Origin of the sequence: Tsukamurella pseudospumae, from assembly GCF_001575195.1 — a bacterium.
Lineage (GTDB): Bacteria > Actinomycetota > Actinomycetes > Mycobacteriales > Mycobacteriaceae > Tsukamurella > Tsukamurella pseudospumae.
The window spans coordinates 1-53,725 of sequence record NZ_LSRF01000003.1; the positions used below are offsets into that span (position 1 = coordinate 1).

50 protein-coding genes, 1 rRNA gene and 1 pseudogene are annotated in these 53,725 nt (G+C 69.1%); 16 read left to right on the forward strand and 36 right to left on the reverse strand.

Annotated features, from left to right (window positions below):
• From AXK60_RS04835 to AXK60_RS04860, 6 genes are all read right to left on the reverse strand, one after another.
• Nucleotides 1-239: ribosomal RNA gene (locus AXK60_RS04835) — 16S ribosomal RNA — on the reverse strand; the annotation flags it as partial.
• Nucleotides 240-1,057: 818 nt separating this feature from the next.
• Nucleotides 1,058-2,344, reverse strand: a complete 1,287-nt coding sequence (gene tyrS / locus AXK60_RS04840) for a tyrosine--tRNA ligase (RefSeq protein WP_068570020.1) — start codon at nucleotides 2,342-2,344, stop codon at nucleotides 1,058-1,060.
• Nucleotides 2,345-2,368: 24 nt separating this feature from the next.
• Nucleotides 2,369-2,953, reverse strand: a complete 585-nt coding sequence (locus tag AXK60_RS04845) for a DNA-3-methyladenine glycosylase (protein ID WP_068569983.1) — start codon at nucleotides 2,951-2,953, stop codon at nucleotides 2,369-2,371.
• Nucleotides 2,950-3,156, reverse strand: coding sequence for a Trm112 family protein (locus tag AXK60_RS04850; RefSeq protein ID WP_068569984.1), 207 nt, complete (start codon nucleotides 3,154-3,156; stop codon nucleotides 2,950-2,952). Before AXK60_RS04850 ends, AXK60_RS04845 begins: the two co-directional genes overlap by 4 nt.
• Before the next feature lie 9 nt (nucleotides 3,157-3,165).
• Nucleotides 3,166-4,239 carry an NAD(P)-dependent alcohol dehydrogenase gene (locus AXK60_RS04855; RefSeq protein ID WP_068569985.1) on the reverse strand — a complete coding sequence of 358 codons (1,074 nt, stop codon included), beginning with the start codon at nucleotides 4,237-4,239 and terminating at the stop codon, nucleotides 3,166-3,168.
• The gene (locus AXK60_RS04860; RefSeq protein WP_068569986.1) at nucleotides 4,236-4,730 is read right to left on the reverse strand and encodes a DUF4334 domain-containing protein; all 495 of its coding nucleotides are present in this window, start codon (nucleotides 4,728-4,730) and stop codon (nucleotides 4,236-4,238) included. The genes AXK60_RS04855 and AXK60_RS04860 overlap by 4 nt, the downstream gene beginning before the upstream one ends.
• A gap of 153 nt (nucleotides 4,731-4,883) precedes the next feature.
• Between AXK60_RS04860 and AXK60_RS04865 the strand changes: the two genes are divergently transcribed.
• Genes AXK60_RS04865 through AXK60_RS04875 form a run of 3 tightly spaced genes read left to right on the forward strand, consistent with a single transcriptional unit; the run spans nucleotide 4,884 to nucleotide 6,966 of the window.
• Nucleotides 4,884-5,615, forward strand: a complete 732-nt coding sequence (locus AXK60_RS04865) for an ABC transporter ATP-binding protein (RefSeq protein ID WP_068569987.1) — start codon at nucleotides 4,884-4,886, stop codon at nucleotides 5,613-5,615.
• Nucleotides 5,612-6,370, forward strand: a complete 759-nt coding sequence (locus AXK60_RS04870; protein WP_068569988.1) for an ABC transporter permease — start codon at nucleotides 5,612-5,614, stop codon at nucleotides 6,368-6,370. Before AXK60_RS04865 ends, AXK60_RS04870 begins: the two co-directional genes overlap by 4 nt.
• Nucleotides 6,367-6,966 (forward strand): TetR/AcrR family transcriptional regulator, encoded by a 600-nt coding sequence (locus AXK60_RS04875; protein ID WP_068569989.1) that lies wholly within the window; start codon nucleotides 6,367-6,369, stop codon nucleotides 6,964-6,966. The genes AXK60_RS04870 and AXK60_RS04875 overlap by 4 nt, the downstream gene beginning before the upstream one ends.
• 58 nt (nucleotides 6,967-7,024) lie before the next feature.
• On the opposite strand, the gene argH is transcribed toward AXK60_RS04875, so the two are convergent.
• The 11 genes from argH to AXK60_RS04930 form a co-directional block, all read right to left on the reverse strand.
• Nucleotides 7,025-8,473, reverse strand: a complete 1,449-nt coding sequence (argH, locus tag AXK60_RS04880; protein WP_244881028.1) for an argininosuccinate lyase — start codon at nucleotides 8,471-8,473, stop codon at nucleotides 7,025-7,027.
• Nucleotides 8,474-8,506: 33 nt separating this feature from the next.
• Nucleotides 8,507-9,928, reverse strand: coding sequence for an argininosuccinate synthase (argG, locus tag AXK60_RS04885; protein WP_068569990.1), 1,422 nt, complete (start codon nucleotides 9,926-9,928; stop codon nucleotides 8,507-8,509).
• Nucleotides 9,929-9,963: 35 nt separating this feature from the next.
• A complete protein-coding gene (locus tag AXK60_RS04890) occupies nucleotides 9,964-10,449 on the reverse strand; it encodes an arginine repressor (protein WP_068569991.1) in 486 nt (161 codons plus the stop codon).
• 13 nt (nucleotides 10,450-10,462) lie between these two features.
• Nucleotides 10,463-11,413, reverse strand: coding sequence for an ornithine carbamoyltransferase (gene argF / locus AXK60_RS04895; protein WP_068569992.1), 951 nt, complete (start codon nucleotides 11,411-11,413; stop codon nucleotides 10,463-10,465).
• Nucleotides 11,410-12,612 (reverse strand): acetylornithine transaminase, encoded by a 1,203-nt coding sequence (locus AXK60_RS04900; protein WP_414929987.1) that lies wholly within the window; start codon nucleotides 12,610-12,612, stop codon nucleotides 11,410-11,412. The genes argF and AXK60_RS04900 overlap by 4 nt, the downstream gene beginning before the upstream one ends.
• Entirely contained in the window at nucleotides 12,609-13,526 is a 918-nt protein-coding gene (argB, locus tag AXK60_RS04905) for an acetylglutamate kinase (RefSeq protein ID WP_068569994.1), read from the reverse strand. The genes AXK60_RS04900 and argB overlap by 4 nt, the downstream gene beginning before the upstream one ends.
• A complete protein-coding gene (argJ, locus tag AXK60_RS04910) occupies nucleotides 13,523-14,731 on the reverse strand; it encodes a bifunctional glutamate N-acetyltransferase/amino-acid acetyltransferase ArgJ (protein WP_068569995.1) in 1,209 nt (402 codons plus the stop codon). Before argJ ends, argB begins: the two co-directional genes overlap by 4 nt.
• On the reverse strand, nucleotides 14,728-15,762 hold the full coding sequence (gene argC, locus AXK60_RS04915) for an N-acetyl-gamma-glutamyl-phosphate reductase (protein ID WP_068569996.1): 1,035 nt from the start codon (nucleotides 15,760-15,762) through the stop codon (nucleotides 14,728-14,730). Before argC ends, argJ begins: the two co-directional genes overlap by 4 nt.
• 93 nt (nucleotides 15,763-15,855) lie before the next feature.
• Entirely contained in the window at nucleotides 15,856-17,385 is a 1,530-nt protein-coding gene (locus tag AXK60_RS04920; protein WP_244881029.1) for an SLC13 family permease, read from the reverse strand.
• A gap of 5 nt (nucleotides 17,386-17,390) precedes the next feature.
• Nucleotides 17,391-18,065, reverse strand: a complete 675-nt coding sequence (locus AXK60_RS04925) for a GAP family protein (RefSeq protein WP_068569997.1) — start codon at nucleotides 18,063-18,065, stop codon at nucleotides 17,391-17,393.
• On the reverse strand, nucleotides 18,065-19,384 hold the full coding sequence (locus AXK60_RS04930) for an amidohydrolase family protein (protein WP_068569998.1): 1,320 nt from the start codon (nucleotides 19,382-19,384) through the stop codon (nucleotides 18,065-18,067). The genes AXK60_RS04925 and AXK60_RS04930 overlap by 1 nt, the downstream gene beginning before the upstream one ends.
• 188 nt (nucleotides 19,385-19,572) lie before the next feature.
• On the opposite strand from AXK60_RS04930, the gene AXK60_RS04935 reads away from it, so the two are divergent.
• Nucleotides 19,573-21,108, forward strand: coding sequence for a helix-turn-helix domain-containing protein (locus tag AXK60_RS04935; protein ID WP_068569999.1), 1,536 nt, complete (start codon nucleotides 19,573-19,575; stop codon nucleotides 21,106-21,108).
• A gap of 126 nt (nucleotides 21,109-21,234) precedes the next feature.
• Nucleotides 21,235-21,456 carry a hypothetical protein gene (locus AXK60_RS04940; protein ID WP_068570000.1) on the forward strand — a complete coding sequence of 74 codons (222 nt, stop codon included), beginning with the start codon at nucleotides 21,235-21,237 and terminating at the stop codon, nucleotides 21,454-21,456.
• Nucleotides 21,457-21,483: 27 nt separating this feature from the next.
• On the opposite strand, the gene AXK60_RS04945 is transcribed toward AXK60_RS04940, so the two are convergent.
• From AXK60_RS04945 to AXK60_RS04960, 4 genes are all read right to left on the reverse strand, one after another.
• On the reverse strand, nucleotides 21,484-22,260 hold the full coding sequence (locus AXK60_RS04945) for an enoyl-CoA hydratase/isomerase family protein (RefSeq protein ID WP_244881030.1): 777 nt from the start codon (nucleotides 22,258-22,260) through the stop codon (nucleotides 21,484-21,486).
• A 96-nt stretch (nucleotides 22,261-22,356) separates the two neighbouring features.
• A complete protein-coding gene (locus AXK60_RS04950; protein ID WP_068570001.1) occupies nucleotides 22,357-23,031 on the reverse strand; it encodes a PIG-L deacetylase family protein in 675 nt (224 codons plus the stop codon).
• 26 nt (nucleotides 23,032-23,057) lie between these two features.
• A complete protein-coding gene (locus AXK60_RS04955; RefSeq protein WP_231855428.1) occupies nucleotides 23,058-24,260 on the reverse strand; it encodes a helix-turn-helix domain-containing protein in 1,203 nt (400 codons plus the stop codon).
• 45 nt (nucleotides 24,261-24,305) lie between these two features.
• Complete coding sequence (locus tag AXK60_RS04960; RefSeq protein WP_068570003.1) at nucleotides 24,306-25,094, reverse strand: acetoin reductase; 789 nt, start codon at nucleotides 25,092-25,094, stop codon at nucleotides 24,306-24,308.
• A gap of 164 nt (nucleotides 25,095-25,258) precedes the next feature.
• Here AXK60_RS04960 and AXK60_RS04965 point away from each other — a divergent pair, with 164 nt between their 5' ends.
• On the forward strand, nucleotides 25,259-26,455 hold the full coding sequence (locus AXK60_RS04965; protein ID WP_244881031.1) for a hypothetical protein: 1,197 nt from the start codon (nucleotides 25,259-25,261) through the stop codon (nucleotides 26,453-26,455).
• Here AXK60_RS04965 and AXK60_RS04970 read toward each other — a convergent pair.
• Nucleotides 26,413-27,615, reverse strand: coding sequence for a helix-turn-helix domain-containing protein (locus AXK60_RS04970; RefSeq protein ID WP_068570004.1), 1,203 nt, complete (start codon nucleotides 27,613-27,615; stop codon nucleotides 26,413-26,415). The two genes, AXK60_RS04965 and AXK60_RS04970, sit on opposite strands and share 43 nt — an antisense overlap.
• A 163-nt stretch (nucleotides 27,616-27,778) precedes the next feature.
• Here AXK60_RS04970 and AXK60_RS04975 point away from each other — a divergent pair, with 163 nt between their 5' ends.
• Nucleotides 27,779-29,611, forward strand: a complete 1,833-nt coding sequence (locus tag AXK60_RS04975; RefSeq protein ID WP_068570005.1) for an NAD(P)/FAD-dependent oxidoreductase — start codon at nucleotides 27,779-27,781, stop codon at nucleotides 29,609-29,611.
• A 70-nt stretch (nucleotides 29,612-29,681) separates the two neighbouring features.
• On the opposite strand, the gene pheT is transcribed toward AXK60_RS04975, so the two are convergent.
• The 8 genes from pheT to infC all read right to left on the reverse strand — a co-directional run bounded on the left by pheT (nucleotide 29,682) and on the right by infC (nucleotide 37,269).
• Entirely contained in the window at nucleotides 29,682-32,150 is a 2,469-nt protein-coding gene (gene pheT, locus AXK60_RS04980; RefSeq protein WP_068570006.1) for a phenylalanine--tRNA ligase subunit beta, read from the reverse strand.
• A gap of 50 nt (nucleotides 32,151-32,200) precedes the next feature.
• Nucleotides 32,201-33,256, reverse strand: coding sequence for a phenylalanine--tRNA ligase subunit alpha (gene pheS / locus AXK60_RS04985; protein WP_068570007.1), 1,056 nt, complete (start codon nucleotides 33,254-33,256; stop codon nucleotides 32,201-32,203).
• 103 nt (nucleotides 33,257-33,359) lie between these two features.
• A complete protein-coding gene (locus AXK60_RS04990; RefSeq protein WP_068570008.1) occupies nucleotides 33,360-33,764 on the reverse strand; it encodes an MmcQ/YjbR family DNA-binding protein in 405 nt (134 codons plus the stop codon).
• A gap of 31 nt (nucleotides 33,765-33,795) precedes the next feature.
• Nucleotides 33,796-35,145, reverse strand: coding sequence for an acyltransferase family protein (locus tag AXK60_RS04995; protein WP_068570009.1), 1,350 nt, complete (start codon nucleotides 35,143-35,145; stop codon nucleotides 33,796-33,798).
• 56 nt (nucleotides 35,146-35,201) lie between these two features.
• A complete protein-coding gene (locus AXK60_RS05000) occupies nucleotides 35,202-35,999 on the reverse strand; it encodes a TrmH family RNA methyltransferase (protein ID WP_068570010.1) in 798 nt (265 codons plus the stop codon).
• Between the two features lies 1 nt (nucleotide 36,000).
• Complete coding sequence (gene rplT / locus AXK60_RS05005) at nucleotides 36,001-36,381, reverse strand: 50S ribosomal protein L20 (RefSeq protein ID WP_068570011.1); 381 nt, start codon at nucleotides 36,379-36,381, stop codon at nucleotides 36,001-36,003.
• 50 nt (nucleotides 36,382-36,431) lie between these two features.
• Nucleotides 36,432-36,626, reverse strand: a complete 195-nt coding sequence (gene rpmI / locus AXK60_RS05010) for a 50S ribosomal protein L35 (RefSeq protein ID WP_068570012.1) — start codon at nucleotides 36,624-36,626, stop codon at nucleotides 36,432-36,434.
• 52 nt (nucleotides 36,627-36,678) lie between these two features.
• Nucleotides 36,679-37,269 carry a translation initiation factor IF-3 gene (gene infC / locus AXK60_RS05015; RefSeq protein ID WP_082777814.1) on the reverse strand — a complete coding sequence of 197 codons (591 nt, stop codon included), beginning with the start codon at nucleotides 37,267-37,269 and terminating at the stop codon, nucleotides 36,679-36,681.
• Nucleotides 37,270-37,594: 325 nt separating this feature from the next.
• Between infC and AXK60_RS05020 the strand changes: the two genes are divergently transcribed.
• The 3 genes from AXK60_RS05020 (at nucleotide 37,595) to AXK60_RS05025 (ending at nucleotide 38,958) form a co-directional block, all read left to right on the forward strand.
• Nucleotides 37,595-37,993, forward strand: coding sequence for a recombinase RecA (locus AXK60_RS05020; protein ID WP_068570014.1), 399 nt, complete (start codon nucleotides 37,595-37,597; stop codon nucleotides 37,991-37,993).
• Between the two features lie 83 nt (nucleotides 37,994-38,076).
• Nucleotides 38,077-38,421 carry a hypothetical protein gene (locus tag AXK60_RS26155; protein ID WP_139057752.1) on the forward strand — a complete coding sequence of 115 codons (345 nt, stop codon included), beginning with the start codon at nucleotides 38,077-38,079 and terminating at the stop codon, nucleotides 38,419-38,421.
• Nucleotides 38,422-38,544: 123 nt separating this feature from the next.
• Nucleotides 38,545-38,958, forward strand: a complete 414-nt coding sequence (locus AXK60_RS05025; protein ID WP_068570023.1) for a VOC family protein — start codon at nucleotides 38,545-38,547, stop codon at nucleotides 38,956-38,958.
• A gap of 113 nt (nucleotides 38,959-39,071) precedes the next feature.
• Here the strand turns inward: AXK60_RS05025 and AXK60_RS05030 are convergent, their stop codons facing one another.
• Nucleotides 39,072-39,251, reverse strand: a complete 180-nt coding sequence (locus AXK60_RS05030; protein WP_068570015.1) for a glutaredoxin domain-containing protein — start codon at nucleotides 39,249-39,251, stop codon at nucleotides 39,072-39,074.
• A gap of 94 nt (nucleotides 39,252-39,345) precedes the next feature.
• Between AXK60_RS05030 and AXK60_RS05035 the strand changes: the two genes are divergently transcribed.
• From AXK60_RS05035 to AXK60_RS26160, 3 genes are all read left to right on the forward strand, one after another.
• Nucleotides 39,346-40,473 carry a tyrosine-type recombinase/integrase gene (locus tag AXK60_RS05035; RefSeq protein WP_175399930.1) on the forward strand — a complete coding sequence of 376 codons (1,128 nt, stop codon included), beginning with the start codon at nucleotides 39,346-39,348 and terminating at the stop codon, nucleotides 40,471-40,473.
• A gap of 263 nt (nucleotides 40,474-40,736) precedes the next feature.
• Nucleotides 40,737-43,175, forward strand: a complete 2,439-nt coding sequence (locus AXK60_RS05040) for a tyrosine-type recombinase/integrase (RefSeq protein ID WP_139057753.1) — start codon at nucleotides 40,737-40,739, stop codon at nucleotides 43,173-43,175.
• Nucleotide 43,176: 1 nt separating this feature from the next.
• Nucleotides 43,177-43,755 carry a hypothetical protein gene (locus AXK60_RS26160; protein WP_139057754.1) on the forward strand — a complete coding sequence of 193 codons (579 nt, stop codon included), beginning with the start codon at nucleotides 43,177-43,179 and terminating at the stop codon, nucleotides 43,753-43,755.
• 192 nt (nucleotides 43,756-43,947) lie between these two features.
• Here AXK60_RS26160 and AXK60_RS27910 read toward each other — a convergent pair whose 3' ends face one another.
• The 3 genes from AXK60_RS27910 to AXK60_RS26770 form a co-directional block, all read right to left on the reverse strand.
• Complete coding sequence (locus AXK60_RS27910) at nucleotides 43,948-44,592, reverse strand: LppU/SCO3897 family protein (RefSeq protein WP_425315209.1); 645 nt, start codon at nucleotides 44,590-44,592, stop codon at nucleotides 43,948-43,950.
• 424 nt (nucleotides 44,593-45,016) lie between these two features.
• Nucleotides 45,017-45,553, reverse strand: a complete 537-nt coding sequence (locus AXK60_RS26165) for an Rv0361 family membrane protein (RefSeq protein ID WP_139057755.1) — start codon at nucleotides 45,551-45,553, stop codon at nucleotides 45,017-45,019.
• Nucleotides 45,554-46,071: 518 nt separating this feature from the next.
• Nucleotides 46,072-46,794, reverse strand: a complete 723-nt coding sequence (locus tag AXK60_RS26770) for a hypothetical protein (protein ID WP_175399931.1) — start codon at nucleotides 46,792-46,794, stop codon at nucleotides 46,072-46,074.
• A 1,105-nt stretch (nucleotides 46,795-47,899) separates the two neighbouring features.
• On the opposite strand from AXK60_RS26770, the gene AXK60_RS05045 reads away from it, so the two are divergent.
• Together AXK60_RS05045 and AXK60_RS05050 are read left to right on the forward strand one after the other, a co-directional pair.
• The gene (locus AXK60_RS05045) at nucleotides 47,900-49,030 is read left to right on the forward strand and encodes an MspA family porin (protein ID WP_175399932.1); all 1,131 of its coding nucleotides are present in this window, start codon (nucleotides 47,900-47,902) and stop codon (nucleotides 49,028-49,030) included.
• Between the two features lie 123 nt (nucleotides 49,031-49,153).
• On the forward strand, nucleotides 49,154-51,949 hold the full coding sequence (locus AXK60_RS05050; protein WP_280512876.1) for a MucR family transcriptional regulator: 2,796 nt from the start codon (nucleotides 49,154-49,156) through the stop codon (nucleotides 51,947-51,949).
• Nucleotides 51,950-52,056: 107 nt separating this feature from the next.
• Here the strand turns inward: AXK60_RS05050 and AXK60_RS26175 are convergent, their stop codons facing one another.
• Both AXK60_RS26175 and istB read right to left on the reverse strand, forming a co-directional pair.
• The gene (locus tag AXK60_RS26175) at nucleotides 52,057-52,503 is read right to left on the reverse strand and encodes a hypothetical protein (RefSeq protein WP_139057756.1); all 447 of its coding nucleotides are present in this window, start codon (nucleotides 52,501-52,503) and stop codon (nucleotides 52,057-52,059) included.
• Between the two features lie 56 nt (nucleotides 52,504-52,559).
• A pseudogene (istB, locus tag AXK60_RS05055) lies at nucleotides 52,560-53,255 on the reverse strand (IS21-like element helper ATPase IstB); the annotation flags it as partial.
• Between the two features lie 139 nt (nucleotides 53,256-53,394).
• On the opposite strand from istB, the gene AXK60_RS05060 reads away from it, so the two are divergent.
• Nucleotides 53,395-53,725, forward strand: a 331-nt coding sequence (locus AXK60_RS05060) for a helix-turn-helix domain-containing protein (protein WP_139057757.1), incomplete at its 3' end; no start/stop codon positions are given.

Consider the following 53,725-nt stretch of genomic DNA (forward strand, 5'->3'; position numbering starts at 1 on the left):
CTGATAGGCCGCGGGCCCATCCTGTACCGCAAAAGCTTTCCACCAAACCCCATGCAGGGAAAGGTCATATCCGGTATTAGACCCAGTTTCCCAGGCTTATCCCGAAGTACAGGGCAGGTCACCCACGTGTTACTCACCCGTTCGCCACTCGTGTACCCCGAAGGGCCTTACCGTTCGACTTGCATGTGTTAAGCACGCCGCCAGCGTTCGTCCTGAGCCAGGATCAAACTCTCCATAAAAAACACTAGAAACACAAGGTTTCAGCATAATCCAGGAAATCCTGAACAAAACGAAACCACTGACAAAAATCAATGATTCCAGAAATACATCTCGCAAAGAAATAAACGAGAAAAGCCACAACACAAACAACCAAAAATTTGATTGTCCATGCGTGCCAAAAAATTTTGGCACTGACAATTTCATCGACACACTGTTGAGTTCTCAAAGAACACGCCAAACGCGGCCGCCCACACCACACAAACCGAAGCCCGTGCCTATCGTGTGAACCGCACCTTCGCAGGCAGTCCATGCTACTCTCTCCAAACCACCCAGTCAAAAACCCTGGCCGGCCCGCTCGGAGCAACCGTTCAAGCTTAGCAGATCGGAATTCCGTGTGCAACTCGCTCTCGCGGGCCACTCTCGGAAGCACTTCGAACCGCTCAACCGCACGTTCAGGCGCCCTCGACCGTGTCATACGTTCGAGAGGCGATCTCCCCGTGGAGGCTGGCTGCTCGGAGCAACCGTTCCAGCTTATATCGGAGTCGATCTCGGTGTCAAACCGGGGCTCGGCTCCATGTTGTCAAGCTGTCAGAATTTCTACCGTCTGACCTGGGCTTTTCGGCCCCGTCCTGGTCGGTGTCGCTCTGACTTCGAATAAGTTACGCACCGTGGAACGGAAGCACAAATCCGCAGGTCAGCGCGTAACGTTCCGTTCATCTACGCAGGTCAGCGGCTCGTCCCCGGGAACGCACCGTCGAATCCCATGAATGTGATCCGCAGCACAAAGGCCGCCCCGCGCTCGATGGCGGGACGGCCTCAGTGATCATGACCAGGGAATTCAGGCGATGCGAGCACCGGCGAAGGACTTCTTACCTCGACGGAGGACCAGCCACTGCCCGTGCAGGAGGTCGCTCGGTGCCGGCTCCCACTCCTCCGACTCCACCTTCACGTTGTTGGCGTAGGCGCCGCCCTCCTTCACGGCACGGCGCGCGGCGCCCTTCGACTCGCACAGCCCCGTCGCCGTCAACAGGTCGATGATCGTCCGCGGCTCCCCCGCTGCCACCTCGACCACCGATGCCTCGGCGAGCGCGGCCGCGAGCGTCCCCTCGGGGAGATCGGCGAGATCGCCGCGACCGAACAGGGCCTGCGAGGCGAGCTCGGCCGCGCGGGTGTGCTCCTCCCCGTGGACCAGCGTCGTCATCTCGGCGGCGAGCCGCTTCTGCGCCGTGCGCCGCTGAGGTGCCTCTGCGGTCTCGCGCTCCAGCTCGGCGATCTCCTCCCGCGTGAGGAAGGTGAACCAGCGCAGGTAGCGGATCACGTCGGCGTCCGCGGTGTTCACGAAGTACTGGTACCAGGCGTACGGGCTGGTCAGCTCGGGGTCCAGCCACAGCGAGCCGCCGCCCGTGGACTTGCCGAACTTCTTCCCGTCCGACGACGTGACGAGCGGCGTCGTCAGCGCGTGCACGTGTCGGCCGTCGATCTTCCGGTTCAGGTCGACCCCGGATACGATGTTGCCCCATTGGTCGGAGCCGCCGATCTGCAGCGCGCAGTCATAGCGGCGGGAGAGCTCCACGTAGTCGTAGGCCTGCAGCAGCATGTAGCTGAACTCGGTGTAGCTGATCCCGTCCGACTCGAGGCGGCGCTTGACGGTGTCGCGCGCGAGCATGACGTTGATCGAGAAGTGCTTGCCCACGTCGCGCAGGAAGGTGGGCACGTTCATCTGCCCGTGCCAGTCGAGGTTGTTGACGAGGATCGCGCCGTTGTCGCCGGTCAGCCCCTCGTCACCGGAGAGCGCGACGAACCGTCGCAGCTGCCCGTCGATCTTCGCCGCCCACTCGGCCACGGTGTCCGCCGAATTCAGGACCCGCTCCCCCACGTCACGCGGATCGCCGACCTGGCCCGTCGCCCCACCGCCGAGGACGATGGGCCGGTGCCCGGCCTCCTGGAAACGGCGCAGGGTCAGCAACTGCACCAGGTGGCCGGCATGCAGCGACGACGCCGTCGGGTCGAAGCCCGCATAGAGCGAGATGCTCCCCGCGTCGAGGCGTTCCCGCAGCGCGTCGATGTCGGTGGACTGCGCGATCAGGCCGCGCCAGGACAGTTCTTCGAGGATGTCAGCACTCACGCGCTCCATTGTGACGCAAGGGACCTACCGGCTCACCGAAGGATGACCCTCCAGCCACAGGCGCCAGGGCAGGTCGACCGCCTTGGAGATGCCGATGCGCGGCCCCACGGCAACCGGACCGCGCCGGGCGGCGAGATCGAGGCGCACCGTCGACCCCGGATCGAGGAGGTCGATGCCCTTGTCCGCGAGGGATATCCCGAGGGCCTGGCCGAGCCGCCCGGGGCCGGCGGCGAGGCGTTCGTCGCGGTCGCGCACGCCGCGCCGCGCTCGGACGTGCTCCGCGCCGTCGAGGATTTCCGCGGCGCGCATGAGCACCCCGCTCCCCGTCCCGTCGGGACCGGCGGTGACGTTGATGCAGGTGTGGATGCCGTACGAGAGGTACACGTACAGGTGTCCGGCCGGGCCGAACATCACGTGATTACGGGGCGTGGGGCCCGGGTAGGTGTGCGCGGCGGGATCGGGCCACGGCCCGTCGGCGGGCGAGCCGTACGCCTCGACCTCGACGATGCGGGCCCGCACGTCACCCACCGTGAGAACGGAGCCGAGCACGAGCCGCGCGGCGTCGAGGGGGTGGCCGGACAGCCGCTCCCGCGCGCGCTCGGGCGTCACTGCGCGGCGCGGGCCAGGATCGCCTCGTGCTCGGCGGCGTCCACGTCCCGCGCCTCGCCGATCAACAGCACGGGCAGGCCGTCCTCGATCGGGTAGGCGCGGCGGAGGCGCGGGTTGTAGAACAGCTCGTCCGGCACGTACAGCAGCGGTCCCTTGTCCTGCGGGCAGGCGAGGATCTTCAGCAGCGTCGCGTCGATGGCCATGCGCCCATGTTACCCAGCGGGGAGCCAGACCGGCTTGACCGCGGTGCCCTCGCGGGCCGCGGCCCAGGCCTCGTCGAAGTCGGTGAACGCGGTGACCAGCCGGTCGACGGGGAGACGCCCCTCCGCAACGGCCGCGGCCAGCTCCGGGAGGAACTCCGACGGCTCCGAGTCCCCCTCGATCACGCCGATCACGCGCAGTCCGCGGGACATGATGAGCAGCACGGGGAGCTCCGCGGACGCCTCTCCCAACCCGACCACTGCCACCGTCCCCCGCGGGCGCAGCGCGAGGACGGCCTGGGTCAGGGCATCGGGCCGGGCCGTGGTGTCGACCGCGGCGTGCGCGCCGCCGCCCGTCGCGTCGATGACCTGCTGCGCGGCCTGGGGCCCGGCCTCGACCGCGTGGGTCGCGCCCAGTTCCAGCGCGAGCGCGCGGCGATCCGCGCGCGGGTCCACCGCGACGATCGTGCCCGCCCCCGCCAACTTCGCACCCATCACCGCCGCGAGCCCGACGGCGCCGGTGCCGAACACCACCACCGACTCGCCCGGCTGCACCTTCAGCGCTCGGGTCACGGTGCCGACGCCCGTCTGGATGCTGCATCCGAGCGGCGCCGCCAGCTCGAGGGGCAGGTCGCCGATCGGCACGGTGTTGCGGTCGGTCGCGAGCGCGAGCCCCGCGAAGCTGGACTGGCCGAAGAACCCGCCGGTCACGGCGGTCCCACCCGAGCGGATGCCGGGCAGGCCCAGATAGTTCAGCACGATCGACTGTTCGCAATAGCCCGGCGTGCCGGCCGCACAGAACTCGCAGGCGCCGCAGCTGTCGAAGGTCAGCGACACCCGGTCGCCGGCGCGGACCGTCGTCACGTCGGGCCCGACGGCCTCGACGACGCCCGCACCCTCGTGCCCCAGGATCACCGGCATGCCCTGCTCGGGCCAGTTCGCGGCCAGGGTGAGGTCGGTGTGGCACACGCCCACGGCGTGGATCCGGACCAGGACCTGGTGCCCCGTCGGGTCCGGTACCTCCACTTCCAGGTCCGACGGTGCCGCCCCCGGCTCGGCCACCACGCGCGCGACGGTGCGGTTCACCGGACCGCCTCCGCGCAGCCGCCGCCCGTGTTGCTTCCGGGATCGCGCTCCAAGTAGAAGTAGAAGTACGGCGCGACCAGCTGCTTTCCGGTCATGATGCCCATCACCGTGTCGTCGTCGACCTTGACGAAGTGGTCGATCACGGGCTGCCCGTCGTAGACCATCGACGCGGTGACGCGCCCCTCGAAGTCGATGAGGCGCAGCGTCGCCTCGCCCTTGCCCAGCGCGACATTGGAGAACTTCACGCCGTTCTCGTCCAGGCACACCAGTGGCTGCACGTCGACGGCGGAGCGGAAGCTCTTGCCGTACCACCGGGCCTTGCCCAGCGCGCCGTCCATGGGGTGGCCCGACAGGAGCTCGCCGCCGCGCCAGTCACCGAACAGGAAGTCGATCGACACCGGCTCGAGCTGCGCGAACAGCGCTGCCAGCTCGTCGGGATCGGTACGGCGTGGCTCGTCGATGAGCCCGCGGACGGTCTGCGCTGCGGTCATGCCTCGCATGTTATCCGATGTTCTCTGACGCCAGGGCCGGAATCGGAACACGTTCCATGAAGCCCGCGAGCGGAACCTTGACACCGCCTCGCACCGAGGCGCAGAATTCACTGATGGATGAATTCATCCATCAGTGAATTACTTGGAGGCGCGATGACCAGCGCGATCACCCTGTCCGGGCTCACCGTGGTCCGCTCGGGCACCACCGTTCTCGACCACCTCGATGCCGAAATCCCCGCGGGCGCCATCACCGGCCTGCTCGGTCCCTCGGGGTCCGGCAAGACCACCCTGATGCGGGTGATCGTGGGCGCACAGCGGATCACCGGCGGCACGGCGACGGTGCTCGGCCGACCCGCGGGAGACTCGGACCTGCGCGCCCGCGTCGGCTACACGACGCAGTCCCCCGCGGTGTACGGCGACCTCACCGTCGCGCAGAACGTCGAGTACTTCGGCGCGCTGTACCCCGGGCGGCGCGCCTCGGCGCGGGCCGACGCGGCGGAGGCCATCGACGCCGTCGGACTCGGCGCGTTCGCCGGCCGCCGGGCCGACGCGCTGTCGGGCGGGCAGCGCTCGCGGGTGAGCATCGCGTGCGCGCTGGTCGCGCACCCCGAGCTGCTCATTCTCGACGAGCCCACCGTCGGCCTCGACCCGCTGCTGCGCGCCGAGCTGTGGGAGCGCTTCGCCGCCATGGCGGCCGCCGGCACCACGCTGCTGGTCTCCAGTCATGTCATGGACGAGGCCGCCCACTGCGCCCGCCTGATCCTGCTCCGCGAGGGTCGGCTAGTGGCCGAGCTCGCACCGTCGGACCTGCTGACCCGCACCGGAGCACCCACCCTGGACGACGCCTTCCTCGCGCTCGTCCGCGACCAGGAGGCAGCGGCATGAGCACCGTCCTCAACCCGAGCATCACTCGTGCGACCGCGGTCCGCGTGGTGCGACAGCTGCGCGCGGACCCGCGCACAGTCGCGATGATCGTCGTGGTCCCGACGGCACTGCTGGCGCTGCTCTTCTTCCTCTACCGCGACTCCCCGGGCGGCTCGGCGGTCTTCAGCCGCATCGCCCTGGTGCTCCTCGGCGTGCTCCCCTTCGCGTTGATGTTCATCGTGACCTCGATCGCGATGCAGCGCGAGCGCGTCTCCGGCACGCTCGAGCGTCTGCTCACCACGCCGCTCGCCAAGGCCGATCTGCTGCTGGGCTACGCCGCTGCGTTCTCCCTCGCGGCGACGGCGCAGGCGGCGGTCGCGACGGCGGTCGCGAGGTACCTGCTCGGCATGGACACCGCGGGCAGCGTGTGGCTGGTGGTGCTCATCGCCGTGGTCGACGCCTGGCTCGGCGTCGCGCTCGGGCTGCTGTTCAGCGCGTTCGCGCGCACGGAGTTCCAGGCGGTCCAGTTCATGCCGATCGTCGTGGTGCCGCAGCTGTTCCTGTGCGGACTGTTCGTCCCGCACGACGCGATGCCCGGCTGGCTGCAGGGCATCGCCGACGTCCTCCCCATGACCTACGCCGTCAAGGCCCTGCAGGAGGTGGGTGCCCACACGGCCGCGACCGGGACCATGTGGACGTCCCTCGCCGTGGTCGCCGGCTTCGCCGTCGCGGCGCTCGCCCTCGCGGCGGCGACGCTGCAGCGCAGGGTCGCGTGAGCGCGGGCCGCTCGGGGCGACGGTCCGGAAGCCCGGACACCCGCGCGCAGATCCTCGACGCCGCCCGGGCGGGGTTCGCGCGTGGCGGCCTGGCGGGGACGACGGTGCGCTCGATCGCCGAGGCGGCCGGCGTGGATTCCGCGCTGGTGCACCACTACTTCGGCACGAAGCAGCAGCTCTACCTCGCGGCACTGGAGATCCCCGTCGACCCGGAGTTCGTGCGCGCGCCGCTCCGGGACGCGCCGCTCGACGATGCCGCCCGGGCACTGCTGCGCGCCCTGCTGACGATGTGGGACGGGCCCTTGCGCGACGTGGGCGTCGCGGTGATCCGCACCAATCTCGGCAACGGCGGCGACCCCGCGATCGTGCGCGGCTTCCTGCTCGAGATCGCGCTGGCCGAGCTCATCGGCCGCATGGACGCGGGCCCCGGCGACGGGGCCCTCCGCGCGAATCTCGTGGCGGCCCAGGTGTTCGGCCTGCTCGTGGCGCGCTACGTCGTGGGCTTCGAGCCCCTCGCCTCGCTCACCGTCGACGAGGTGGTCGACCTCGCCGCGCCCCCGCTCCAGCAGGTGATCACCGGCCCTCTCCCCAATTGAACACCGTTATGGAGAGAAAACCCGCAGGTCGGATTCTCCATAACGGTGTTCAATTCGATCAGGCGGTGGCCCAGGTGCGCAGGGCGGGGAGGGCGGCGGTCACGCGGTCGAGTTGCGCCGCCACGGCCGACGGTGCCGTGCCGCCCCGGGCGCTGCGCGAGGAGACGGAGCCGCGCACCGTCAGGACCTCGCGGACCTGCGGGGTGAGCGCGGGATGGATCGCGGCGAACTCCTCGTCGGTGAGACCGTCGAGACCGACGCCGCGCGACTCGGCGGCGCGGACGCACTCCCCCGCCGCCTCGTGCGCGACACGGAACGGGATGCCCTGCCGCACCATCCACTCCGCGACGTCGGTCGCGAGCGTGAACCCCGCAGGGGCCAGCTGCCCCATGCGGTCCGCGTGGAAGGTGAGCGTGGCGGTGAGCCCGGCGACGGCCGGCAGGAGCTGCCGCAGCTGCTCCACCGAGTCGAACACCGGCTCCTTGTCCTCCTGCAGGTCGCGGTTGTACGCGAGCGGCTGCGCCTTGAGCGTCGCGAGGAGGCCGGACAGGTTGCCGATGAGGCGGCCGGCCTTACCGCGCGAGAGCTCCGCGACGTCCGGGTTCTTCTTCTGCGGCATGATCGAGCTGCCGGTGGACCACGCGTCCGCGAGGGTCACGTAGCCGAACTCGGCGGTGCTCCACAGGATCACGTCCTCCGACCAGCGGGACAGGTCGACGGCGATCTGCGCGAAGACGTACGCCGCCTCGGCCGCGAAATCCCGCGACGCGGTGGCGTCGAGGCTGTTGTCCGCCGCGGAGTCGAAGCCGAGATCGGCCGCGATCGCGTCGGGGTCGAGCCCCAGCGACGATCCGGCGAGCGCACCGGATCCGTACGGCGAGACCGCGATCCGCTTGTCCAGGTCCTGCAGCCGCTGCACGTCCCGCAGCAGCGGGTGCGTGTAGGCGAGCAGGTGGTGGCTGAGCAGGATCGGCTGCGCCGCCTGCAGGTGCGTCTTGCCCGGCAGGATCGTCTCGGGGTTGGCCTGCGCCTGCGCGACGAAGGCGTCCACCACGTCGAGCACGCCGACCGCGACGAGCCGCACCGCGTCGCGCAGCCACATCCGGAACAGCGTGGCCACCTGGTCGTTCCGCGACCGGCCGGCGCGCAGACGCCCGCCGACCTCGGCGCCCGCGCGCTCGATCAGCCCGCGCTCCAGCGCGCCGTGCACGTCCTCATCGGACTCCGCCGGCCCGAATGCGCCGGACGCCACGTCGGCCCCGAGCTGATCCAGTGCCGCGAGCATCGAGGCCAGATCCTCGTCGGACAGCAGTCCGGCGCGGTTCAACACGCGGGCGTGCGCCTTCGAGGCCCGCACGTCGTACGGGGCGAGCGCCCAGTCGAAGTGGGTGGACTTGCTCAGCGCGGCCATCGCCTCGGCGGGGCCGGACGCGAACCGTCCGCCCCACAGGCTGCCCTCGTTGGTGCCGTGCTTGATGGCCGGCTCGCCGGCGTGCTTCTCGCTCACTGGCGTTGCACTCTCTTCCGCGGTCTGGGTGGACTAGTCGGTGCCGAGGTCGAACGCGGCGTGGTTGCTGGCCTCGTCGAGAGCCGACGGGATCTGCTCGCCGCCGGAGACGATGGCCTCCGCGCCGCCCCGCTCCAGCTCGCCGACCAGCGCGGCGGTCTCGCCCGCGACGATGCCCTGCGCGGCGTACTGCTCCAGCCGCGAACGGGAATCGGCGATGTCGAGGTTGCGCATGGTGAGCTGGCCGATGCGCTCGTCGGGGCCGAAGGCGGCGTCACCCACGCGCTCCATCGAAAGCTTCTCCGGGTGGTAGCTCAGGTTGGGTCCGGTGGTGTCGATGATCGAGTAGTCGTCGCCGCGGCGCAGGCGCAGCGTGACGGAGCCGGTGACGGCGGACGCGACCCAGCGGATGATGGCCTCACGCTGCATCAGCGACTGAGGATCGAGCCAACGGCCCTCGTACATCAGGCGGCCCAGGCGGCGGCCCTCGTTGTGGTACGTGGCGATGGTGTCCTCGTTGTGGATCGCGTTCACGAGGCGCTCGTAGGTCGCGTGCAGCAGCGCCATGCCGGGCGCCTCGTAGATGCCGCGCGACTTGGCCTCGATGATGCGGTTCTCGATCTGGTCGGAGATGCCCAGGCCGTGGCGGCCGCCGATGCGGTTCGCCTCGCGGACCAGCTCGACCGGGTCGGAGTACTCCACACCGTTGATCGCCACCGGCACGCCGGCCTCGAAGGTGACGGTGACGTCCTCGGTCGCGATCTCCACCGACTCGTCCCACGGGGCGACGCCCATGATCGGGTCGACGATGAGCACGCCGGTGTTGAGGAACTCCAGGTCCTTGGCCTCGTGCGTGGCGCCCCAGATGTTGGCGTCGGTGGAGTAGGCCTTCTCGGTGGAGTCGCGGTACGGGAAGCCGTGCGCGACGAGCCACTCGCTCATCTCCTTGCGGCCGCCCAGCTCGGTGACGAACTGCGAGTCCAGCCACGGCTTGTAGATCCGCAGCGCGGGGTTCGCCATGAGGCCGTAGCGGTAGAACCGCTCGATGTCGTTGCCCTTGTAGGTGGAGCCGTCGCCCCAGATGTCGACGCCGTCCTCCTTCATGGCCCGCACCAGCATGGTGCCGGTCACGACGCGGCCGATCGGGGTGGTGTTGAAGTAGGTCTTGCCGCCCGAGCGGATGTGGAAGGCGCCGGTCTGCAGGGCGGCGATGCCCTCCTGCACCAACAGCGGCTGCACGTCGACGAGGCGCGCGATCTCGGCGCCGTACTCCTTCGCGCGGTCCGGCACGGCGTCGATGTCCGGCTCGTCGGGCTGGCCGATGTTCGCCGTGTACGTGCAGGGCACGGCGCCCTTGTCGCGCATCCAGGCGACGGCCACGGAGGTGTCGAGGCCGCCGGAGAAGGCGATGCCGACGCGCTCGCCGACGGGCAGGGTGGAGAGGACCTTAGACATGGTCGATAAGCCTATCTGGTGGAGGGTGTTCGGATTCAGGCGAGCGCCACGAGCCGCTCGGCGAGGTCCTTGCCGGTCAGGGGCTCGCGCGCGACGACGAGCACGGTGTCGTCGCCGGCGACGGTGCCCACGACCTCCGGCAGCGACGACCGGTCGAGTGCACTGGCGAGGAAGTTCGCCGCGCCCGGCGGGGTGCGCAGGACGCAGATGTTGCCGCTGTGGTCGGTGGAGACGAGCAGTTCCCCCAGGAGGCGGGAGAGCCGCTCGGTGCCGCCGGACACGCCGCGCACGGGGGAGCCGTCCTCGGGGACCACGTACACGCCCGTGCCGCCGTCGGCACCGCGCAGCTTCACGGCGCCGAGCTCGTCGAGGTCGCGCGAGATGGTGGCCTGCGTCGCCTCGTAGCCGCCGCGCACGAGGAGCGCCTGCAGCTCGGCCTGGCTGCGGACCTGGTGGTTGGCGAGGATCTCGACGATGGCCGCCTGCCGCCCCGCGCGCGTGGCCAGCGGCTGATCGGTCATGCCGCCGCGCCGGTCACGAGTGCTCCAGCAGCCAGGCGAGCAGCGCCTTCTGGGCGTGCAGGCGGTTCTCGGCCTCGTCGAAGACGGCGGACTGCGGGCCGTCGATCACCTCGTCGGTGATCTCGTCCCCGCGGTGCGCGGGCAGGCAGTGCAGCACGATCGCGTCGGGGTCCGCGTGCGCGAGCAGTTCGGCGTTGATCTGGTACGGCCGGAAGGGCGCGTTGCGATCGATGCCGTCGTCCTCCTGCCCCATCGACACCCAGGTGTCGGTGACGACCACGTCGACACCCGCCACCGCGAGGACGGGATCGGAGATGACGCTGACCTCGGCCCCCGTCTCCTTGGCCCGGGCCCGGGCCGCCTCCACGAACCTCTCGTCCGGCTGGAAGCCCGACGGTGCGCTGATGGTCACGTCCATCCCGGCGGTCACGCCGCCGAGCATGTAGCTGTGCGCCATGTTGTTCGCGCCGTCGCCGAGGTAGGTCAGCTTCAGGCCGGCGACCGACGCTCCACTGCCATCGGCCCGCGCCTCCCCTTTTCGCTCGGCGATCGTCTGCAGGTCCGCGAGGATCTGGCACGGGTGGAAGTCGTCGGAGAGGGCGTTGACGACGGGCACCGTCGAGTACTCGGCGAGCTCCTCGAGACCCTCCTGCGCGTAGGTGCGCCAGACGATGGCGTCGACGAACCGGGACAGCACCCGGGCGGTGTCCGGGAGGGACTCGTCGCGGCCCATCTGCGTGGACTTGGTGTCGACGACCACGGCGTGGCCACCGAGCTGCGCGACACCCACGTCGAAGCTGAACCGCGTGCGGGTGGAGTTCTTGTCGAACAGCACCGCCACGCCCTTGGGGCCCTCCAGCGGGCGCCGCGAGAACGGCGCCGCCTTCAGCTCGGCGGCCAGCGCGAGCACCTCGCGCTGCTCGGCGGGGCTGAGATCGTCGTCGCGGAGGAAGTGGCGGATCATGAGTTCTCCTGGGCTGCATCGAGAAGCGCGGGAAGCGCGGTGAGGAAGCGGTCCGTCTGCTCGTCGGTGAGGACCAGCGGCGGGGCGAGCCGGATCACGTCGGGCTGCGCGGCGTTGAGCAGGAAGCCCGCGTCGCGGGCGCCGGTCTCGATCGCCTTCGCGACCGGCTCTGCGAGCGTGATCCCCAGCAGCAGACCGGAACCGCGGACCCCGGTCACCAACGGGTGGCCGAATCCCTCGACGGTGGCGGCGATGTGCTTGCCGAGGGCGTCCGCGCGCTCCGCGAGGCCCTCGGACTCGATCACGTCGAGGACGGCGTTCGCCGCTGCGGCCGCGACCGGATTGCCACCGAAGGTGGTGCCGTGCTGGCCCGGGGTGAGCAGCTCGCCCGCGGCGCCGACGGCCACCGTCGCCCCGATCGGCAGCCCGCCGCCGAGCCCCTTGGCGAGCGTGAAGACGTCCGGGGTCACGCCGGCACGCTGGTACGCGAACAGCGTTCCCGTGCGGGCGATCCCGGTCTGCACCTCGTCGAGCACGAGGAGTGCGCCCGCGTCGGTCGCGGCGGCGCGGGCCTCCGCGAGGTAGCCCTCGGGCGGGACCACGACGCCGTACTCCCCCATGATCGGCTCGAGGAAGACCGCGGCCACCTCGCCGCCCTCCGGGGCGGTCGCGGACCGCAGTGCGGCGGCGTCGCCGTAGGGCACGTGCGTCACCGACGCGATGAGCGGTTCGAAGGGCTCCCGCTTCCCGGGCTGGCCGGTCAGTGCCAGCGAACCCATGGTCCGGCCGTGGAAGGCGCCCTCGGCGGCGATCATCCGCGTCCGGCCGGTGCGCCGGCCGATCTTGATGGCGGCCTCGTTGGCCTCGGCGCCCGAGTTGCTGAAGAACACCCGCGTGCCCGGGACGCCCACCGCCTCGGTGAGCCGCTCGGCGAGGCGGACGACGGGCTCGCTGATGTACAGGTTCGAGACGTGCCCCAGGGTCGAGACCTGCTGCGTCACCGCCTCGATGATCTTCGGATGCGCGTGGCCGAGCGCGTTGACGGCGATGCCGCCGAGCAGGTCGACGTACTCCTTGCCGTCGGCGTCGGTCACCGCTGCGCCACGGCCGGACACCAGCGCGACGGGTGGGGTGCCGTAGGTGTTCATCAGCGCGGCGTTCCACCGCTGCTGCATCGTTTCGTTCGTCATGTGTGTCAGATCCAGGTCTTCTCAGGGTGATTCGGGCCGGCCTTCGGAGCGGTCACCATCGTGCCGATGCCCTTGGTCGTGAACAGTTCGAGAAGCACGGAGTGCGGCACCCGCCCGTCGATGACGTGCGCGGTGGGGACGCCCCCGTGCACGGCTCGCAGACACGCCTCCATCTTCGGCACCATTCCGGAGTCGAGGCTCGGCAGCAGGGCGGTCAGCGCGTCGGTGTCGATCTCCGAGGTCAGCGAGGACCGGTCGGGCCAGTTCGTGTACAGGCCCTCGACATCGGTGAGCACCACCAGCTTCTGCGCGCCCAGCGCCTCTGCCACGGCGGCCGCGGCCGTGTCGGCGTTGATGTTGTGCACCACCCCGTCGGCGTCCGGCGCGATCGTCGAGATCACCGGGATGCGGCCGGCGGCGATGAGGTCGTTCACCGCCTCGGGGTTGACCTCCGTGACATCGCCCACGAGCCCGATGTCGGTCGGGGCACCGTCGACCACGACCTCCCGCCGGGTGGCTGTGAACAGGTGCGCGTCCTCGCCGGACATACCGACGGCGAAGGGACCGTGGGAATTGATGAGCCCGACGAGCTCCCGGCCGACCTGGCCGAAGAGCACCATCCGCACGACGTCCATCACCTCGGGCGTGGTCACCCGGAAGCCGCCCCTGAACTCGCCCTCCATGCCGAGCCGCTTCAACATCGCGTTGATCTGCGGGCCGCCGCCGTGCACGACGACGGGGTGCAGGCCGCAGGTGCGCAGGAACACCATGTCCTGGGCGAACGAGCGCTTGAGGTCGTCGTCGACCATGGCGTTGCCGCCGTACTTGACCACCACGGTCTTGCCGTGGAAGTCGAGCAGCCACGGCAGCGCCTCGGCGAGCACGCCCGCCTTGTCGAGCGGGGTGAGATCTGGTGCGCTCATGAGGAGTACGCCGAGTTCTCTTCGACGTACGCGTGCGAGAGGTCGGTGGTGCGGATCGTCGCGGTGCCGCGTCCGAGACCCAGGTCGACGGTGACGTCGATCTCCGGCCCGGAGAGGTCCACCTCGCGCGCACCCGGTACGCCGCAGCCCTTCTCGGCGATGGGCTGCCCGTTGAACGAGACGGTCAGCCGGTCGTGGATCAGCTCGATCGGGGCGATGCCGATCGCCGCCATCACCCGGCCCCAGTTCGGATCGCTGCCGAACAGCGCGGTCTTGACCAGGCTGTCGCGGGCGATGGCCCGGGCACCGATCAGGGCCTCCTCCTCGGAGACGGCGCCGGTCACGGTGATGAGGATCCGCTTGGTCACCCCCTCGGCGTCGCCCTGCAGCTGCGCGGCGAGATCGTCGCAGACCTCACGCACCGCGGCGTTGAGTTCCTCCTGGGTGCAGGTCTTCTCGCTCGCCCCGCTGCTGAGCAGCAGGACGGTGTCGTTGGTGGAGGTGGCACCGTCCACGTCGAGCCGGTCGAAGGTGTAGCCCGTGGCGTACCGGAGGGCCTCGTCGAGCTGCTCCGGCGTGGCGTGCACGTCGGTGGTGAGCACCACCAGCATCGTGGCGAGCGACGGGGCCATCATGCCCGCTCCCTTGGCCATGCCGCCCACGTTCCAGCCACCGGAGTGGTGCAGCGCCGTCTCCTTGGGGACGGTGTCGGTGGTCATGATCGCGTGCGCCGCGTCGGTGCCGCCCGTGAGGCCGCCGCCCATCTCGTGCACGATCTCGGTGACGCCGGCGAGCACCTTGTCCATGGGCAGCCGGTCGCCGATGAGGCCGGTCGAGCAGACCGCCACCTCACCCGCGCCGGTCTCGGTCCCCCAGTGGCTCAGGACCTCCGCGACCTTCTCCGCCGTGGCGTGCGTGTCCTGGAAACCCCCGGGGCCGGTGCAGGCGTTGGCGCCGCCGGAGTTGAGGATCACGGCCCGCAGGTGGCCGTCCCGGAGCACCTGCTCGCTCCACAGCACGGGCGCGGCGCGGACCTTGTTGCGCGTGAAGACGCCCGCCGCGGCGTAGTGCGGGCCCTCGTTGAAGACCAGCGCGAGATCGGGCTTGCCCGACACCTTGATCCCCGCCGCGATGCCCGCGGCCTTGAAGCCCAACGGCGCTGTGACGCCCTGGTTCCGGACGAGTTTGAAGCTCCCAGCGGTCACGGTGCGACTCCTACGATGCTCAGGCCCGCGGTCTCGGGGAAACCGAGCGCGAGGTTCATGGACTGGACGGCAGCGCCGCCGGTGCCCTTCGTGAGGTTGTCGATCGCAGCGGTGGCGATGAGCCGTCCCGCGCGCTCGTCGACCGCCACCTGCACCTGGACGGCATTGCTGCCGAGCACCGACTTCGTCTGCGGCTGCGCCCCTTCGGGGAGCAGGTGCACGAAGGGCTCGTCGGCGTACGCCTTCGCGTAGACCTCCCGGGCCTGCGCGGCGGTCACCGTCGTCGGCGCGGAGACGGTGGCGAGGATGCCCCGCGCCATCGGCACCAGGACCGGTGTGAACGACACGGTGACGGGCGAATCCGCCACGGCCGAGAGGTTCTGGGTGATCTCGGGGGTGTGCCGATGTGTTGTCACGCCGTACGCCCGCGCCGAACCGATCGCCTCGGAGGCGAGAAGGTCCGTCCGCAGGGACTTCCCGGCGCCCGACGTGCCGCTCACGGCGACGACGGTGACCTCGGGCGCCACGATGCCGGCCGCGACGGCGGGCAGGAAGGCGAGGGTGGACACCGTCGGGTAGCAGCCCGGGACGGCGATGCGCGACGCCCCGGAGAGCACCTCCCGGTTGCCCGGGAGCTCCGGCAGGCCGTAGGGCCAGGTTCCGGCGTGCTTGCTGCCGTAGTAGTGCTCCCACTCGCCCGCGTCCTTGAGGCGGTAGTCGGCGCCGCAGTCGATGATGAGGGTCGACGGGGGCAGCGCCTCCGCGATCTCGGCGGACTTGCCGTGCGGCAGGCCGAGGAAGACGACGTCGTGGCCGCGCAGCGTGTCCGGCGTGGTCTCCTGCAGGATGCGGTCGGCGAGCGGCAGCAGGTGCGGGTGGTGCTCGAAGAGCGTGCTGCCGGCGTTGCCGCCGGCGGTGAGCGCACCGATCGTGAGCTCACCGGAGGTGTACTGCGGGTGGCTGCACAGCAGCCGGAGGATCTCTCCCCCGGCGTAGCCGCTGGCACCCGCGATCGCCACGGAAACAGTCATGCGATGATTATGCACCATCATGCAAGCCTATTCATAGAACCGTGCGTATCCGCCACGCCGTGCCGAGGAGGAACGCGCGTCAGAACGGCCAGATCAGCGGAACGAGCCCGATCGCGACGGCGGCGAACAGCACCAGGCACGCAGCCCCAGCCGCCAGAAATCGCCGAACCGGTAGGCACCCGGGTCCTGGACCATGAGGTTACCCGTGGTGGCCACCGGCGTGAGGAAGGCCGCCGCGCCCGCCACCGTGATCGCCATCAGCATCGGCAGCGGCGAGACGTGCGCGGTCTCGGCCACCGAGACCGCGATCGGAGCGACGATCAGCACCGTGGCGAGGTTGCTGATGAACTGCCCCATCGCGAGCACGGTGACCACGATCCCCGCCAGCAGGAGCACCGGTGAGCCGCCGCCGAGCCGTTCCACCAGGGCCCGGGACACGGCGTCGGCGATACCGCTCGACTGGATCGCGGTCGACATCGGCAGCATGCCCGCCACCACCAGCAGCGTCGGCACCGAGATGGACCGCTCCGCCTGCGCCATCGTGATCACCCGCAGCGCGACGAGCGCCGCCGCCGCGACGAGCACCACGATCGCGGGCGGCTGCAGGTCGAGCGCCAGCGCCGCGCACATCAGCGCGAGCACCGCTCCCGCGGCGACGGCACGCGGTCCGGGACGGGCGGGCTGCCGACGCACGCGGTCCGGATCGTCGACGGGGAGCACGCCGGCGCCGGCCCGCCGCTCCAGGGCGTCCCAGGTACCGCGCAGCAGGATGACATCGCCGACCCGCAGGTCCGCGTGCTCGACGGGGCGGTCGGCCCGCCGGACCGCCACGACGATCAGGTCCCCGTCGTCGGTGAGCATGCCCGGGTACACGTGGTCACCGAGGAACGGCGATCGCGGCGGGATCACGAACTCGGTGACCCCGTCGGCGGCGCCCAGCGCCGTCGCCGACTCCTCGATCGCGTACTCCCGTGCCAGCGTCGCGGCGTGCGCGCTGAAGTCGCGCGGAGCACCGTCGGCCGTGCGCTCCGGGAGGACGCGCGGCCCCAGCACCACGGCGAGCGCGACGACGCCGACCACGAGCGGCACGCCGACCAGCGCGAACTCGAGGAACCCGAACGGACGCGCGCCCGCGTCGACGGCGAGCGCGGAGACCAGGACGTTGATCGGCGTGCCCAGCATGGTCAGCATGGACCCCGCGTGCGCGGCGAAGGCGAGCGGGAGCAGGACCTGCGACGGCGCGATCCGCGCCCGCGTCGCCATGATCACCGCGACCGGCACGAGCGCCGCAATGGCGCCGTTCACGCTGATCAAGGCGGTGAGCGCAGCCGAGAGCAGCATGAGAGCCACCACGATCGCGGTGCGGCCACTACCGACCCGCGCCGCGATCAGCTGCCCGATCCACGCGGTCAGGCCGGTGGCGTCGAGCGCCTCGCTGACCACGAACAACCCGGCGAGGTAGATGACGATCGGATCACCGAAGCCCGCGATCGCCTGCGCGAACGTGACCGTGCCCGTGAGGAACAGCGCCAGCGCGACGCCGAGCGCGGTGATCGCGGCCGGTACGGCGTTCCACACGAAGGACACGACCGCGACCAGCAGGATCGTGGCCGTGATCGCCATCGGACTCATCCGAGGACGCCGAGACCCTGGCCGAGGAAGTAGGAGCCCAGCAGCACCAGGACCGTGACCGTGATGGCGCTGAGGTTCGCCTCGAGCCAGTCCCGCGTGCGGGCCAGCGGCTCCGCGAGGCGCGACCCGCCCACGACCGCGACGGTCAGCGGCGCGACGATGCCCGCGCTCGCGACCACGGCGAACACGGCGATCGCACCGATCGCGGCGCCGCCGTGCAGGCCCGCGACGCCGAACCGGACGCCCGCACCGACCGCGAGCGGGATGTTCTTGATCACCACGAATCCCTGCGCCAGGCCCAGGCCGAGGGCGCCGAGCACCCCGATCCCGTCAAGCCGGGCGAGCGTCGCGTTCCGCGGCACGGGCTCCCCCGGCGCGGGGCGCTTGCGCCACGCGAGGACCGCGAGGCCGAGGAACAGCGCGGCGAAAGCGAGCTGGACGAGGTCGACGCCCGTCTCGGTGGCGTCGTGATCGGCCTCGTCCGCGGCCTCGACGACGAGGAACGCGACGGTCGCGATGACGAGGATCGCGACGAACCACCCCAGGCCGAAGGCGGCCGTCTTGACGACCCCGCCGCGTCCCAGCAGCAGGACCACCGCCGTGACCACGGCGAACGGGCTCAGCGCGAGCCCTGTGGCGAGCGGGAGCGAGTCACCCAGTGCGGTCCACATCAGAACTCGTCGAGCAGTGCGTCGATCTCGGGGAAGGTCGTCACCGACGGCGCGTCGATCAGCTCGCCGCGCACCACGACGGCGACGGGGCTCGCGAGGGTCCGGACGTCGTCGAGGGGGTTCGCGGCGGTGACGAGCAGGTCCGCGGACTTGCCGGGCTCGATCGAGCCGGTCTCGCCGTCGATGCCGAGGATGCGGGCGTTGGCCCCCGTCGCCGCGTGCAGCGCTCGCGCGGCCGGGACGCCGCCGTACCGGATCACGAAGTCGATCTCGCGCCAGGTGTTGTAGTGGGTCACGAAGGTCAGCGCCGAGTCGGTCCCCATGCCCAGCTCGATGTCGTGTTCCAGCGCGACGCGGATTCCGGCGAGCATCTCGTCGAGCACCATCACGGCGTTCGCCCGGCTGACCTCGTTGGCGCCCGTCACCGACGGCTCGAGCTTGACCAGGGGCAGGCACGCCATGAGCGTCGGGATCAGGGACGAGTGTCCGCGCAGCGAGTTCGGGTTGTCCTTGAACAACGCGATCACCTCCTCGCTCATCGCCGCGCCGTGCTCGATCGTGTCGACACCCGCGCGCAGCGCCGCCAGGATGCCGTCCTCGCTCTGCGCGTGCGCGGCGACGAGGATTCCCGCCGCGTGCGCCTCCTCGCAGACGATGCGCATGTTCGTCTCGGACATCTCGGGCGTTCCGGCGTGGCCGATCGCCTTGGCGTCGGTCACGCCGCCCGTCGCCGAGATCTTCATCGCCCGGACCCCGTTGTCCAGGTTCTGGCGCGTGTTGCGGCGCGTGGCGTCGGCATCGGCGCAGATCAGAGCTATCTGTGGGGCGCCGTGCCCCTCCGGAATCGCCAGCAGCGGCCCCGACGGGATCAGCCGCGGCCCGAGGTAGTCACCGCGCTCGATCGCCGCGGCGGCGCGCACCACCTCGTAGCCGGGCTCGCCGAGGCTGCGGATCGTGGTGACGCCGGTGTTCATCTGGGTCAGGATGGCGCGCTTGGTGCGCCCGTCGAGCCAGCGGTGCCCGAAGGGGCTGTGCGCGAACAGGGCGACGAGCTTCTCGGCGCGCTCGCTGGTGAGGATCTTCGGGATCGGCCGACCGTCCGAGAACAGGTGCGCGTGGGCGTTGATCAGCCCCGGCATGACGAATCGGCCGCGCGCGTCGACGACGCGGGCACCGTCGGGCACGGACGTCTCGACGGCGGGCCCGACGGTGGCGATCCGTCCGTCGACGCCGACGATGACTGTGCGATCGTGAAGGACCGTCCCGTCGCGGTCACCCGTGATCAAAGTTGCGTTCGTGAAGGCGAGCGGCTGGCTCATGGCGAGGAATCCTCCTGTGGTCGAACAGAAGTATGACGCCGCCGGGCATCACGCGCGCAGCCCTTCACCGGTGACATCACCCGCGGTTTCACCCTCCGGTCGATGTCGGGTCGACCGTCCGGCGGGGCCGCGGGCTTGCGTTATCGTGAACTCCGATGCCGCCGCGCGCGGCGACGACGAGGGGGGCGATGAAGGCCGAGCAGGACAGCGGCGGACCGTCGGAACTCCTCGCGGAGGCCGTGCGCTCGGGCGACCCGGATCGCATCGCGGCGGTCGCCACCCGACACATCTGGCCGCTCTTCAACACCGCCTACCCCGCGCTGCTCGCCGCGATCACGCCGCTGCCCGGCGGGACGGTCGGCCGGCACCCCGTCCTGCAACTGGTCCACCCGCTCGCGCCGGTGTTCGCGAGGTCGACGAGGCCCTTCACGGTGCACTCCCTCAACCGGTACCGGCGCGTGGGGTACGAGGAGTCGCTCATCCTCACGATGCAGATGATCGGGAGCCGGATGAGCGGCGATATCGGTGCCGCGCTCGGCTACGCGCAGCAGCTGGTCGCCCGCCTGCGCACCGAGGGTCCCTTCGACGTTCCCGCCGCCGACGATCCTTCGTGGTTCTTCCGCCACCAGATCGGCACGACCCACCTCATGGCCGGCCAGACGGTGGCGGCCCTGCGCGAGTTCGGCACGGCGCGCCAGATCGGCGAGGTCATCGGCTCCGCCGACGCCGTCCGGTCGGCCGCCGGCCGGGCAGCTCTCACCCATGCGGTCCGGGGCGCCGTCGACGATGCGCAACGCGCCCTGGACACCGCCACGGCCCTCCCGCTACCCGGCCCCGCCTATGCGGACGCCGCGCTGGGAACGGAGCGGACCGCGGCCGCCCTCATCGACATCGCTCGCATGCGGCCGGAGCGGGACCGCTCCGTCGCACTGCTGGAAGCGCTCGACACCGCGGACGTGGTGTGGCCGTTCGTGATGTACGCAAGGGCGTCCCACGCGCTCGCGGACGGACGCGCGGGCGACGCCCTCGACGCGATCGCGATGAGCACCGTGAGCCACGACGTCCGGGCGGGCACGTTCGCGTCCGACGCGGCGACCGCTCTCCGGATCACGGCGCACCTCGCGCTCGGCGAGGTGAACGCCGCCCGGCGCGCGCTCGAGGCTGCGACGGTACACGGCACGCTCACCAGGACGGCGGAGATCCGCTTGGCCCTGCACGAAGCCGACCCGGTCCGGGCCCACGCCCGCCAGGCCGCGCTGACCGCCGCCGAGCTCAGCCCCGCCCAGTGGGCCGAGGTCACCCTGCTGGCGGCGTGGCGGGAGAGCCTCGCGGGAGACGTGTCCGACGAGCTGGCGCACCGCACGGCCGACCTCGCCGCGAACCCCGGCAACCGACGCGCGTTCACCGGCGTGCCGGTCACCGTCGTGGACGCCGTCCGCGACCGGCTCCCGGAGTCCGCGCGGTCGGCCTTCACGGCTCGGCTCGACGGCCTGCCGCTCGGCGCACCGTCGACGCCGCGGCCGCGACTGACCCCGCGCGAGTACCAGGTCCTCCGCGCGCTGATCGACCACGACAACCGCGCCGACATGGCCGCGGCGCTCGGGGTGTCGACCAACACGGTGAAGACCCAGCTGCGATCGCTCTACCGGAAGTTGGGCGCCACGTCGAAGGACGAGGCCCTCATGTCCGCGGCCCGGCTGGCGCTCCTGCCGCGCGGCCGCTGACGCGCCGTCGCTCTCCTCGGCACGCTTTCCTTGGCACTCCCACAGGGTCCCGCCAGCCCGGGGACAGGCACCGTCGGCATCCTCGGTAGCAGTAACGAACCGCGTCGCCGACCCGAAAGCCTTCACATGCGCAACGATCACCGGAACGACCCCACCGCCTTGACGCAGCCGCTGTCCCTGCCCCGCCGCCAGAGCGGCGTGCGCGGCACCGTCAACCGCGTCCTCGACGGCTTCGCGCCGCGCGTGGAGAACCGCACCATGCTCGTCAAGATGGGGCGCGGCCGCCCCAGCCTGGTGGGCGACCACCGGCGCGGCAACCACATCACGCAGGCCTTCCACCTCGGCTGAGCCGCCGCGTCCGGGAGCGGAGGCGGCTCAGGCGAATCGGGCGAGCCGGTTCGCTGCGGCGTCGGTGCCGCCCATCCGCGCGATGGTCCGCCGCTCGTCGTCGAGCTGGTCCGCGTAACCCCGGGCGTACGACGCCCGCACCAGCCGCCGCGCCTCACCGAGCCCGGGGTGCGGGCCCGCGAGCATCCGCTCCACCTCCGCGGTCACGGCGGACTCCAGTCCGTCCGCCGGCACCGCCAGGTCGATCAGACCCCAGTCCGCCGCGGTCGCGGCGTCGATCCGGTCGCCGTGCAGGAGCATCCGCATCGCCCGCCGGAAGCCCACGGCCTTCGGCAGCAGCGCCGAGACCCCGCAGTCCGGGCTGAGTCCGACACCGGTGTACGCGGTCGAGAAGTGCGCCGAGTCGGCCGCGATCGCGATGTCGGCAGCGAGTACCAGCCCCAGTCCACCGCCCGCGACCGGTCCCTGGATCGCCGCCACCACGGGCACCGCGAGCCCGTCCAGCACCGCGAGCGACCGATGGATCGTGTCCGCCAGGTGATCGAGCATCGCGGGGCGGTCGTCGGCCGCCACCATCGCCTTGACATCGCCGCCCGCGCAGAAGAACCGCCCCTCGGCGCGCAGCACGACGACCCGCACGTCCGGATCCGCGGCGATCCGCGCGGTCACCGTCACCAGCGCATCGGCGAGGGGCTGGTCCAGCGCGTTCGCGGCGTCCGGTCGCCGCAGCACGATCGTCGCCACCCCGCGCTCGTCGCGCTCGAAGCCCAGGCCCGAGCCGTCACCCACTGCATCGTCGTTCACGCAGAACCTCTTCCACTTCTCGAGCCGGATCACGGACGAGCCTTGCACAGCGCCGGGGCGCACCGGCCACCGCCCGCTGGAGCACGCCCCGCGCACTCAGCCCAGCGGCCGGAAGCCCACCGCGTGCCGGAAACCGCCGCGCGGCTCGGTGGCAGAGGCGACCTGCGCCCGGGCCTGCTCGATGACGGGCGTCGTCGGGTCGAGAACGGACAGGTACTGACGGTGCTCGGCGAGCGACTCCACCGCGCGCTCGACGAAGCCGGACACGTCGACGATCAGCGTGGGCTCCGGTGCGGTCTGGAACGCCCGGACGTCCTTGTCCGCCACCGCTTCCGCCACTGCACGGGTGAACTCCATGTGGTCGGACTGGTTCGGCACGCCGTTGCCCCAGGTGGGGCCGCCCCACAGCGTGATCACGATGTCGGGTGAGTACCGGGTGAGGGACTTCGCGATCGAATCCCGCAGCTCCGAGGTGTTGCGCACCTCCGAATCGGGGTAGCCCCAGAACCGCACCTCGTCGACTCCGACGACCGCGGCGGACCGTCGTTGCTCCTCCTCGCGCACCGGGCCCGCGGTGCCGGGGGACATCCCCTCGATCCCCTCCTCGCCGGACGTGGCGAGGCCGTAGATCACCGTCTTGCCCTGCGAGGTCCACCTCGCGACCGCCGCCGCCATCCCGTACTCCGGGTCGTCGGGGTGCGCCACCAGCACCAGGGCGGTGGACCAGTCCTCGGGGAAGACTTCCGGCTCGGGCGAGGTCGCGTCTGCCATGGCCCCACGGTAGCGGGGGCGTGCGGTCAGCGCAGCAACTCGACGGACACCCCGTCGGCGAAGCGGTACGGCCTCGCGACGATGAGTCCCGCCACGCTCCGGCGCAGGCGCGAGATCTCCGCCCGGACCGTCACGACGCGGCCGGGATCGCCGAAGAGGGCCTCGGAGATCTGCGCGGCCGAGCGCCCCTCGCCCGCACGCGCGATCAGCGCCAGGATCTGGGCGTGCCGAGGCGGGAGAAGGCGGCGCCACGTCCCGGTGGAACCGGTGACCACGACCTCGGGGTCCCTCCCCGGGCGCACGTCGATGACGACGCGGACCCCGGCACTCGACACGACGCGCTCCCCGCCCGGCTGGATCAGCCAACCACCGGGGAACCGGTCGACGACACATTCCCCCAGCTCGGGGAGCCACACCGAGGGACCCGTGATCGGTTGGGGCAAGGTGATCCGTGATCGGGGCGCGAGGTCGCCGACCGCCACGACCCAGCCCTCGGCGTCGACCGCGAGACGCGGACCCGACATCGCGGCGATCATCGGCGCCGCCACCGTCCGCAGCCTGTCGAGCTTGAGGAGGTGGTCCGCACGCAGACGGGACTCCGCGAGCCCGGCGACGGCGGCGACCAGCGCGAGGGTCGTCGGGTGCACCGTCGCCGCGGGTCCCGACACGTCCACCACCCCGAGGATGTGCCCGGTGCGCGGGTCGCGGATCGGCGCGCCCGTGCAGGTCCATCCGTGGTGGCTCCGTGCGTAGTGCTCCGCGGAGAAGATCTGGACGGGTCCGCGCGCGGCGAGCGCGGTGCCGATCGCATTCGTGCCGACCTCCTTCTCACCCCACTGCGCCCCCTGGACGAACCCGAGACGGTCGGCATGGGAGAGCACTCGCGACGAACCGCTGCGCCAGAGCACCGTGCCGTCCCGATCGGCGATCACGAGGATGTTGTCGCCGTCGGCCGTCAGTGACGAGAGCCCCGCGGCCAGGTCGTCGACGACGGCGCGGAGGCCCGAAGCCTCGCGTCGCCGCTCGACGGCGAGAGTGTCGAGCACGCTCCTCGGGCCGTCCGCGTCGGGCACGACGCCCGCAGCACGGACCCGCAGCCACGATTCGCCGACCACGTCCCGCGGACGTGCCGGCGGCCGCGATCCCGACATCGTGGCGTCGTAGACCGCGGCGAGGAGCCGGGCGTACTGCCGCGGATCCTCGCCGAAGGCCATTGCGGGCTCAGACACGACGACGTGTCCGGGGTGCACGCCCGCGCGTCAGCGTCGTCGATGTCACCGGAACACGAGCCCGCCATCGATGAGGCCCGCCTGGCCCGTCATGTAGTCGGAATCGGGGCCGGCCAGGTAGGAGACGAACGCCGCGACGTCGTCCGGGGTCTGCGCCCGGCCGAGCGCGATGCCGCCGACGAACTTGTCGTAGGTCTCGCCGACCGCGGCGCCGGTCAGTTCCGCGAACCTGCGGTCGATCTCGACCCACATGTCGGTGCCGACCACGCCCGGACAGTACGCGTTGACGGTGATGCCCTCGCTCGCCAGTTCTCGGGCCGCCGCCTGCGTGAGCGCGCGGACGGCGAACTTGGTCGCGCTGTACGGGCCCAGCATGGCGAAACCGTCGTGTCCGGCGATCGACGAGGCGTTGATGATCTTCCGTACCCGCCCCTCGGTCCGATCCTGCGCGCGGAACGCCGCGGTCGCCGCCTGGATGCCCCAGAGGACGCCGTTGACGTTGACCGACCACAGCCGCGCGACCTCGGCCTCCGTGGCCTCGGCGATGGTGCCCACGAGCGCGATTCCGGCGTTGTTCACCACCACGTCGAGGCCGCCGAGCTCTGCCGCCGCGGCATCGACGGCGGCGAAGACGGCAGCACGGTCCGTGACATCGGCGGTGACGGTGACGGCGCGGCGGCCCGCGTCCCGGATCTCGCTCGCCACGGCGTCGATCCCGTCGGCGGTCAGGTCCACGAGGGCCAGATCGAATCCGTCCGCGGCCAACCGCCGGGCGATCCCCGCGCCGATCCCCCTGCCGGCCCCCGTCACCAGCGCCACACGCACGTCGTTCATCCCACGCTCCTTCGATACCCGTTTTCGGCGGAGTCCCGCCACACCCCGGTATATGTGACTCAGGTCACGTCGACCAAGGTTGCCGACGGTTGCATCCGCCCGGGAACGACACCAACCGGACGCAACCTCTCGCCCCAGCCGCGTGACGGAGTGACCTGAAGCGCATGACGACAACCGACCCCACACCACGCACTCCACGCCGATCCGACCCGGCCGGGCCACCCCGCACAGCACTGTTCGGCGTCGCGAACCTCGTGGTGGTGACGTGCCTCGCACTCGCCTCCTGGTACCTGTTGGCCGATCCGACCACGAGTCCGTGGCACTTCTACCCACTCCCGTTCAACGCGGCACTGTTCTGGGGGATCCTGTTCATCGTTTTCGCGGGATTCGTCTGCGAGTTCACGGGATTCGACCGACTGCGCCGGCCTGCGCGCGGACTGGCGCTGCTGGCCGCAACCTTCCTCTTCGGCATCGCCGTGACGGCGGTGCTGGCGCTGGGCCTCGGCGCGCGGAACGTCGACTTCGCCGCGGACCGGCCCGGCGGACTCGGATACTTCGCCGGAGCCCTGTTCGTGCTCTTCGGCTTCGGGACGTGGGTCATGTCGGTGCTGAACTGGCGGCACTGGCCGTGGCCGCAGCTGGGACTGCGGCAACCGCTGGCCGGCCTGTGCGAGATCGTGGTGATCGCGATACCGACTCTCGCGCTCTACCTCGTGATCGGCCTGCCCGCCTTCTCGACCACGGCGCACGACCCGCTGATGTCCGGTGACACGGTGCTCGGTTGGTTCTATTCGATCGTGGTCATCGTGATCCTCACCGGACAGTGTCTGGACAACCAGCCGTGGCAGTTCCTGGGCGGCGACCGACCGGGCCGGGTCGCCGCGATCTCCACCGTCGGGAACGTGCTCGCGGGCACGGCCCTCTACTACGCCTTCCTCCCGCTGACGAAACTCCTCATCGGCTCCGCCGCGACGGCCGAACTCGGGCCGGCGATCCACCAGTTCCCGGCGCAGCTCGGTGTCTGTTGGGCGTTCTGGATGATCTTCTGGGCGAACGCGTTCGCGAATCTGCCCACATCACTGGGCACGGTGGCGAATCACGCCGCGCGCACGGCGATCACGTTCGCCCTCGCCGTCGCGACCTTCCTGCTCTACTACCGATTCGCCGCCCAGAACGTCCTGCACGAACCCGCCGCAGCGACCGGGATCCACGGCAACGCGCTGGGCTTCCTCGACTGGATGGTGCTGTGGACGCTGCTCTACGTGGTCGGCTTCGAATCGATCGGACTGCGGAGGTGGTCGACGGAGGTCGACGGAGGTCAGCGCAGCACCTCGACCGACACCCCGTCGGCGAAGCGGTAGGGCTGCGCGGCGATGAGTCCGGACAGCACGCGACGCAGCCGCGAGATCTCCGCGCGCACCGTCACCACCCGCGAGCCGTCGCCGAAGAGCGAGGACGCGAGCTGCGCCGCGGTGTGCCCCGCGCCGTCGGCCAGGAGTTCGAGGATCTGCGCGTGCCGGGGCGTGAGCTGGTGCCGCCACTGCCCACCGGAGCCCACGACGCTGACCTCCGGCGACCGATCGGCGCGCAGGTCGACGGTGACCCGGGTGCGCTCCGGGCCGGCCGCCCTGTCGACGGGCCGCAGCAGCCACCCGCCGGGGAGCGGCTCGACGGCGCACTCCCCCAGCTCCGGCAGCCACAGGTGCGAGCCGTCCATCACGTCGGGCAGGGTGACCCGCGCCCGCGGCGAGAGCTGCCCGACGGCGGCGACCCAGCCGTGCGGATCCACGACGAGGCCAGGCCCGGGCATCCCGGCGAGCAGCGGGGCCGCGACGGTGCGCAGCTGATCCAGCCCCGCGAGATGGGATTCGTGCAGGCGGGACTCGGCCAGCCGCGCGACGGTGGCCACCAGGGCCAGGGTGGTCGGGTGCACCGTGGACGCCGGGCCGCTCACGTCGACGACGCCGAGCAGCTTGCCGGTGCGCCGGTCGCGGATCGGCGCCGCTGAGCAGGTCCACGGGTGCTGGCTGCGGGCGAAGTGCTCCGCGGAGAAGGTCTGGACGGCGCTGCGCGCCGCGAGGGCGGTGCCGATCGCGTTCGTCCCGACGTCGCTCTCGGACCACGCCGCGCCCTCGATGAAACCGAGGTTGTCGGCCTGGCGCAGTACGCGCGACGGTCCGCCGCGCCACAGGATGGTGCCCTCGGCGTCGGCCACCACGAGGATGCTCGAGCCGGCCTCGGTGAGCGGGGCGAGCCCGCTGGTGAATTCCTCGATCATTCCGGCGAGGCCGGACTCGCGGCGCAATCGGGCCAGGTCGGCGGCGTGGATCGCCGGTCCGGCGTCGTCGTCGGGCCGCAGGCCCGCGGCCCGCACCCGATCCCACGAGTCACCGATCACCTCGCGCGGGCGGGCGGGCGGACGCTCGCCCGACATCGTCGCGTCGTAGACCTGGGCGAGCAGCCGCGCATAGCTGCGCGGATCGTCGCCGAGAGCCACCGCGGGCTCGACCGTCTGTCCCACCCCTCGATTGTGCCTCAACTCACACTTCGCGACGGCCACGCCCCCACATTCGTCGCCCGCGTCGTCACATCTGCAACGGCACGCAACCCTTGCCGCACCCCTTGCGCCGGGCGTGTGATTCACACCACAGCACGACCTCCAGTCCCGACTCGAAGGAGCAGACATGACCGCTATCGCGGATGCCGAACAGACCACCGCCGCCGATCCCCAGCAGCGGATCGACGCCTGGCTGCAGCGGTTCGAGGCCGCGCTCACGGCGCGCGACGTCGACGCCGTCACCGAGCTGTTCGAGCCCGGCGCCTTCTGGCGCGACCTGGTGTCCTTCACCTGGAACCTGAACACCAGTGAGGGACGCGACCAGATCCGCGCGATGCTCTCCGCACGGCTCGACGACGCGGCGCCCAGCGGCTTCGTCGCCACGGACCCGGCGTCCGGCGACGAGGTCGCGGAGGCCTTCATCGGCTTCGAGACCGGCGTCGGCCGGGGCAAGGGCCACCTGCGGATCCGGGAGGGCGAGGACGGCGTCGACCGCGCCTGGACGCTGCTCACCACCCTGCGCGAGCTCAAGGGCCACGAGGAGTCCTTCGGCGTGCGCCGCCCGATGGGCGCCGTCCACGGTGCCCATGTGGAGGCACCCACCTGGGCCGAGCGCCGCGAGCGCGAGGATGCCGAGCTGGGCCGCACCGTCCAGCCCGACACCCTCGTCATCGGCGGCGGCCAGGGCGGCATCGCCCTCGGCGCCCGCCTGCGCCAGCTCGGCGTGCCCGCGCTCGTGGTCGACAAGTACGACCGCCCCGGCGATCAGTGGCGCGGCCGCTACAAGTCGCTCTGCCTGCACGACCCGGTCTGGTACGACCACCTCCCCTACCTGCCCTTCCCGGCCAACTGGCCCGTCTTCGCGCCCAAGGACAAGATCGGCGACTGGCTCGAGATGTACACGCGCGTCATGGAGGTGCCGTACTGGTCGCGCACCGAGGCGCTGTCCGCGTCGTACGACGAGGCGAAGGGCGAGTGGACCGTCGAGGTGAACAAGGACGGCGAGAAGCTGACCCTGCACCCGAAGCAGCTCGTGCTCGCGACCGGCATGTCGGGCAAGCCGAACATCCCCGACTTCCCGGGTATGGACGTCTTCCAGGGCGAGCAGCACCACTCGAGCAAGCACCCGGGTCCCGATGCCTACGCGGGCAAGAAGGTCGTGATCATCGGCGCGAACAACTCCGCGCTCGACATCAGCAAGGCCCTCATCGAGGCCGGCGCCGAGGTCACCATGGTGCAGCGCAGCTCGACGCACATCATCAAGTCCGAGTCGCTCATGGAGCACGGCCTGGGCGACCTGTACAGCGAGCGCGCGGTCGCGAACGGCGTGACCACCGACAAGGCCGACATGATCTTCGCCTCGCTGCCCTACAAGATCATGAACGAGTTCCAGAAGCCGATCTACGACAAGGTCCGGGAGATCGACGCCGACTTCTACAAGGGCCTCGAGGCCGCCGGCTACGAGCTGGACTTCGGCGACGACGACTCGGGCCTGTTCATGAAGTACCTGCGCCGCGGCTCGGGCTACTACATCGACGTCGGCGCGGCCGGGCTCATCATCGACGGCTCGATCAAGCTGGCCAAGGGGCAGGTCGACCGCCTGACCGAGAACAGCGTCGTGCTCAAGGACGGCACCGAGCTCCCCGCCGACCTCGTCGTCTACGCCACGGGCTACGGCTCGATGAACGGCTGGGCCGCCGACCTCATGGGCCAGGACACGGCCGACAAGCTGGGCAAGTGCTGGGGACTCGGTTCCGCCACCACCAAGGACCCGGGCCCGTGGGAGGGCGAGCAGCGCAACATGTGGAAGCCCACCCAGGTGCCCGGCCTCTGGATGATGGGCGGCAACCTGCATCAGTCGCGGCACTACTCGCTGTACCTGGCCCTGCAGCTCAAGGCCCGCTACGAGGGCATCGACACCCCCGTGTACCAGCTGGCCGAGGTCCATCACACCAGCTAGTCACCTCAGATACTCCGGCCCCGGCGGTAGCACGTGCACCGCCGGGGCCGGTTCCATGTCCGGGTGAGGATCAGCGCAGGACGGCGCCCACCGCGTCGGCCGCGCGCGCGACCGCGGCGTCGCGGGCGGCGGACGCCTCGTCCTCGGTGAGCGTGCGGTCGCCCGCGCGGAAGCGCAGCGAGAAGGCCATCGACTTGCGGCCCTCGCCCACCTGCGCGCCGGTGAAGACGTCGAACAGCGAGATCGCCTCGAGGAGTTCGCCGGCACCGTCGGCCAGGGCGGACCGCACGGCCTCCGCCGGGACCGCCGCATCGACGACCACGGCCACGTCCTGCAGCACCGCCGGGAACGGCGAGACGACGGGGGCCGGCAGGTTCTCCACGAGCGGGATCGCGTCCAGGTCGAGCTCGACGGCGCAGGTGCGCGCCGGGAGCCCGGCGCGCTCGAGCACCGCGGGGTGCAGCTCGCCCGCGTGGCCCACGACCGTGTCGCCGACGAGGACCTCGGCGCACCGTCCGGGGTGGAAGGGCGCGAACTGCGCGGCCCGCAGGGTCAGCTCGACATTGCTCGCGCGGCCGATCTCGCGGACGGCCTCGAACGCGTCGGTGGCGTCCGCGGGCCGCGCGGCGCCCCAGGGGCCGGACGTGCCGCGGAGCCCGGTGAAGACGAGCGCGATGTGCTCGGGCTGGACCGGCAGCGAGCCGTCCAGCTCCGCCACCTGTTCCGGTGTGGGCCGCCGGTCGACGGGGATCGGGTCGACCGCCACCGTGTTGTCGGTGGGCAGCACGACCTCGGCGATCGTGTACAGCGCGAGGTCGCGCTGGCCGCGGGAGACGTTGCGCGCCAGGATCTCCAGCAGGCCCGGGAGCAGCGTCGTCGCGAGTGCCGGTCGGTCCGACTCCAGCGGGTTGAGCACCTTCGTCGTGTTCCGGCGCGGATCGCCGGCGTCGAGCCCCCACGTGTCGAAGACGTCGGCCGGCAGGAACGGACTGGTCAGCACCTCGACGTGGCCGGTGTGCGCGAGCGAGCGGCTCACGACGCGGCGGCGACGCTGGCGCGCGCTGAGCCCGCGCCCGCCCGGCGCGGCGGGGAGCACCGGCGGGATCTGCTCCAGCCCCTCGAGCCGCAGCACCTCCTCGACCAGGTCGGCGACCATGTTCAGGTCGGGGCGCCAGGTGGGCGGGGTCACCGTCAGGCTGCTCTCGCCCTGGACGGCACACCCGATCTGGGTGAGGCGGCGCACCGTCGTGCCCGGGGCGTACGTGATGCCCGCGACGCGGTCCGGACGGTCCGCGGCGATGGTGATCTGCGGGCGCTCGTCGTAGGAGCCGAGGTCCGTGATCTCCCCGACGACGGTGCCGCCGGCGATCTCGGTGAGCAGGCGGGCCGCCTCCCGGACGGTCCACACGGAGATGGCGGGGTCGACGGTGCGCTCGTACCGCTTGACGGCGTCCGAGCTGAGCTTGTGCCGCTTGCCGGTGCGGAAGACCTTGACGGGGTTCCAGATCGCGCCCTCGAGGATGACGTTCACGGTCTCGTCGCCGACCTCGGTGGTCGCGCCGCCCATCACGCCCGCGAGGGAGACCGGCCCGGAGTCGTCGACGATGACCGCGTCCTCCGGATCGAGCTTGCGGGTCACGTGGTCGATGGTCTCGAGGGTCTCGCCCGGGCGCGACGCGCGCACCGTCAGGCCGCCCCGGACGAGGTCCGCGTCGAAGGCGTGCAGCGGCTGCCCGGTGAGCAGCATCAGGTAGTTGGTCACGTCGACCGCGGCGCTGATCGGACGCACGCCGGAGGTGAGCAGGCGACGCTGCAGCCACCACGGGCTCACGGCCTTCGGGTCGATGCCCTCCACGCGCAGCGCGGTGAAACGGGTGCAACCCGACTCGGGCTCGACGGTGATGTCGACCCCGCCCCGCCCGGTCCCGGACTCCGCCGACGGGGTGGTGATGTCGGTGAACGGCAGGTCGTAGCCGCAGGCGAGCTCGCGGGCGAGGCCGCGGACGGAGAAGGCGTAGCCGCGGTCGGGCGTCACGTTGAGCTCGATGACGGTGTCGTCCATGCCGAGGACGGCCTTGGCGTCGTCGCCGGGCTGCGCGGTGCCCGCGGGCAGCACGAGGATGCCGGAGTGGTCGCTGCCGAGGCCGAGCTCGGAGACCGAGCAGATCATGCCGTCGGAGGTGTGGTCGTAGGTCTGGCGGGTGGCGATCGCGAAGCCGCCCGGCAGCACGGCACCGGGCAGCGCCGCGACGATGAGATCGCCCTCGGCGAAGTTGCGGGCGCCGCAGACGATGTCGCGCGGCTCGGCCTCGCCCACGTCGACCTGGCAGAACCGGATGGGCTTGCGGAAGTTCGTGAGCTCCTCGATGTGCGCGACGCGACCGATCTTCAGCGGGCCCGTCACGGTGTCGAGCGAGTCGAGCTCCTCGACCTCGAAGCCGACGCGCACGAACCCCGCGTCCAGCTCGTCGGCCGTGACGCCCCACTCGGGGGTGTCGCGGCGGAGGATCTCGGTGAGCCATGACTGTGCAACGCGCACGGTGGAAGTCCTTCTCCTGGGTGAGTCTGGTGAGCGGGGCTGGTCCGGCGCTAGCCGCGGACGCCGAAGGGCAGGGTGAAGCGGACGTCGCCCTCGACGATGTCGCGCATGTCGGACAGACCGGTGCGGAACTGCAGGGTGCGCTCGAGGCCCATGCCGAAGGCGAAGCCCGAGTACTCCTCGGGGTCGATCCCGCAGGCCCGCAGCACGTTCGGGTTGACCATGCCGCAGCCGCCCCACTCGATCCAGCCGGCGCCGCCCTTCTTGTTCGGGAACCACACGTCCACCTCGGCCGACGGTTCCGTGAACGGGAAGTAGTTCGGCCGCATGCGGGTGGTGGTCTCGGGGCCGAACATCGCCTTGGCGAACGCCTCGAGGGTGCCGCGCAGGTGCGCCATCGTCAGGCCCTTGTCAACGGCGAGGCCCTCGACCTGGCTGAACACCGGGGTGTGGGTGGCGTCCAGCTCGTCGGTGCGGAAGGTCCTGCCGGGGCACGCGACGTAGATCGGGACGTCACGGGTGAGCATCGAGCGCACCTGCACCGGGGAGGTGTGGGTCCGCAGCACCTGCCGCGAGCCCTCGGGCGCCACGTAGAAGGTGTCCTGCATGGACCGCGCCGGGTGATCGGGCAGGAAGTTGAGCGCGTCGAAGTTGAAGTGCTCGGTCTCGACCTCGGGCCCCTCGGCGATCTCCCAGCCGATGCCCACGAAGAAGTCCGCGACCTCGTCCGCGATGATGCTGACGGGGTGCCGGGCACCCTGCGGCGCGCGGGCCGAGGGCAGCGTCACGTCGATCGACTCGGAGACGAGGACCGCCGCATCGCGCTCGGCGTCGAGCACCGTCTTGCGCTGCTCGTAGGCGGCGCGAGCGCGGCCCTGTGCGACGTTGACCCGCTTGCCGGCGTCCTTGCGGTCCTCCTTGGGAATGGACCCGAGCGCCCGCTTGCTCAGCGCGAGCGGTGACTTCTCGCCCAGGTGCGCGAGCCGAGCGGCGCCCAGGGCCTCGAGATCGGACGCCGCGTCGAACGCCCGCGCGGCCTCGTCGGCGAAGGCGTCGAGCGCCGCTTCGCTGAGGTCATCGACAGGGGCGAGCTGGTCTTCCGACACTTCTCTGGGCTCCTCGCTGGGGGTGGGACGGTACCCGCCCAGAGTAGTCGACGGTGTTTCGGGATAGGAATCGCATTACCGCTGGTCCGCGCACAGCGCGTGGTCAGGCGTCGCGTTCGGCGAGCCACGCCCGGACGACCGTCGTGGGCGCGCACGCGGACCACGCGTCCTCGATGACCTCCCGCAGCTCGTCGCGCGAGATCTCTCCGAGCCGCGAGGCCCGGATCAGGACGGCGTTGTAGCCGTCGAAGTGCGGCGTGGTGAAGAACGGCCCGTCGGCCTGGACCAGCGCGAGCTTGTCGGACTCGTCGGGCGTCCGGATGAGGATCACGCCCTCGAGGCGCGCGCCGTTCTCGTCGACGGCGTCGGGCCGCGGCGATCGGTTGCCGCAGAACACCTTCTTGCTCACCTGCCACGCGGGCCTGCCGCCCCACCCGGCGATCTCGACGACCCGCGGCAGGGCCAGCGCGATCGCCGCCACGTCTGCGATCCGCGCCGCCCTCGCCATGGGGCTGACGCTACGCCGGGAGTGCACCCGTCTACCGTCGAACTGCCGTGGAATCGCGGTCGGTTTCCTGCGGAATCCGTGGCTCTCCGACCGCACTCGGGGTGGCGGCGCCCCGCGCACCGGCGAGGGCGCCGACGAACACGGCCGCGGCCCACCATCCCGGCGACGACCCGAGCCCCTCCTTCGCCATGAGCAACACCGCGACCCCGGCGACGCACACCAGCCCGCCGACCACCGCGCCGCGGGCGCCGCGAGCGGTCACCCCTGCGTCCCACCACGGCAGACGACGGTGCTCCAGCGGCGAGAGCAGCAGGAACAGCGCGAACATCACCACCGCGAAGACGGCGGCCCGCAGCGCCATCAGCCCCCAGAACCCCGACTGCTGCGGGTCGACGGCGTCGATGCCCAGGTAGTGCAGCCCGACGGCCGCGACCGCGATGGCGGGGATGTGCCAGAGGTAGAGCGTCATCGCTCCCCCGTTGCCGACCGCCACGGCGTACCAGACCCGAGGGCGGCGCGCCCACCGCCCGATCGCCGGCGCCGCGACGACGAAGAGCAGGCTCACCCACACGCAGTGCAGGCCGAGGAGCAGCGTCGGCGGGGTGGTGTTCGAGAAGGTCTCGGCGCCGGTGACCACGAGCGGCACGTCGTAGGGCCCCGCCACCACGGCGGCCACGGCACCCGCGAAGGCGAGCGCCGCCACCGCCAGCGCCACCCGGGCCGGGATCAGCCGCCGCGCGTACGCGACGCCGATCACCACGGGAATCAGCCACACGACCAGGAAGTTCGGGAAGCCCCACTCGATCGACCCGGAGGCGAGGCGCGCACCGTCGAACCCGGCGGACGCGACGAGCAGGCACACCGCGACCACGGCCAGAGCGACCCGACCGCAGCGCATCAGCAGTGGGACGAACGCCAGCACCAGCAGGTACACGCCGACGAACCACAGCAGCGCGACGCTCTCCTGCCCGAGCCGGCTCGCGCTGGACTCCCCCGCGACCGCGCGCACGGCGAGCAGCGTCAACGACCAGAAGGCCAGGTACCAGAACACCGGTCGCGCGAGCCGCTGTGCGCGCCCCAGCAGCCACCCGCCCCACGCGGTCCCCCGCTTCAGTCCGTAGGCGGACGAAGCCGCGCCTGCGAGGAAGAACAACGGCATGACCTGCAGGATCCAGGTGATCGGCCGCAGTGCGGGTTGCGCGCCGAGGGTGTTGCCGACCCACACGCCCGACGGGGTGATGGTCGCGAGCAGGAGCACGCAGTGACCGAACATCACGACGAGCAGGCTCACGATACGGGCGACGTCGAGGGCACGGTCGCGGGTGTCCGGCGTGCCGTCGACGACAGCGGTGCGGGGGGGCAGCAATCTCATGTCCACCATGCTTCCGGCCCGCGGGGCCTCGCGGATGAGTAGTCCTACCCGGAACCGGTAGGGCTCTATCCCCGATTCTGCACGCGGGAGCTCGTGTACAGGCAGATCGACGCGGCGGTGGCGAGGTTCAGAGACTCGGCGCGGCCCCGGATGGGGATGGCGACGCGGTGGTCGGCGAGTGCCTGCAGCTCACGCGGCAGGCCGTGCGCCTCGTTGCCGAACAGCCACGCCGTAGGCCCGGCGAGCAGATCGTCGGCGTCGTCGAGCGACACCTCGCCGTCGGCGGCGGTGGCGAGCACGGTCAGGCCTGCGGCCTTGAGCTGTGCGATCGCGACCTCGGGGTCGCGCTCCTGCGCCACGGGAAGGTGGAAGACGGAGCCGGCGGACGCCCGCACGACCTTCCCGTTCATCGGGTCGACGGTGTCGCCGGCGAGCAGGACCGCATCGGCGCCGACGGCGTCCGCGACCCGGATGACGGTGCCGGCGTTGCCCGGCTCGGAGACGTCGACGGGTACGGCGACCAGCCGCGCACCGTCGGGCATGCGGGCCTCGGGCAGGGCCCGGCAGACCGCCACGATCCCGGGCGGGGTGACGGTGTCCGACAGCCCACGCATGGCACGCTCGGTCACGTACGCCTCACGTCCCGTGAGCAGCCCGGCGTACCGCTCGACGCCCTCCTCCGTGACGTAGAGCTCGACGACGAGGCCCGCCTCGAGCGCGGAGGTGACGGCGTTGGAGCCCTCGGCGAGGAAGAGGCCGGACTTCCTGCGGCCCGCGGCGCGCAGGAGCTTGGATGCAGCAACGACCCGCGGGGTCCGCTCCGTGAAGAGCTGGTCCGCGGGTCGTTGCGAATGCTGCGTCAAGTTACGCGGCGGGCGCGTTCACGTCGGCCGGGAGCGCCTTGCGGGCGACCTCGACGATCGCGGCGAACGCGGCGGGATCGGACACGGCGATCTCGGCCAGGTTCTTGCGGTCCACCTCGACGCCGGCCAGGTTCAGGCCCTGGATCAGGCGGTTGTAGGTCATGTCGTTGGCCCGCGCGGCGGCGTTGATGCGGGTGATCCACAGCTTGCGGAAGTCGCCCTTGCGCGCACGGCGGTCGCGGTACGCGTAGGTCAGCGAGTGGAGCTGCTGCTCCTTGGCCTTGCGGTACAGCCGCGAGCGCTGGCCGCGGTAGCCCTTCGCCGCCTCGAGGATGGAACGACGCTTCTTCTGAGCGTTCACTGCGCGCTTGACGCGTGCCATAGGTCTTCGTCCTTACGTGTGAAAAGTTCTAGCGGGTGATGCGGAGCGGCTTACTTGCCGAGCAGCTTCTTGACGCGACGCACGTCGGCGGGGGCCACCTCGGCCACACCGTCGAGGCGACGGGTCACGCGCGAGCTCTTGTGCTCGAGCAGGTGGCGACGGCCGGCCTTCTGGCGCAGCACCTTCCCGCTACCCGAGATCTTGAAGCGCTTCGCGGTACCGCTGTGGGTCTTGTTCTTCGGCATGTCTCGTCTCGTTTCTTCTGTGGTTCTTCAGCTGGTTCGCGACGTGAGTCGCTTACCCGGCCGGAGCCTCGGGCGCAGCGGGCCGCGCCACCGGGGCTTCCTTGTCCTGTTGCGCCTTGGCGCGGGTCTTCGCACCCTTGTGCGGGGCGAGGACCATGGTCATGTTGCGACCGTCCTGCTTGGCGGACGTCTCGACGAAGCCGTACTCGGCCACGTCGGCGCCCAGGCGCTGCAGCAGACGGAAACCCAGCTCGGGACGCGACTGCTCGCGACCGCGGAACATGATCGTGACCTTGACCTTGGAGCCCTGCTCCAGGAACCGGACCACGTGACCCTTCTTGGTCTCGTAGTCGTGGTCGTCGATCTTCGGGCGGAGCTTCTGCTCCTTGATCACGGTCAACTGCTGGTTCTTGCGGGACTCGCGCAGCTTCTGTGCGGCCTCGTACTTGAACTTGCCGTAATCCATGATCTTGCACACGGGCGGACGGGCATTGGGTGCCACCTCGACCAAGTCGAGGTCCGCCTCGTACGCCAGCTTGAGCGCATCTTCAACCCGCACGATCCCGACCTGCTCTCCGCCGGGGCCGACGAGCCGGACCTCAGGGACGCGGATCTGACCGTTGGTGCGTGTCTCAGTGCTGATGGGGCCTCCTCATATAGGTACTCGCGACGCTTGCGAGCGGTCTTCACTCGTAGACCGCCGCGCAGCTTCAGGCCCTGATCTCACACAGCGAAAAGGCCCCGACCAGGTGATTCACACCTGGCGGGGCCCACACCGACCGATTCGGGCCACCGCGGCATGCACCGACGATCAACCCCTCCTCCAACGAGGAGACCGCACGTGATATTCCTGACGGACATCACCGCGGCGACCGGACCAGCCGACCGAAGGTCGACGTGGTGGGAGTGGACTCCACTTGCTGCCCCGGCTCAAGGCCGGAGCGGTCGCACATGACAGTGTAACAGTCGTGAGTGAGAATCCGAATTCGTCCCCCGAGCCCGACACACTGGAACGACTGGTCGCCGACTCGCCGTCGATCGAGGTCATCTCCAGCGCCTGGATGCTGTTGATGAGCGCCGCGGCGGAGAAACTGGGCCTCACCGGCACCGAGACCGCCGCCGAGGGCGACGGCCAGGAGGCCTTCGATCCGCGCAACAGCCCCCATTTCGACCTCGACGAGGCCCGCCGCCTGATCACCGCGCTCGCCGGCCTGACCACGGCTTCCGTCGAATACCTCGGGCCGCACGCCGGGCCCTACCGGGACGGCCTCAAGTCCTTGCAGCTCGCCTTCCGCGAGTACAGCTCCTACCCCGACGAGCCCGGCCAGGGGCCGGGCGAGAAGTACACGGGACCGGTGTACGGCTAAACCTCAGGGTTATCCCCCAAAAACACCCTGACCTGTGTAAATAGGTCTAGTGTTCCAGGTCACACCGAGCGTACGGTGCTCCTATGACACGGATGAGAACGCTCGCGGCCGGCGTACTGGTCGCTGCAGGAGTAATGGCCCCACTCGGGGGTGTCGTCGCCGCGACAGCGTCGGCCGCCCCTACCCCCGCGGTCTCGCACCCCGGGCAAGGGTGGTGCGAACAGGGACGGTGGGTCGGCGGCTACTGGACCCAGGGCCGCTGGCACCCGGGCTGGTGGCAGGCCGGCTACTGGCGGCCGGGCTGGGTCGACCGGTGGGGTTGGCACCCGGGCTACTGGGTGCAGCCGCGCTGGCACAACGGCTGGTTCGAGCAGGGGCGCTGGGTCCAGGGCCACTGGGAACCGGGCCGCTGCTACCCCCACCGCTGAGCCCACCCAGCCGATATGAACGGGCCTTCCGTCGCATCCCCCGCGACGGAGGGCCCGTTCGTCTGTTCGCAGGGCGGGCCGACCGCGCCGTGGACGCCACCGAACGCGCGTAGCGTGATGGCCATGGGCGACGAAACGCGACAGTCGGTGTTCCCCAACCTGCGGTACGCGGACCCCGGAGCAGCGATCACGTTCCTGACCCGCGCGTTCGGCTTCACGAAGCATTTCGTCGTCGAGACACCGGACGGCACGGTCGAGCACGCCCAGCTCCGCATCGGCCCGAACCTGCTGTTCCTGAGCCGGGCCCGCGGCGACGACAGGTACGGGATGGGCGCCCCCGGCGCGCTGGGTGGTTCGACGGTGGCGCTCTGCGTCCGGGTCGCCGACCGGGCGCTCGACGAACACCAGGCGGACGCCGCGGCGGCGGGCGCCCGGATCCTCAATCCGGTGCACGACTCCCTGGCCGGGGTCCGCGAGTACTCGTGCGCGGATCCCGAGGGGCACGTCTGGACGTTCAGCGACTACGGCGGCGAGTAGGCGCAGGACCCGGAAACGACGAACGGGCCTTCCGTCGCATCCCCGCGACGGAAGGCCCGTTCGTCTGCTCGCGCGTGCACGCAGTGGTGCACGCCGCGGCCGACCCACTGGTGTCAGGCGGCCAGCAGGGCCTTGATCCGGTCCGGGCGGAAACCCGACCAGTGGTCGGCACCGTCGATCACGACGACGGGCGCCTGCAGGTAACCGAGCGCGAGGACGTACTCCCGCGCCTCCTCGTCGACACTGATGTCGACGGCGGTGTACTCGACACCGGCCTTGTTAATCACCTCCACCTAACAAGCGGCTGGTATGTATGTTTGGTGCCTCACGTTCAGCTCGGTTGAAAGTAATCAGCAGGTCGTTCGACTGTCTGTTATGTTCGCGAGCGTGACTGATGCGTTCGTATCAATGCGGGCCGTCGACTCCGCAGGCGGTGATCGGTTTGTGGTGGTTGACGCGGAGTCGTTCGCGTTGCATGCCGACTCCACGGAGTTCTTGGAGTCGATGAGAATTCGGGGGTGCTCGTCGAATACGACCCGGGCCTATGCGGGACGTGTCGCGTTGTTTGTGTCGTGGTGCCGTGCGCAGGGGATGCCATGGCGCGAGGTTGACTACGCAGGGCTGTCGCGGTTCATGACCTGGGTGTCGCGGACGCCCTACAGCCCTACAGGGCAGTTGCGGTCGTCCGCCACAGTCAATCAGGTGATGACGTCGGTGGTGGAATTCGTCCGGTTCGGCGGCGTGCAGGGGTGGGTGCCGCCGCAGGTGGTGGAGCGATTGTCGTCGCGGCGTCATATCGGGTTAGTTCCAGGGTATGACGTTGGAGAGGATGGACAGTTCTCGGTCGTCCGTGGCCGGTCACTGCGAAAGGCGGCTGCGGCGCCAGAGTTGCGGTGGCTGTCGTTAGAGCAGCTGATGGCGGTCACGGGGGCGGCGGTGAACGCGCGGGACCGGTTGTTGGTTCTGCTGTTGGCGGTGACGGGGATCAGGATCGGGGAGGCACTGGGGTTGCGTCGTGAGGATGTGCACTTCTTGCCGTCGTCGGCTTCGTTGGGATGCGCGGTCGAGGGCGCGCATGTGCATATTCGGCGGCGCATGAACGCTAATCGTGCGTTGGCGAAGTCGCGGTATCCGCGGTGGGTTCCGGTGCCCGACGATGTGATCGACGTGTACGCGGAGTACCAGGCTGAGCGCGGTTGCAGGATCGACGTGGACGCGGATACTGATTTCGTGTTCGTCAACTTGTACCGGGAACCGGTTGCTGCTGGTATGCGGTATTCGAACGTGTACCGGCTGTTTTCGGAGATCTCCGAGAGGGTCGGGTTCCCGGTGCGGCCGCACATGCTGCGCCATTCGGCGGCGACGCACTGGATCGACCAGGGGGCGCAGCGTGATGCGGTGCAGCACCTGCTCGGGCATGTGTCGGCGGTCTCGACCGAGCGGTACGTTCACCCGACCGCTGCGGCGATGCGGGCAGCCGTCGAGCACACGGCCGCGACCTGGCGGCAGCCGTGATCGGGGGCTCAGCGCATTCGGTCGCGGGCACCGACGGGGGCGCGCCGGGGATCGGGTTTGGCGATTCGGTGGTGCGGACCGCTGCTGGGCCTGATGTTGTCAGTTCGGAATTCGATCGCGCGCGGTGGTTGGCTTGGTTGCAGGCCAATACGGACACTGAATGGCGCCCCGGAGAGTGGGACCATTCGGTGTGGCTGTTTCGGGGCGATCCCGACAACCCGCTCACTGCGGCCGCTCGTTGCCTCGGCTGCGACAATCCGACGGTGTCAACCGTGCTGTGCACCGCGTGCACCAAAGCCCATCGCGCGGCCGGCGGCACGCGGGAGCAGTTCCTCGCCTCGTATGTCGTCCCTCACCGTAAGCGGCGAGGTGGACGCCGCAATCCTGGCTTGTGCGTTGTCCGCGATCCCGGACCAGAGGGGCAGCGCTGCGGGCGCATGCCACTGTCGCACGGCTTGTGCGAAGAGCATCAAATCGAGTGGTACAACTACTCGCGCTATCGCGCTATCACGGCTGGGCACCGGCAGGCCTGGGCGACCTCGATCGCCTCGCCTCTGGCAGCGGTCGAACGTTGCCTGGTTCTCGGATGCGACATGGACTCATCGTTCACGACCAAGATCTGCACCCTGCATCGTCGCCGTTACGGCGCCAGCGGCAAGCGCGTACCTGTCGAGCAGTGGGCGGCGACACAGACCCCAGCAACTGAGGCCAACCTGGCGTCGCTCGTACCCCTGCCCGAGCAGTTGCGATGGGAGATCCTCTACGCGTTGACGATACGAGACAAACGTGCCCAGGCCGGAGGACACGGAGGCAGGATCGAGCCTGCCGTAATCCGCGCCATCGTCAAGAAGCTCGCACCCGCAGCATCCGAGGATCCCGGGGAAGAAGCAGTCGTTCCAGTCACGTTGGTCGCCCCAGCGGGCTCTGAGCGCCACCAGCGGCTCACTGCGATGTTCACCCGCAACGCGAACGGAGCCGCGCACATCGCCGAGTTCATGAGATCGGTCACTGCCGCGCACGATCGCTGCTTCGGCATCGCCCCCACCTCGACGAGCCTGTGGCATCTGAGCGACCTCGACGGCCCCGACACCAGTGTGGCGCCAGCTCGGGATCGACGCGGCAAAAAGCGGGGACGAGTGAAAGTCGACTTCGCCGACATCACCGTGGTGTGGCTACGCGACCTGATGCAGCTGTGGATCGCCGGCGAACGCGAACACATCCCACCCGCAACAATCCCTGAAACTCTCCGCGCGGTCATCGCCGCCTCGAAGGCCCTCGAGCACCGCCCCGGCGGCGGCCAGGACCCCACCGCCGTCGCCCTCGCGGACCTGGACGCGATCGTCGAGACGATCCGCAACCTCACAGCCTTGGACGATCCCGAGCGGCTGCTGACCTCGAAAACCCGCGCCGGTCACCTGCGGCGGTTCTTCGATCTCCTCGAATACGGCCACACCCACGGCCACCTCACTGCGCTCGCCCCCACCTTCTTCCGGCGCCGGCACCACCACATTCAGATCCTCACCCACGAACGGGAAGAACGCGCCCGCCACAGCGTCCCCGACCACGCCATCACCGTGCTCGACCAGCACCTCGACCTGATCGCCGCCACCAACCCGTACCCCGGGCTCACCGACGAACAGCGCCAGCAGATGGGCCGCTGCCTCTATATCCTGCTCCGCGATACCGGTCGCCGCCCGAACGAGATCTGCTCCCTCGACCGTGACTGCCTCATCGACGGTAGCGAACCGGAACTGCGGTGGAACAACACCAAATCGAATCGCCCATCCCGACGCCTGCCCATCACCACCGGTACGGCCGCCGAGATCCGTACCTGGCAGGGCATCCGCACAGCCTTGCTCACCCACCCCGATAGCAACGACTACCTTTTCCCCACACACCACACCGGGCAACGTAACCGCCCACTACCCGGCCTACCACATCTGAACACCTCCACCCTGCGAACGTGGATCGTCGATTGGGCCGCCGACGTTAACAACCGCGCCACCGACCACCTCGGACGGCCACGCCCGCTCGACGGCATCCGCATCTTCCCCTACGCCTTCCGTCACAGCTACGCCCAACGCCACGTCGACGCAGGTGTCGACGTTGACGTACTCCGCGAACTGATGGACCACAAGAGCATCAGCACCACCATCGGCTACTACGACATCTCCACAACCCGCAAACGCGCGGCTGTGAGCACCGTCGCCAAACACGTCATCGACCGCACCGGCAAACACGTCCCCACCACCGCCACCACCTACGGACTGCGCACCGTCGCTGTCCCCTACGGCAGCTGCACAGAACCGACCAACGTCAAATCAGGCGGCACCGAGTGCCCCATCCGCTTCCACTGCGCGGGCTGTGCATTCTACCGTTCGGACCCCAGCTACATCCCAGCCCTCGAACAGCACATCCTCGCCCTGAAAACCAACCGCGAAACCGCGCTCGCCAGCGACGCCGCCGACTACGTGATCACCAGCCTCACGTCCGACATCGACGCCTTCACCGGCATCCTGCACACCATGCGCGCCCGCATCGACCAACTCAGCGAAAGCGATCGCGACGACCTGACCACCGCCTGCACCACCCTGCACCTGGCACGTGCAGGTGCTCAACCCGTACCGCTGCCCACGCCCCGCACCCGCCACGCTGCGGCACCCGACGGCACCCAGAACCGCAACACCGAAGAAGACCTCTGACATGCACCACCCAGACGCCACGCCGCGCACAGCCGCAGAAGTTCTTGCCGACGCCCGCACCACCCGCTCAGCTGACAAACGGACACGCATCTACGCCACCGTAGACAAACTGAAACAGACTCCCCACCCCCCGATAACGTTCTCCGCCGTAGCGCGAGCCGCCCACGTCTCACGCTGGCTCGTCTACACCGAGGATGTCCGCCAATACATTGAACAAGCACAACAACACCAACAACACCTCGCCGAAACTCAGAATCGAAACGAGACCGCGCGCGGCAAGCAAACGTCATCCGCAAGCCTGAGAACCGATCTCGCACTCTCGCGAGATCAAATCCGCAAGCAGCGAGCACAAATCGCACGCCTCACAACCGCACTCAGAAAACAAGTCGGCGCGCAACTCGATCACGAATCAAATCAGCAACTCCGGCAACGTGTCGATGAACTCGTCGCGGCGAACAACGCACTGATCGAACAAAACACTCAGCTAAAACACAAACTAGAAGCTACAACCACCGACCTCCAAGCTGCACGCGTCAGCCTCAAGCAAATGATTCGCGAAGCCAGCACTCGCGCCGACTAACCGAATCACTCGCCAGCGAGCCCCCGATGGATTCATACGCCGCGAACTTCAAAACTGCATTCAAACTACACTCAAGCCCCAGAATTTACTCAACCTCGCCGCCCCAGGCCCAGACAAGAACACACCGCGACCGGCCACCGAAATTCGGCGAGACTACTTGCCAAAGATTATGGCCACTTCACACACCATCAGCTACTGTTTCCCAATGATGCACACTGTGTAGTTGCGCACGTTATGAATAATCGCGCGCTCCGACGGGCGACACAATGTGCCATCGGATCGATTTGGCACGACTCTACTCAACGTCCAGCGCGACTTCGTTGCCTCGTTGTCACACACGGTAGCTTTGTCGCCTTCGATCTTTATGCACGCGTCGGGACGCCAGTTGTAGTCGAGGCATGCCGTCCATCCGGAAACTTCGTCCTTGAGGCCTCGAAATAGCCGTTGGTCAACATCTTCAACGCAACTGCCGCCACCCCTCGGAGCAATCTGCACAACTCTGTATAGAGCTTGCGAGGACTCGCACGGAACCTCGTCGAATTGGGCTGAGGGAGACTCACCTCGAACTATCACGCACGCTCCCACAGTTGGCGCGTTGTGGTCAATTCTCTCGACCTCTGATTCATTCTGCGGAGAACGCACCAATTGTCCTGGGATGTTTGCGAACGGCCCATAGATATCCTCCGGTGAAACCGAGGATCCACCATTAGCGGGTTGCTCAGCGGACCGCTCTCCAACGGACGAACACCCGGCCACGACGACAGCTGCGCCGCACAACGCGATTAAGGCCACGCAGCTCGTGTGAGCAGTATGCTTAAGTTTCATGTCGCTGACCATTCCTTCTCGACTACAGCGCCTCAATTACTCGGAGAGTCATGTATCTCGGATGAACCCCGATCGTCATCGTCGCCGGCACTGGAGCGCTGACCACGACGCCTTTCGCGGACTCTGGTGAAGAAATCAAAAATCGGATCCAATACACGAAATAGAGCCGCCAAGAATAGAATCCAAAGCAATATTCGAAGGAACATTCCTCCGAGCCTGCCGAACAAGTAGGTTACCGCCTGCCACAGATACTCAGAAGCAGCCACGATAACGCCTAGAATCGCGGAAATCGCGTTACCTGACCGGCCATCCTGTGCAGATCCGGCGTTCTCTGGGAGAAATATCTGGACCGAAACTAGGAGGAGGATCAAGAAGCACACAACCCACACGACAATCGCCCGAAGGCGTGACCATCGACCCTTCTCCTGCTTCGCCATCAGTTCTCCGACGCTTGCATCGCGCTCATCAGGTAAGCGGTACACACCTTGAAGTTCTTCTCTTTTGCACCAAGAAGAAGAAAGAATGCAACGTGATCCCTAGCGACCGGATCTCCGCTATACTTCACCCGGGCATGCGCGTAGATCTGCACACTATCACCGGAAAGTGTGTAGTAATTGTAGTTATCGACTGTTTCGATCTTATATCTTTCGGCAGATGGTGCCGCCACGCCTTGGTAGTCCATCAAGCCTCCGATGTCTGTCGACGCCCGGACTAACAGCTCTCCACACGAATGGCTCTTAACGTACTCCACATCGCCGGAGTTGTACCGGGAAACCATTGAACCAATAGCTTCTCGCGCCGCTGTTTCTGTATCGGAAGTGTCGTCCGATTGTCGCCAAGGAGACGCGACCACCAACCCGACGACCAGGATGGCCACTACTAGGATAGCGGCGACCGCGATCCCAACGCGCGGTCCGCGCCGCTTGTTGGGAGTCGGCTCTCCGGGGGTTTCTACTTCATCGAGATCGCTCATTGATGTATGCCCTATCTACTGTCCGCTAGTGGTGCACTGATCGTAGAGCCATCTGCCGCCCTCACGAATCCAACGGCGCGGAGACTTGTCGTCATTCATCGCCCCTGGCATGTCATGAAAAACCACCTGAACCTTGGCAGAGTCCTGGCTCAAATCAGTGACGACTGTGGTAAACCTCGGGTCGGGCCGTCGTCTTAGGTCACGCCAATCGTACAGCGTCGCCATCGCAGTCTTGTACGCCTCAATCTGAATTGAGCTTCGGCAGCTTTTGGAGCGATAGGAATAGGCTTTGACGTAATCTCCGTCGGCAACCGCCTCATACATAGCGTTGACGGAATCTGTCAGCGCCCGATCGGGGCGTGGTACGGCGGATGTGCTGTTAGCGACACCAGACTCATCTGTTGCACACCCGCCCGCGCCGAACGTAAGCGCAAGCACTGCGGCTGTCACTACAGCTCGGTTCTTAGACGACGATCGCATATGTCTTCATTCTTCGCTCGTTGGGCTAGTAGCGGCTACTACGCCAGGCATGCGGGTGCACAGGCAGGCAGCGGCGGCGCGGACGGTGCAGGCGGGGGCTCCGGAGCAGGCCCGGGCGCCGGCGGAGCAGGGGCGACCGGCTCGGGTGCTGGCGCCGGTGCCGGCGCTGGCGCGGGTTGGGGTGCCTGCTGTCCACCTCCAGAGCTGCCGTCGGAGCCGCCTGCGCCGCTGCCGGCGCCGCTGCTGTCACCTCCGCTTCCACCGCCATCGCCGTCACCAGAGTCTCCGCCGTCTCCGTCGCCATCATCGTCCCCGAAAATCGCCTCACCGATCCCCTCGGGAATGTTCGTGCCGAGGATCTTATTGAGGAACTGGGCGCACTGCACCCAGACCTCATAGATTCCCAGCCCGCTGAGAACGATCTTCGCGGCCGCAGGGTGCTTCACAACAAACTCGCCGAGTACCTTCTTGATGCTATCAAGTTTATCTCCCGGCGCCTCATAAGCTTTCTTTAACGCATCGATGAGCCATTTGATCGCTTTTGCTGCTTTAGGGTTCTTGATGGCGAGCTCGGCGAGCATTCTGATGACTTTGGCAGGCTTCAGGAACGGCGACAGCATGGCAAGAATCGCGCCGAGGCATTGCACACCGTCGACCGTTCCGTCCCAGATACCTTTTCCCTTATCCCAAATATCCTTGCCCTTGTCCCGGTAGCAGGTGAAGTCCCATGCCGCGCAGTCGAAGAAGCCAGTCTGATACATCTGCCCACTCGAGGTGGGGCTCGTGGCTCCGTAGAGGCAAGCGCAACCATCTGCAGGGTAGTTGAACGGCGCCCTGGGTGCGTTTCTGCCGCCGATTGTGCCGCTAGCGCCCTGAGCTGTCGAGAGCACCGTAAGGCCATTCTCCCAATCAGTAATGCACTGCTCGTACACGGAACGCGCCCGTACTGAATTGTCCCCGCCCTCGCTGGAAGGCCGTGATTCTGCCTCGCTCGGCCGAGTCGGGGTGGCCTCGGTGGGCGGAGGATCTGTCACAGTAGGCGCATCAGGCTGCGGAGTCTGCTGTGGAACCGGGCTCTGAGTTGGTCCGAAGATGCCGTTGGGGTTCGTCGTGGCGGGCTGGTTGGGGGTTTGGACATTCATCCCGTTCCCGCCCTGGTTCGGTGTCGGATCAGATGGAGTCTCGGTGGGCTGCTGCCCAGGGATCGCTGTCGTAGTCGGAGCTTGCGGCGCAGTCGTTTGGCCGCCGGTGGGATCACTGGTGGGGCCAGTTGGCTGCGGGCCGGGCGGGCACGTAGGCGAAGAGCCGGGGATGCACGGCTCAGCCGATGCCGGCGCAATCGTCTCGATACCACCATAGGTGAGCCCGCTCGCAACAAGCGCAGTCGCGGTTGCAAGTGAGATCAGCGCCCTGGTGACTCTGGTCCGCCGTCTCACCGGCTGCGGTCCGGTCTGCGTCATCTCGTAGTTCCTCCCATTGAACCGCACTGCTCGTGCACCCACACCAAACTCGGAGACTGCGGCAAACCGCCCAACTTGCCCGGCCGGCGTTGCGGTCAACTCGGGGCAATGAGCAGGTATGCGCAGGTCAAATCGTTCGTTTTGCACCGTACCTCACCAAGACCGCATCGTCTACATCATCGCCAATCTCAAGTCCGCCAGACCAACCCGGCCGTCGGTTGAGACGCTAGTTGTCGGTCACGATTGCATCTCACATCTTGACTTTTGCTACAGAAGCCTGGTTCAGTTCGGGTGATTTGTTGCAGAAGTGACCAGTGTGACGACTGTGACAACAGTGGCTTCGGATGGAGGGAAGTGCGGAATGTCCGCGAAACGCAAGAGCAAGACAGTAGTGACCACCTCGGGGGTGACTAGGCCTGTGCGGCGGGGCAACCTCGAGCAGGCTCGGCTCGACCGCGGCGTCCGCCGGCGGGTCCGCAAAGCGGGCACCCTCGCGGCTTTGAGCGGGGTGGTGATCGCCGGTCTGTCGGGGGCGGCGTTCGCTGCTCCGCCGGCGGCAGATAAGGCGCCGACTCCGGGCGGCATCCGGGGCGGGATGTATGCCGACACCTCGCGGGCGTTGGAGATCCCGGAGGGGTACACGATCCGAGTGTGGAAGTACGGCGAGAACCTGAGATCTGTTCTGCCACTCGGCCGTGCGCTCAACTCATACGAAGCGTTCAGCCAGCTGGCCGGTAGCGCAACACTGTCCATCACTGACCCGAAGAAGCCGCCGAAGGTCCGTGTCAAGGGCGGCAACGTCACCATCGGTCTTCAGCTCGGCTGTGCCAGTGAGGCCAAGTCCTTGGCCCTGGCCGGCAACGCGAGCGACGCGATCAATACTAGCGTCACCCCGAGCCTCAACGGAACCGTGGGCGCATCGGCGAACGGCTCCGGCGGCTCGAATGGCGGCCAGGGCGGAGGCTCGGTCAACGGCTCCATCAGCCCCGGCATCTCCGGCACCCTCGGCAACACCGTCACCCTCGGCGGGTCGATCACCGGCACCCTCGGCCCCGGCACCACCCGGGACCTGCCGATCGCCAAGAAGGACCTCAACGGGCAGACCGCGTATCTGATCTCGCGGGAGACCCGCGTCTCCGTCGACGGCTGCCTCGGCGGCGCGCAGGTCCGCTCCTACGCCACCGCTACGGTCGTCACCGACGCCGGCACCTCGAACATCACCACCTATGGCCGAGTCTTGTTCATCGAGCGCGACAAGCCCGGTGATGCGAAGACGCCGCCGCCGGTCAAGGAAGCTCCGGTCCAGCCCGGACAGGCTGCTTCCAAGCCCGAGCAGAAGCCTGCCGCCGCGCCCGCCCCGGCGTCGAAGCCCGAGGCTAAACCAGCTCCTGCGCCGAAGTCGGTGCCCAAGCCGGACGCCAAGCCTGCGTCCGCGCCGAAGCCCGATGCCAAGCCGGCACCGGCAGCGAAGCCGAGCCCGGCGCCGAAGCCCGTCGCTACGCCCGCGCCGGGGGCGGAGGCCAAGCCCCGGGCGTAGGGCCAGTGCACGGCCATCATGAACTCGTCTCGTCCGCCTCTCGCCCGCTGGCAAGGGGCGGACGAGGCGCGTCTGCGGCGCGGGTGCTCCTTGTGTTGGCGGCGGTGTTCGGGTGGTGCTGGCATGGTGGACGGTGTGAAGGATCTACCGGTGTCTCCGCTGCGTCAGGGCGGCGATGATGACGGAGCACGGGTTGTTGGTCTGGTCTTCGACGGCGAGCGGCTGCAGTGCGCTGAGTGCGGTGGCTGGTATCGGCATTTGGCGACGCATGTATTCATGGCGCATGGTTTGCTCGCGCAGGACTACCGCACTGAGTACGGCCTGCCAGCGTCGGTGCCGCTGGTGGTCGGCGAGATCTCCGAGACGTTGCGCGCTGGTGCTGCCGAACGCGGCACCGATCACCTCGAGGTGTGGCGCCGCCCCGGTCCCGAGCGCGAGGAGCTGGTGGCCAAGCTGCGGGAGACCAAACGCGAGCAAGCCGACGAGTACTGGACGACGCGGCTCGCGGAGGCCGGGTGGCGGTCCTGGTTCGACGCCACCGCGTGGGCTCAATCGACGGGGGCCGGGTGGGCAGGTATCGGGGAGCGGCTGGGGATCAGCTGGCAGTCGGCCCGCACCGCGGGCCTGCGTGCCGGGGCGCAGCTCCGGCATCGGTCGTGGCGGTTCTTCGAACTAGCCGAAGCCTACGTGCACGAGCACGGCAACCTCGACTACGCCGGCGGGGAACTCGGCCAGTACCTCAGCAACGCCCGCGCGTATCTGCGCAACACCGGGCGGCACACGGCGATCGCGGACGCCCTCGATGAGTTGGATCCGAACTGGCGTCTCACCGCAGCCGAGCGGGTGGCCCGCTCGATCGCCGCGGGAGATCGGTTCGAGCACCCCACCGCGCGCCGGCACCGCCTGCTGTGGGAGCAGCGCCTCGCCGCGGCTGGGTGGGCGTCATGGTCCGACGCCGTGGAGTGGGCGGCACGCACCGGCGGCGGTCCTGCTGAGATCGCCGACCGCCTCGGCACCGACAACCTCCAAGTCAGCAAGGCCCTGCAACAGCACTGGCACCGTCTCGCCGACACCGGCGACGATCCGCACGCCGCCGCCACCGCCCTGATCCTCGCCCCTGCCGCCGGCTACGCCGGCGCCGTCACCAGCGACGACCACAGCAGCGACGGACCGGACCTTGTGCGGACTACCGCGGAAACGGAACGTATTCAGTGCATGGTCTGCGCGCTGTGGCTGGGCACCCTCGGCCAGCACCTACCTGTGCACCAACTCACCGGCACCGAATACAAACAGCAGTTCGAGTTGCCGCCGAAGGCGCGGATGTCCGGGTACCGGCCGCGGCGCCCCGCACCGCCAGCCGACAGCCCCCAGTACTGGGATCCGGTCCTCTCGACCCACGGCTTCGAGAATCTCGCCGCGGCGGTGGCGTGGGCGATCGAGCAGGGGAAGGTCGCGCCGGAACTGGCCCGGCACCTCGGTGTCCCGTACGCCCGGCTCAACCGCGCACTCAAGGCCGCCGGGCTGCGGTTCCCCACCGTCGGGGACCGCATGATCACCGAAGCCACACAGCACGTCGCGGCCGGCGGGAACCTCTCCGACGCCCCGACACCCGAGATGCGGGCATGGCTCGACACCGTCCGCGGCACACTCCGGGCCGGCCGCAACTCGGTCTTCGCTGCGCAACTCGATCAGATCGACCCACAGTGGCGGCTGAGCGCGCACCAACGCGCCGCCACCACCGGCAGGGCGTACGTGCACAAGCACACTCGCACCATGCGCGCCGAGCACACGGCAGGGCTCACGCGAGCCGGATGGAACAGCCTCGACGACGCCGTCGCCTGGGCCCACCAACACGACGCGCCGGTCAGCGCGATCGCCATCGCCATGGGCCTCCCCACCGACCGTGTCTCCGCCCACCTCAAAGCCCTGGGATACGAGCTGCCCAGGCCACCGAAGTCCGGCGCCAGCTTCCGCCGCCAACTAACCACCATCACCGACCACCTACACCACCACCAGAGCATCGACGGCCTCCCCGACGAACTGAAAACCTGGCTACGCCGACGCCACGACCTCGAAACCACCAGCACCGACGCCGCGGCCGACAGGAGTGCGGTGATCCCGGACCGATGGATCAACCACCTACTCGACCACCTGCACCCCGCCTGGCGCCCCACCACCGAATCCAAACCGGCCGCATCCCCACCACCGCAGGCAGCAGTCACCTCGCCGCCGCGGATCCTCGATCCGAACTGGAGCGCACTACTTGCCGAGGCCGGCTGGAAGAACTGGAACGACGCCGTCGACTGGGCAGCAGCCCAACAATCCGGGCTCGCCGCGATCGCCCAACGCCTCGGCGCACAGAAGATCGACATCCTCGAACAACTGCAAACATGGTGGGCGCACCACCCCGACACGGTCCGTACCGTCCCGAGCGAGAACCAGCGCACACTCCCCGGCCGTGGGGTCCACGCACCCTGCCCCGCCTGCCGCCTATGGTTCATCGATGTAGCCGGCCACTACACCGCAGCCCACACACTCCCACCGCCCGCACCAACTACGCCGCCCACCCAAACGGCCCCAACGAAACCGCGGAGTCGGAAAGCGAAAGCGAAGAAGAAGACACGTGCATCACCCGCCCGCGCGCAACAGCATCGACGAACGAAAGCGCCGACGCCGACTGCCATGCCAGAAGCATCCACGGCAGCCCTGGCCGCGGCTGCCCGAATCGCGACCGACCCCTGGGCAGCACGGCTCACCGAATCCGGCTTCGCCGACTACCTCGACGCCGCAACCTGGGCCACCACTACCCACCCCAACGACCCCCTCACCGCCCTCGCCAACAAGATCCAAACCCCGAGAGCCGTTCTCGCAGCGGCATTGAAAGCCCACGGGATCTACACCCTGTTCACCCAAACCTGAACTGGTCTCGCCCGGCCTGCTCTTGACTAGTGCACAGAACGTAGGGTGACCCAGCGTCCGAGTCCGGTCAATCACCGCCGACAATGGCCGTCCCGCAGCACAGCTGATCAGGGCTCCTCGAAGGGCACGCGGCCTCGGAGATCCACAGGGAAGCCCTTTGGTACAGGAGGGGCGGAAAGCCTGTCTGCTAGTCCAATCATGTGCCGCATCGTCGGGATCGAATCTGCACCGGACGGTGATTGCGCTCCAACCACATCCAAGTAGAGAACAGGATTTCGGTCAAGAAGGAACTCTGCAGCAATCAATCTGCAGAGGTGGTCGACGAAGGTAAACACGGTCGCGAACGACTGATCCAACAGCGCGTCGAGCCGGGCTCGTGGACCTGAAATACCCCATGCGCGCCTGGTCGCATCGTCGAGGTCAGCAGCAGCACCCGCGATCTCGTTGGGGAGGAGGATGTCCAGGTCACCCGCGCGAGGGAAGAGAGTGCCATTGGGGTCAAAATCGGTCGCACCGATCGCGTCGAGTACCTCGGAATGGATGGTGTTTGTCAACGTCGGGCTGGGATGGACCCCGTAGCGACGACTTAGTTTGGACCCCCTAGGCCTGGTTAGTCGCGGTCCTTGCCGAGGAGTTCTCGGCGGGATCTGGTGCGGTAGCTATCGCCCGAGAGGGTGAGCACTTCGGCGTGGTGGACCAGTCGGTCGATCATCGCGGCTGCGATGATGTCGTCGGAGAACGTCTCGCCCCAGCGGCTGAACGGCAGGTTGCTGGTGACCATGATCGAGCCCTGCTCGTAACGGGTGCTCACGAGCTGGAAGAACAGGTTCGCCGCGTCGGGGTCGAACGGGATGTAGCCGATCTCGTCCACGATGATCAGCTTGTAGCGTTTGATCTTCTTCAGCTCGGCCTCGAGTCGGCCGGCCTGGTGCGCGGCGGTCAGGCGGGCGATCCAGTTCGTCGCGGTGTCGAAGAGCACGGAGTAGCCGTTCTGCGCGGCCTTCACTCCGAGCCCGATCGCCAGATGGGTCTTCCCGATTCCAGGCGGCCCGAGCAGGATCACGTTCTCCGACTTCGCCACGAAGGTGCCGGTAGCCAAGTGCGCCAACACATCGCGGCGCAAGGTCGGTAGGTGGTCGAGGTTGAAGTCCTCCAAGGTCTTCACCGCTGGGAAGTGGGCGGTGCGGATCCGCATGATCGTGCCCGCCGCCTCGCGGTCGGCGACCTGCCGCTGCAGGACAGCAGCGAGGTATTCCTCGTGCGCCCAGTTCTCCGTCCGGGCCTGGTCGGCGAGGTCCTCCCTGACTGCGCTCGTTGATTCTCCCCAGTTCTGCTAACTGAATCTCCCCACTTGTGTGCACCCGCCAAGTAATGGGCGGGGCCTCCCCGTGATGCTGGTGGTCTCTGACCACGCACCAGCCCTTCGAGGGAGGCCCCGCTCGTTCATGCTCACACAAGGAGAGACCGTGGAAGCACATGCTCTGCGCAAGCAGGGGTGGACGATCTCAGCGATCGCCCGTCATCTGGGACGGGACCGTAAGACCGTCCGCAACTATCTCAACGGGGTCACCGAGCCGGGTGTCCGCCACCGGGACGAGGACCCGTTCGAGCCGTTCGCCGAGTACGTCACCAGCCGCTTGCTCGAGGACCCGCATCTGTGGGCGCAGACCCTGTTCGACGAACTCGTCGAGATGCGGTTCAAGCAGTCGTATTCGTCGCTGACCCGGCAGATCCGGGACCGTGGCCTGCGCCCGGTGTGCCCGCAGTGCACGACCG

Excerpts from the sequence above, each read along its gene's own strand:
- AXK60_RS04850 (WP_068569984.1), bottom strand. The coding sequence starts at position 3,156 with ATGGCCATCGACGCGACGCTGCTGAAGATCCTCGCCTGCCCGCAGGAC.
- AXK60_RS04860 (WP_068569986.1), bottom strand. The coding sequence starts at position 4,730 with ATGACCGCAGCGCAGACCGTCCGCGGGCTCATCGACGAGCCACGCCGT.
- AXK60_RS04865 (WP_068569987.1), top strand. The coding sequence starts at position 4,884 with ATGACCAGCGCGATCACCCTGTCCGGGCTCACCGTGGTCCGCTCGGGC.
- AXK60_RS04870 (WP_068569988.1), top strand. The coding sequence starts at position 5,612 with ATGAGCACCGTCCTCAACCCGAGCATCACTCGTGCGACCGCGGTCCGC.
- argG (WP_068569990.1), bottom strand. The coding sequence starts at position 9,928 with ATGTCTAAGGTCCTCTCCACCCTGCCCGTCGGCGAGCGCGTCGGCATC.
- AXK60_RS04890 (WP_068569991.1), bottom strand. The coding sequence starts at position 10,449 with ATGACCGATCAGCCGCTGGCCACGCGCGCGGGGCGGCAGGCGGCCATC.
- argF (WP_068569992.1), bottom strand. The coding sequence starts at position 11,413 with ATGATCCGCCACTTCCTCCGCGACGACGATCTCAGCCCCGCCGAGCAG.
- argB (WP_068569994.1), bottom strand. The coding sequence starts at position 13,526 with ATGAGCGCACCAGATCTCACCCCGCTCGACAAGGCGGGCGTGCTCGCC.
- argC (WP_068569996.1), bottom strand. The coding sequence starts at position 15,762 with ATGACTGTTTCCGTGGCGATCGCGGGTGCCAGCGGCTACGCCGGGGGA.
- AXK60_RS04920 (WP_244881029.1), bottom strand. The coding sequence starts at position 17,385 with ATGGCGATCACGGCCACGATCCTGCTGGTCGCGGTCGTGTCCTTCGTG.
- AXK60_RS04925 (WP_068569997.1), bottom strand. The coding sequence starts at position 18,065 with ATGTGGACCGCACTGGGTGACTCGCTCCCGCTCGCCACAGGGCTCGCG.
- AXK60_RS04930 (WP_068569998.1), bottom strand. The coding sequence starts at position 19,384 with ATGAGCCAGCCGCTCGCCTTCACGAACGCAACTTTGATCACGGGTGAC.
- AXK60_RS04935 (WP_068569999.1), top strand. The coding sequence starts at position 19,573 with ATGAAGGCCGAGCAGGACAGCGGCGGACCGTCGGAACTCCTCGCGGAG.
- AXK60_RS04940 (WP_068570000.1), top strand. The coding sequence starts at position 21,235 with ATGCGCAACGATCACCGGAACGACCCCACCGCCTTGACGCAGCCGCTG.
- AXK60_RS04950 (WP_068570001.1), bottom strand. The coding sequence starts at position 23,031 with ATGGCAGACGCGACCTCGCCCGAGCCGGAAGTCTTCCCCGAGGACTGG.
- AXK60_RS04960 (WP_068570003.1), bottom strand. The coding sequence starts at position 25,094 with ATGAACGACGTGCGTGTGGCGCTGGTGACGGGGGCCGGCAGGGGGATC.
- AXK60_RS04965 (WP_244881031.1), top strand. The coding sequence starts at position 25,259 with ATGACGACAACCGACCCCACACCACGCACTCCACGCCGATCCGACCCG.
- AXK60_RS04975 (WP_068570005.1), top strand. The coding sequence starts at position 27,779 with ATGACCGCTATCGCGGATGCCGAACAGACCACCGCCGCCGATCCCCAG.
- AXK60_RS04990 (WP_068570008.1), bottom strand. The coding sequence starts at position 33,764 with ATGGCGAGGGCGGCGCGGATCGCAGACGTGGCGGCGATCGCGCTGGCC.
- AXK60_RS04995 (WP_068570009.1), bottom strand. The coding sequence starts at position 35,145 with ATGGTGGACATGAGATTGCTGCCCCCCCGCACCGCTGTCGTCGACGGC.
- rplT (WP_068570011.1), bottom strand. The coding sequence starts at position 36,381 with ATGGCACGCGTCAAGCGCGCAGTGAACGCTCAGAAGAAGCGTCGTTCC.
- rpmI (WP_068570012.1), bottom strand. The coding sequence starts at position 36,626 with ATGCCGAAGAACAAGACCCACAGCGGTACCGCGAAGCGCTTCAAGATC.
- AXK60_RS26155 (WP_139057752.1), top strand. The coding sequence starts at position 38,077 with ATGACACGGATGAGAACGCTCGCGGCCGGCGTACTGGTCGCTGCAGGA.
- AXK60_RS05025 (WP_068570023.1), top strand. The coding sequence starts at position 38,545 with ATGGGCGACGAAACGCGACAGTCGGTGTTCCCCAACCTGCGGTACGCG.
- AXK60_RS26160 (WP_139057754.1), top strand. The coding sequence starts at position 43,177 with ATGCACCACCCAGACGCCACGCCGCGCACAGCCGCAGAAGTTCTTGCC.
- AXK60_RS27910 (WP_425315209.1), bottom strand. The coding sequence starts at position 44,592 with ATGGTCAGCGACATGAAACTTAAGCATACTGCTCACACGAGCTGCGTG.
- AXK60_RS26165 (WP_139057755.1), bottom strand. The coding sequence starts at position 45,553 with ATGAGCGATCTCGATGAAGTAGAAACCCCCGGAGAGCCGACTCCCAAC.
- AXK60_RS26770 (WP_175399931.1), bottom strand. The coding sequence starts at position 46,794 with ATGTATCAGACTGGCTTCTTCGACTGCGCGGCATGGGACTTCACCTGC.
- AXK60_RS05050 (WP_280512876.1), top strand. The coding sequence starts at position 49,154 with ATGGTGGACGGTGTGAAGGATCTACCGGTGTCTCCGCTGCGTCAGGGC.